This window comes from Pseudomonadota bacterium (assembly GCA_039028935.1).
In the GTDB taxonomy this organism is placed as follows: domain Bacteria; phylum Pseudomonadota; class Gammaproteobacteria; order Steroidobacterales; family SZUA-146; genus SZUA-146.
On sequence record JBCCHD010000001.1, the window covers coordinates 1 to 57,671 of the forward strand.

Sequence of the window (57,671 nt, forward strand, 5' to 3'; positions counted from 1 at the left end):
ACTAATTAATTAAATAGTAGTAGAATGGATACCGTATTTCAAGCGCTTTCTTCCACCGTTCGCCGGCAGATGCTGGCGTATTTGTCAAAAACAAACCTAACCGCCGGTGAAATTGCCGACCGGTTTGATATGAGTAGACCGGCTGTTTCTAAGCACTTAAGCGTGCTGGAGAATGCGGGCTTGGTCGAAAGTGAGAAGAAGGGACTGCACGTGCACTACAGTTTGAACAAGGACAACCTGTTCGCTGGCATGAATGACTTCCTCGTCAACTTCTGTCCGGAGGGGCGTCCGCTGAAGTTGGAGAGCGCGGAAATCGAGAAGGGTCGCGTTAGCCGCCCCGACCAAGAACCAGATGCTTCCTAAACGTAGCGAAGGCAGTGAGGTTATCGTTGCCGATAGATTATCTTGAATTTCAGCGATTCGTTGTCGCACGGCGTTATTGGCATTCACCCGCCCGTCCCGACGTTGACACGTGAGTGATGGCAAGGGTGGCGTTTAAAAACGCAGCCGCCGGCGATGGGGCGAATTTGATCGATCTATAGCGGCTGGATTACGGCTCAGTACGATGGGCACAAGCGACACGCGCGGCATCGGCTAGCGGTACGAAACAGGTTTAGCCGCTGCGAATAGCGCGTCGATATCGAGTGCGGCTTCAACATGATCGGCGAGTGCATCGAGCGCGGTTTCAACGGCGGCCGCGTATTCGTACGCGCGAAAGGATGTCGCCCCGACGTTCTTCAACCAATACTCACGATATTGGTCGTTGGTAAACATACCGTGCACATACGTGCCCGCGATTCGGCCGTCTTTACTGGTGGCACCATCGAAGTGAGAATGAATTTGAAAAAGTGGTCGATCGCAGTCGGGGCCGTGCGTATCACCTACATGAATTTCGTACCCATTGATCGGTGCGCGACTTTGCTGACACGCGCCTGTGACTTGTTGGACGTTTTTCTCAGGCGTCATGGTTGTTTCCACATTCAGCAAACCGAGACCGTCTGCACTACCGGGCGGACCATCGACACCAGCAGGATCGTGGATTCGGTTCCCTAACAGTTGATAGCCACCACAAATACCAAGAACGCGTCCGCCCGCACGCACATGTGCGTGAATATCATGATCCCAGCCTTGTTCACGTAGAAAGGCGAGATCACCAAGCGTGGATTTTGTGCCGAATAGAATCACTACGTCGCTGTCACGAGGCAGCGGCTGTCCTGGCGGTGTCCAGGTAAACTCAACGCCGTGCTGCTGGCGAAGCGGGTCCGCGTCGTCAAAATTGGCCATGCGTGAGAGCATCGGGGCCGAGATCCGCAGCGTATCAGTTTGCGATGGAGCGAGTGGCGCAACATTCACGGCGTCTTCGGCTGGCAAGCGCGCAATGGTTGGAAGCCAGGGCACCACGCCAAATGCTTGCCAGCCGGTGTGGTCGACGATGGCGTCGACACCGGCATCAAAGAGCCGCGGATCGCCGCGGAATTTATTCACAATGAAGCCGGTAATCATGGCGGCGTCCGCTTTGTCGAGCACGGTTTGAGTGCCGACTAAGCTTGCGATTACGCCTCCGCGTTCGATATCTGCAATGAGACAGACTGGCACGCCCGCCTCACGCGCAAACCCCATGTTGGCGATGTCGCCTACGCGAAGGTTGATCTCCGCTGGGCTGCCCGCGCCTTCAACGATAATCAAGTCGAATTCGTCGGCAAGTCGAGTAAAGCTGTGCAGCACCGGTTTGAGCAGCGCGCCGCGCTCGCGCATGTAGTCGGCAGCGGCGCTCGTGGACACCGCCTTACCGTGCACCACCACTTGAGCGGTGCGATCCGTTTGCGGCTTTAACAACACCGGATTGAAGTCAATGCGGGGGTCGAGTTTGGCTGCTTGGGCTTGCAACGCCTGAGCACGACCGATCTCGCCGCCGTCTTGGCAAGCCGCTGCGTTGTTGGACATGTTCTGCGGTTTAAAAGGCGCGACCGACACACCGCGACGATAGGCGATGCGGACCAGCGCCGCGGTCAGAATCGATTTTCCGACGTCCGAACCCGTGCCTTGAAGCATGATGGCTTTGGCGGTCACGTTGCCATCTCCCCGTTTACAAACGGCAGGTTCACGCGCAACCCGCAGCATTCATCGCGCACAGACCATGCTCGGCGTGTTTCATCAATACTGTATTTACTCATCAGCGCTTGTGTTTCGCGTAGCGGCGTCAGGCCAGGCAATCGTCTCGCCGTACCCGATGGATGTTTTAAAATCGTCTGCGGTATTCCCGGTGGCAAACACCGCGCGCACCACGCCAGCATGACAGACAATGAGTGTCGTGCCGTCATGTTTTTTATAGTCATTCATCGCGTTGAGGCACCGGTCGCGAAAGGCGCGCACACATTCACCGCCGTGGGGCTTGGCATCGAGAAAGTCGGCGGCCCAGGCATCGAGTTCGTCGCGTGGCAAAGCCGACCAAGGCTGGCCTTCCCACTGACCAAAATCCATTTCGCGGACACGTTCGTCGATGTGCACGGACAGCTGTCGGCGCGAGGCGATGTTCTCCGCCAGTCGTCTAGCCCGCTGCAGTGGACTGGCAACGATGCGTTGGACAGTCGGCAGCGTTGCGACGGCCGTTTCGGCATCGCTCGCGAACGTGTTGGCTAGTTCGATGTCCAGCGCGCCGTAGCAAACGTCTTGACCCAGCACGGGTCGCGTATGACGCATTAAGAGGATTGCCACAGCAGCAATCCAAGGTAGAGACTCAGTTCACTGAGCTGTTGAACAGCGCCCAGCGTATCGCCTGTGTAGCCACCGAGGCGGCGTTCGAACAGCGCGCGCATAAACACATGGCCGACAAGAACCGCAACGAGCGCATAAACTGCGGCCGTAATCTCGGTGGCGACTGTAAGCCAGGCGAGCAGCAGCAGACCGGTGCCGCCGGCGACAAGCAGTCCGGTTTTGTCGATGCCAGCCGCCGTGGGTTTGCCGATACCGTGATCACGTACGTAGTGACCGGTTGCGATGACAGCAACTGCGGAGAGTCGCGACAGGCCGTGCGCCACAACAAACGCAATGACAACGAGTTGCGATGATAGAGCAGACAGTGCAGCGGCCTTGGCAGCGAGCACCATGACCAGCGCCAACGTACCGTAGGTGCCTATCCGACTGTCGCGCATGATCTCGAGCGACTGCTCACGCTCAATGCCGCCCAGACCATCAAAGGTATCGGCAAGCCCGTCTTCATGAAAGCCGCCGGTGATCAACAAGCCCGCACCGAGCGCAAGAATCACGGCAACCGTTGGGGTCAACGACGACTCGGCAAGAAGATAGACAAGCGCACAGAGCGCGCCAACCAACGCGCCAACCAACGGGTAGTAGCGCGCCGCCGCGGTGAGTCGTTCGGGCGTGAAGGCGTTGCCCACGGGGATAGGCAGTCGGGTCAGAAACTGCACGGCCAGTGCAAAAATCGCTAGTTCATTCAGCGCGCGTTGTTTCATGCCGGGCCATCCACACCTGCGCTATCGAAGCTTGCCATGTCTCGTAAAAAGGCACCGGCGGCCTGTACGAGTGGCCAGGCGAGCAGAGCGCCTGTGCCTTCACCGAGTCGCAGCCCAAGACCCAACAGCGGCTTAGCATCGAGCGATTGGAGCAGCGGCGTGTGGCCGCTCTCAACGGAATGGTGTGCGAACACGAGCGCGGGACGAATAGCGGGATCAATCGCGATCGCCGCTTGCGCTGCCGCCGAACAAATAAAGCCATCGACCAACACCAAACGTCTGGCACGAGCGGCGCCGAGCATCGCGCCGGCAATCATGACTATTTCAAAACCCGCGTATTCGCGCAGCGCGTCGTGAGGGGGGAGCTCAGAGGCGGTGCGCGCGGCCGCTTTAGTGAGCAAGTTCCGCTTGCGCTTGAGGCCCGCATCGTCATGACCCGTGCCACGTCCAGTTAATTGGGCGACTTCAATGCCCGTCAATTTGGCGGCGACCAGGCTCGCGGCTGCGGTGTTGCCAATGCCCATATCCCCGAACGCCACAACAGGGTGTGGGGCGTCGCGGCCCAGACACTCGCCGATGGTCAGCGCGGTCTGACATTCCTGTGCGGTCATGGCCGGTGCGTCGATCGCGTTGTCGGTGCCGCTTCGAATTCGATGGGACAACAGCGCGGCGTCATCGACCGGATCACCGGCGACCCCCGCATCGACGACCTGCATCGATACTCCCAGGGTATTGCAAAACACGTTCGCGGCGGCGCCACCCTGAAGGAAGTTGATGAGCATTTGGCGGGTGACAGACTGTGGATAGGCTGACACACCCTCTAGTGCCATGCCGTGGTCGCCGGCAAATATCGTTAAACCGCACGAGGACGTGTTAGGCGATAGGGAGCGCTGAAGTCGCGCGAGCTGCGCGGCCAGCGCTTCGATGCGGCCGAGTGACCCCACTGGCTTGGTCTTTCCGTCGATCAGTGCCTGCAGTCTGGTTTCGAATGCGGCGGATGAAAGATCGTCTGTGACAGAGTCAGGCGGTGGAGGCATGATGAGCATTCCGAAATATCTGCGTCAAAAACACCGGTCGATTCGCGTGTTGTGCCAAGTCTCTAAACCGGTCGGCGCAGTGTAACTGAAGTGGGCACACGAGCAGTATGCCGATTGCGTCAGTCGGACAATGATTCAACAGGCGCCGCGATCGTCATCACGCTGTCGCCCTGGCGGATCGGTGGACCCGCCAGTCCATAAATGCCATGCCCGGAAGCGGGTGCGATCACGGTTTCAACGACCTTGCCTTGGTAATCCCGAAGCGTGCCGAGAATGTCGCCCTTTTTTACTGGTCCGCTGTGACGGGTGGGTGTCCACAAACCGCTGTGATTGACAGGGACCGATTGGGTGCCGTCGAACAATCGGGGTTTGACGTTGTCTTTGGCGGGTAAGGGTTCCAGCATGCCCAAAAAGGCCAGCGCCCGACTCAGTCCGTCGACGATCAAGTTTACGTCTTGCTCACGGCGACTGCCGTTTTGTCCCACCTCGACGAGCACGGTGGGCAAGCCCTGCGCCACCGCTTGCCGATTTAACGAACGGCGTCGATCAACCTGCGCCTGTGTGTTCATTTTGTACCGGACAACGTTTGGAAAGCCCATCGCCAACGCCACTCCGAGCGCCGTGTCGTAATCGCTCGCGAGCGGCCCACCATACACGCCGATGAACGCCTCCAGCCATTCGGCGCCATCACCGCTATGAACATCGAAAACAAAGTCCGCTCTGGGGATGACCTGGGAGGATAGGGCGTAAGCAATTCTCTCAGTTTGAGTGCCGTCCGGCGTCCCGGGAAACGACCGATTGAGATTTTTACGGTCGAATGGGTTCACATACGGAGAGCGGTTTTCAAAGGCCGGTATGTTGGCCACTCGCACGATGATCAACGTGCCGCGCAGTGTCGACGGTGCTAGGCGTTCGATCAGTCGATCTGCGGCGATAATGGGTGCAAATTCATAGCCATGCACCCCTGCAACCATCAACGCTGTGGGGCCGTTTTCGGTACCGCGAATAACCGACAGTGGAATGTGGGTTGCCGGTGCGCGTTCCGAGGCGTCGATAGGGAGTGAAAAATGATGAGTCTCGCCGATCCCAATGGCAAACGGGTCGGTATGAGGTGGCTCTTGGGCCAGCACGAACGGATTGTGGGTCAACCACGCGGCAATCGTCAGCATCAATATTAATCGATATTTCATGACACGGCCTTCACACTCATTTGCATCATCAAACACTATAGTTCAATCAACTCAAATTGTGTTAACGTCCGCTTGTGATCATCCATAGCAATAAAGTACGTTTTAGCTTGGTGCTGCTTCTGGTAGTCGGCCATGCGTACGCCATTGCACACGCGGCTGAACACAGCATTGGTCATCACGGTCACGAATGTCAGCAGTGCGTCTATGGCGCTCAAAATGACGATAATTCCGACGCCATGCTGGAGTCTGCACCCGACGCGGTTATTCGATCACACCGCGATCAGCCCGACTGTTCCACCGTTGATCACGATCCTCTTGTCGTCGATTTTGTTCTCCCCCCGCCAACCGGTCCCCCTACTGCCGACTGATCGACTCATTTAAGTGACGTGACACTGAGGCCTGCGCTGAAGCCAGCACAGTGCCGTGTTCGCCCATGTGGCGAATCAATGTTGGTTGTCCGTTTGTAGTTCGTGACGTTCACACAAGGTGTGTGCGCGTTTGCTTCGTGTAAATTTTGAACATTGTAGGGGATTCATCATGCTTAGTTATAAGCAAACTTGTCCGGGCGTGCGGCGTGCCGGACGCCGACCTGTGGCTTACGGCGTGTTGCCATTGGTCACCGCGGTTGCGTTTTCATTGGCAGGACCCGGCGCCTTGGCGCAGACTGAGGATTCGTCGAATCAGGTAGTCGAGAATGTGTTTGTCATCGGTGAGCGGCGCGCCTACCAGGGTGCCTTCGATACACAGGAAGTGCCATCAGTCACCCAAGTCGTGGGAGCCGAGCTGATTGAAGAAGTGGGCGCGCTCAACCTCAACGAGGCGCTGGATCTGTCCGCGACCGTTGCGCGGCAGAATAACTTTGGTGGCTTGTGGAACAGTTTTTCTATCCGTGGTTTTTCTGGTGACATTAACCTTCCAAGTGGGTTTCTCGTTAACGGATTCAATGCCGGTCGAGGCTTTGGCGGGCCCCGTGATCTGGTCGGTATTGAAGCGGTTGAAATCTTAAAAGGACCTCGGTCAGCCTTGTTTGGGCGTGGTGAGCCAGGCGGTACCGTAAATTTGGTGACGAAACGCCCCGAGTTTGAGACGGGTGGCAACGCTCGCTTGACGCTCGGCAGTTGGCAACAGGTTCGTGTCGAAGGCGACTACCAAACCACCTTCGGTGTTGATGATGGAGTGGGTTTGCGCCTGGTCGGCTTCTATGAAGATGCGGAGAGTTTTCGGGACACCGTTGAAACCAATCGCATCGGCTTTTATCCGTCGATCACATTTAATTTGACCGATGAAACGCGCTTGACGTACGAACTGGAATACACCGAGCAGGAAATTCCGTTCGATCGGGGTGTCGCGTTTACCGAGGACTTTGGCTTTACGCCGCGCGACACCTTTGTAGGCGAGCCGGGTGACGGTCCAATCGATACCGAAGTCGTCGGGCATCAGCTTGAACTTCAGCATAACTTCTCGGACAACTGGAGTTTGCTCGCCGGTTTTGGATTCCGCACCACATCCCTGGAAGGGAACGCGTCGGAGACCAACTTTGGTGGTCGTCAAACGCTGTTTCTCGACGGCCAAACGCTGTCGCGTTTTTTCCGTTTCCGCGACTTTGACTCCGACTACACCGTATTGCGTGCCGAAATAGCAGGTCAATTTGATACGGGCAGCGTGCAGCATCGACTGCTGTTCGGCATGGACTACGATCAGTTCGAAAACAGTTTGTTTATATTGCGCTTCCGTCCCGGCTTTTTCCCGGCTGGAACCGATATCAACACACTGGATCCGGCGGAGTATCTGTTTCTCGACGTGTTTAATCCGGTTTACGGCCAGTTTCCTCAGCCTGTTCCGGGTCCGAACACCGATCGTGAGGAAGATCTCGATGGGTTCGGTTTTTACCTTCAAGATCAAATCGACATCACCGAACAGTTTCAGGTTCGATTGGGGTTGCGATGGGATGACTTTGAGCAGGATTTGACCAATCTACGTGCGGACCCTGTGACGACGACCACATCGTCGGACACTCGAGTCTCGCCTCAGGTCGGTGCTGTGTATTTGGTTAACGATGGTTTCAGCGTCTACGGGTCTTATGGCGAAGGTTTCCGTCAGCAAACGGGTTCCGACTTTCAGGGTAACCAGTTTGATCCCAATGTCACGGAGTCAGCAGAGCTTGGCTTCAAGCTGGATTTGAGCTACTTCAATAGCAATGTCAACGGTTCGCTGACCGCAACGATCTTCCAAGTTGATCAAAGCAATATTTTGGTCAACGACGATCGTCCCGAAGCGGTGGCGGCGGGGTTCTTCTCGCGCTCGGCGGGTGAAGCTCGGAGTCGCGGTCTCGAACTGGACGCTAATTTGGAAACCCAGAGCGGATGGAGCGTATGGTTTTCGTATGCGTTTACCGATGCGGAATTTACCAACAGTAACCCCGACGCCGATTTCGGTGCTCAGATTGAAGCCGGTGATTCACTGATCAATTCGCCTGAACATCAGTTGAACGTCCAAGTGAGTAAACGGTTTGATGTTAATGGCCGGGCGGCTCAGGTGGGCGCCGGTTTGCAGTATACCGATGAGCGTTTAGGTTGGACGGCGTTCGATTTCTTTTTGCCAAGTTACACAACGGCAAGATTGTTTGGTGAGATCGAATTGACGGACGCCGTAACCGTGCGGCTTGATGTCGACAATCTCTTCGATGAGACGTTTTATACCAACTCGTTCGCCGATGTGTGGGTCGAGCCCGGTACGCCGCAGCGCTTCCGCCTGTCGGCACTGTTCGACTTTTAGGAGTGACTCCGATGTCGAATGCTCTTTTGGTCGCGGATAACCTGACAGTGTCTCGTGGCGGTCGACAGGTGCTCGACTCGGTGAGTTTTGCAGTTGAGAAGGGCGGCGTGTTCGCCCTTCTCGGCGGCAACGGTGCCGGGAAATCGACGACCCTGCTCACCCTACTTGGTTTAATTACGCCGACTTCGGGTGAGGCCCGTATCAATGGCAATCGCGTGCACGATAATCTTGCTGAGATCCGGCGAATGACGGCCTATCTGCCCGAATCGGCCAATCTCTATCCGCATCTCACGGCGCGAGAAAACCTGGATTACTTTCTGGCACTTGCCGGTTTGCGTCGCTCGGACGCCGAAATCGAGCAAGCGCTTCATAAAGTCTCGCTCGCGTCGGACGCGCGCCATCGCCGACTGGCCGAATATTCTAAAGGAATGCGGCAAAAGGTGGCGATCGCACTGGCGGTCTTGCGCGATACACCTTTACTACTATTGGATGAGCCCACCTCAGGGCTCGATCCGGTGGCGGTCGATGAGTTTAATGCGCTGATTGTGGAACTGTCGGCGGGTGGTACGACCGTCATGATGGTGACGCACGATGTGTACGGTGTGTGCCACGTCGCGCGAAGCGTTGGACTGCTTCGCCACGGCAAGCTGGTCTCGGTGTTTGATGCGCCGGAGGGCGGGAACTTTGATCCCGAGACATTGCACGAAGCGTTTACAAGTCGGGGTGTGGCATGAACAGCGCGTTGCGCATCGCGCTGGAAGAGTGGCGATTCTGGTTGCGTTCCCGATTGGCTATCAGCGCCGCCGCATTGATGTTTGTGCTCATTGTGGCGGCCGTTGTCAGTACCGTTTCGCGAATGCAGTCTGAAGCCGAGACTCGCCACGCTATGCAGGATGCCGCTGAAAAAACGTTTCTCGCCCAGCCTGACCGTCATCCCCATCGCATGGTGCACTACGGGCATTACGTGTTTCGCGCTCCGGCTCCGCTTGCTGTGATCGATCCAGGTGTCGATCCTCTGACGGGTACGGTGATGTTTCTGGAAGGGCATCGCCAAAATTCGGCCACCTTTCCGGCGACTTACGATACGCCTTATGCCGCCGGTTTTCGGTTGCTGACGCCCGCCTTTACCTATCAGGTGCTGGTGCCTCTTGTACTGATCGTCGTGGGGTTTTCAATCATGGCCCGTGAGCGAGAACTGCAAACCGACACGCAGCTTGTCGCACAGGGCGTGAGTCCACTGACGGTTTGGCTAGGAAAATCGCTCGCTCTGATCGGACTCAGTGTTCTTATTATGCTGCCTTTGGTATGCGCCGCCGTATTGACCTCGCGTGGTGAATCCGGATCCACCGTGGGCACTCTGTTAATGGCCTATTTTTTGTATCTGGCCGCCTGGTCATTTGCCATTGTCGGCTTTTCGGCTCGAGCGCAGACTGCGGCGATGTCTCTGCTTTGGTGTTGCGTGGCGTGGCTTGCAGTGACGATTTTGGTGCCGCGTTTGGCGAGCGATGTGAGCAGTGCGCTCGCACCAGTAGCCGGGAAAATACAAACGGATTTGGCGCTCATCGAAGAGCTGCGCAAATTGGGCGATGGCCATAATGCGTCGGATCCGGCATTTGATGCGTTAAGAGCTCGCGTGCTCGAGCAGTATGGGGTGGACGAAATCGAGAAGCTACCCGTTAACTATCGCGGCATTGTTGCCGAAGCCTCAGAAGCGCGTCTGACCGATGTGTTGAATCAATTTGCCGAAGAGCGGATGCAAAACGAATTGGCCCAAACCCACATCGCTGGTCGCGGCGCGTTTCTTTCACCGATGGTGGCGATCAAGCACGCGTCGTTGCGACTGGTTGGGAGCGATCTTCGCAATCACCATCGTTATCTGCGTGAGGCCGAAGCGGCGCGCTTCGAGTTTGTGCAGGGCCTTAATCGCGCTCATATCCATGACCTCTCCTACCAAGACGATATCAATCGCAATAATGGGGATGAGGCTTCGAGGCGCGCTCGGGTGAGTGCGGATAATTGGCGCGTACTGCAGTCGTTCAATTTTCAACCGACCGCAGCGAGTGATCGTATCCAGGCGGCCGGCGGTATGATGCTGATGCTCTTTCTTTGGTTTGCGGCGATGGCGGTATTTGCTTTTAAAGGTGTCAATAACAGCGAGGAGCGATTCCATGCGGGGTGAATTTCAGCGCGAATGGTGGTTTTTCATGCGTGATCGCCAGGCTGTCATGACGGTGATGGCGGCGTTTTTGTTGGCCGTCATAGCGGTTGGCATCGGCTTGCGTCATGTCGCCATTCAGCACAATGAAATCGCGATTCTAGAAAACAGCACGCTGGCTGATTTGAACGATAAGTTAGCGGATGAAACCGACCCTGGCAGTGCGGCGTACTACGGATTTCGGTTTGTTTACGACCCGCCGAGTGAGTTGGCGTTTGCGGCACGTGGCGTGCGCGATCAGTTGCCGTGGAAGCATCGGCTACGGCTGTTGGCACTCGAAGGTCAAATTTACGAGCACGATAGCGGTAACCCACAGCTTGCACAGGCCGGGAGCATTGACTATGCGTTTCTGATCGCTGTGCTGGTGCCGCTGCTCATCATTTTGATGCTGCATGATTTAGTCCACGTTGAGCGACGTAACAACCGTTTCGATTTGCTGGCGGTTACGGCCGGCAACGCAAGCACAACGATTCGATGGCGTGCCGGTGTTCGGTTGCTGGCGCTGACCGTCGCATTGGTGCTGCCATTTGTGCTCGCGTCCACTTGGTCGGGTGCCAGCGCGTTAAAGGTGACCTGGCTGGTGCTCACGACGGCCGCCTACATTGTGTTTTGGGGGGTGTTGGTGACCGTGTTAGCGCGGCGGGTGCCGACTGCCGCTGCGGCGGCCGCGTCGTTGCTTGGCGTATGGGTGGTGTTGGTGTTAGTTGTGCCGCTAACGGCTGCTTCCATTGCCGAGAGACGCATCGCCGTGCCCGAAGGCGGTGAAATTCTGCTGCAACAACGAGAAGTGGTTAATCGCGCGTGGGATTTACCGGAGGAGGAGACGATGGAGGCCTTCGTAGTAACGCACCCAGAGTGGGCGGACTACGTGGAAACCGGCGACGGCTTCGAATGGAAATGGTACTACGCATTTCAGCAGGTCGGCGATCAGGCGGTGGCCGACGCATCGAGCGCCTTGCGTCGCGGAGTGCGCGAACGCGACGACACTATGGCGGCCGCTGCCTGGCTGTCGCCACCTTTACTTATCGATCGGTTTTTTACACGGCTGGCGCGTACGGATATCTCGGCCTACCAGCGCTACGAGCAATGCGCGCGGCGTTATCACGCGTATTTAAGAAAAGCGCACTATCCGATGATTTTTGATGCAGAGCCATTTGACGTTGGGCCTCTGCTTGCTCTGGATAACACCAAGGCTTGTTCTTAACGGAGCCCTGTATCGGGAGAATGGTCGCTTGCATTTTTAGTGGATTGCGCAACACTTATGATTTGCGCTGAGAAAATCCATGACCATCTCACTCAAAGACGTGACGGCCTTTTTGGCCGTTTATGAGTCCGGGGGCGTAAACGCGGCGTCGAGACGTCTAAGCGTCTCAAAATCCGTTATTTCCAGTAGATTGTCATCGCTGGAAGAGGAGATCGGTACTCCGTTGTTTATTCGCTCGACGAAGTCCACTACACCTACCGGTGCGGGAACCTTGTTCTATCAACGCGCCTCGGCTGTTGCGCGCAGCCTCGAAGATGCGGTCGAAGATGTTCGGCCAGAGAACCGAGGATTGTGCGGTACGTTGCGCATTGCCGCGCCGGTGAGTTTTACGTTGGCGCGACTTCAAGCGCCTGTCATTGAATTTGCCGGTCGCCATCCAGAGCTGCGCGTGTCGGTAAGCCTCAATGATGAGCAGGTTGACCTTGCGACGGGCGTCTTCGACTTAGCGGTGCGGGTGGGTCGGCTGCGCGACTCGACGCTCAAAGCGCGCAAGCTAGCTAGCGCGCGTCGAGTGCTGTGCGCGTCCCCGGCGTATTTGAGCGAGCGCGGTACACCGAAGTCACTTGCGGATTTGATCGATCATGACACGATCGGCTATGCCAACGCTCCGATCAGCCGCGAGTGGGAATTCAAAGACGCCTCGAGCGATACATGGGACCCGGTTAAAGTGGTGCCAAGGTTTGTGAGCAATAATGGTGAGACCATGCGCGCCGCCTTGCTCGCGGGCTTGGGACTGTGTGCAATCCCTGAGTTTTTAGTCGCGGACGACTTGGAATCGGGGCAGTTGGTGCGCGTCTTAGCGGAATACGAACTCACACTCGACGGAATTTATTGCGTGTACATGCCAGGCAGAGAGCAGTCGAAGAAAGTCCGTGCGTTTATCGACCATTTGGTCAGTCACTTTGGTGGCGCGGCCTTGCCGGATTCAGGCTAAGCACAAAAACGACCTGTTTGGTGATCCCGAACACGCTGTTCGTCCTCGCTGACTTAACGCACCAATTCAGAATGTTTATCCTCCTTGCAAGACGAATCGGGAGGGTTAAATGTCTATCCAAAACCGCCTTTTACCATTAAGCGCGTTGGCGCTTTCGTTTCTCACTGTGGGCTGCGCCCACTCGACACCTCCGGCGATGAGCAGCCCTGTCCTAGCATCCGCTGGGGCGTTGGCGTTTGATGAGGGTAACGTGCTCTTTGTCGGTGATTCGAGGGCAGGACTTGTGCATGCCTTTGATCTGAGTAACCGTATCGAAGATCAGTCGGAGTATCAGGTGGGGCGCGCACAGACGTTTGAAGGTCGAACCATCATCGACGGCATCGATCGACAGATTGCGGCACTGCTTGGTGTCGACGCCGATCAGGTGCTGATTAATGACATGGTCGTGCACAAAGCCAGTAAGCAGATCTTTCTTTCGGTGCATCGTGGACTAGGGCCTGACGCGGAGGCACTAATCCTTCGCGTAAACAAAGGCCGTCTTGAGCTGGTTGATACGTCCGGGGCGATTCATACGGCCCAAAGTGTCGGTCCGGTGCCGGATGTCGAAACACTCGAATTCGGACAACCACTCAATAGCCTAGCGATTACCGACATTGATTTCTACCACGGTGAATTATTTGTTGCGGGCGTGTCGAACGATACGTTTAGTTCGACACTGAGGCGGATGAACTATCCTTTCGAGGGCGATGTAAAAACATCGTCCATCGAAATCTGGCACGCGGTTCATGCGCAATATGAGACTCGGGCGCCGATTATCACGCAGACCATCGCAGAGTTGGACGGTGATCCAACCCTCATTGCAATTTATGCCTGCACACCGATTGTGCGAATACCGCTTGAGCAACTCAAAGACGGTGCGAATGTTCGCGGCGACATGATCGGAGAGATGGGTTTTGGCAATACGCCGATAGACATCGTGCACTATGTGAATGGCTGGGATCAGACTCAGAATGTGATCGTAACAAACACCAATCGAAGCGCGGTGCAGATTCCTCTTACCGCGTTAGCCGGCGCCGAATCGATGCCGAGCGGTGAAGGGGTGCCACCAAACTTCACAGTGAGTGGCGTCACGCAATACCCGATGCCACTGAGTGGTACGCTGCATTTAGACACATTGGATGAACAATACGCAGTGGTCATTCGACGCAGTCCAGAGAACGTGCAGAATATCCAGTTGCACACGCTGCCGATGCCGTTTTTCTTTGATCGGGCCGACCACATCGTTGAAATGAACTGGGCGGATGGGCCTGATCCATTCGGATACAAATCGGCGCCCCCAATCCAATTTGACGAATGAGTTCGTCCGGTGGGGCAGTGCGGCGTCTGATCTTCGTCGCGCTTCTATCGATATGGGGTCAAGCGGCGCACGCGGAGCCGTTCGTAACCTTTGACGCACAGGATGCTTCGCTCAGTATTCATCACCTTACTGCGCAACAGCGTCGCGATATCGTTGCGCATCCGGATGCCGTCACATTGCGGCTTGCGGGTGCAACGGGCGGTATGCTGCTCACGGTGATAGAGGAGACACCCACGATCCGAATAACGCCTCGCTTTCGACTTCTGTCCGGTCGTGAGTATGAGCTGTCCATCAAGCGAGACCATGACATTTGGTTTACGGCGCCGGTTAAAACGCCAAGACAACGTGCACCGACGCCGACCGTGCACTCGCTACACCCAACGACCATTCGCGTGCCGGCCAATGCTCTTAAGTGGTACTTACGGTTTTCCGAGCCCATGTCTCGCGGCCAACTCAGGCAGCGAGTCGCGTTGTTCGATGAAGCCGGTCAACAGGTTGAGCACCCGTTTCTTAATCTTAAGCGTGAACTGTGGGACGCCGATCAAACGCAGCTCACCTTGCTGTTTGATCCGGGGCGCGTAAAACGGGAGGTGGGTCCGAACCGGCACGCGGGAGCGCCACTTGTCGCGGGCAAGCGCTATACATTGCTCATCTCTGGTGAGCTACAAAGCGCTGAAGGCCAACCGCTCGGCCAGGATCATCGATTGACGCTTGAAGTGGGTCCCGCCGAGCGCACGACATTCAATCCCGATCGTTGGGTGATCGGGCCACTGCAGTCCGGCTCTCAACGGCCGCTGACGATTGCGTTCGACCGAGTAATGGACGCCAGCGCTGCGCGTCATGCCATTCGTATCCAGGATAATTGTGGCCAAGCTGTGATCGGCACCACTCATTCAGATGGAACGCGCTGGCACTTTACCCCCGTCGATTCTTGGCGGGCCGGTCATTATTCCATCTTGATCGACCCAGCGTTAGAGGACATTGCCGGTAACACCATGGCGGCACCGTTCGATCGGCGCTTCGATCCTGCGCGTCGGCGCGCGCCTGCGCCGGCCTATGCACGACCGTTTTCGATTGGCGAAAATGCGTCAAACGGCGCTCGCCGTTCGATATCGTCAGAGGGTCATTGAGTTGGCTTTGGCAATGGAGGCCTTAATTCCGGATCCAGTAAGGGGCGCCGCGACCAGTCTTCCTCTTTGTACTGCGCTTCTAAGTAATCCAAGATTTGTTTTTCTTGTTCCGGCGGAATGGGCCACAGGTTTTGGGTGGCCTGCATCCAGCGGATAGTCTTGAGCCAAAACGCGCGATCGCCGCGCTGGGTGGTGACCAAAAGCAGCGAATGGCAGCCGCTGCAGTGTGCGCGCACGAGCGCGTCTCCGTCGCCCGGTTTGAGGTCGCTTGCCTGACTGTTCGAGGCCAGCGTAAGAAAAAGCAAAAGTAGTAGGCTCGCCCTCTGCATACGCTAGACCGCTTGAACCGCGATGCGATGACACGCATTGTTTAAATAGCCCTTGGGATTCCAGCCCGGTAAGAGCATCGGTTGTGCGCGGCCCATCTCGTCTGTCGCCCGCACAAAAATCTCATGGTATCCGGTTGAGGGCAGGCGCACATCGGCTTGCCAGGCCTGCCAGGCTAAGCGATTGTCGGGCGCCGCTAATTCGGCTTGTTGCCAGGTGGCGCCAAAATCGCAGCTCGTGTGCACCGCGTCCACTTTGAAATCCCCAGCCCACGCTTTACCGCGCACGCGGAAACGTTTGTTGTGTGGCGCGGTTGAGCCGGACCGTGGAAAAGTGATGAGTGACTTGACCGGCATCGATTCGATTATGCACATGTCCTGCTCGGCGACCTGTGTGCCGGGTGCAACGGGGTCACACGGCACGCGATACGAATAGCCTTGCATTTTCGGTCCGTCATGTACGCGATCACGCACTAATAGCGTGGTTAGCCATTTGCCCGAAACAGAGCCGGGCCAGCCGCCTAAGACCAAACGCAGTGGCGCGCCGTGCAATGGATCGATCGGTTTGCCGTTGAGCTCAAACGCGATTAACGATTCTGCTTCCAAGGCCTTGGCCACGGGCACGCCGCGCGAAATGACCTTCTTGTTCGGGTCGCCCGATAGATGGCGGTCGGCACCTTCGTAGGCGACGTACACCGCGTCATCGCTGACACCGCAATACTCGAGCACCTCTTTTAACCGCACGCCTGTCCATTTGGGACAACCGATTGCACCGGTTGACCATTGATTGCCCGACGCGCGCGGGCGGAACTCGGAGCGACCGTTACCACCACATTCAAGCTGCAAAGCGAGGGTGACCGTCGTGAACCTTTCTTTCAGCTCGCGAATGGAAAACGAAGTGGGGCGCAGACACGATTCGCCTTTGACCTGTAGCGACCAGTTGTCGGCATTCATCGACTTCGGCAGTAATCCATTGTTTCGTACAAACAGATGGCGTGTCGGTGTCACGATGTCATCGAGCAAATGCGCCGGACACTCGGCATTAAGTGGTCGATCGTTTAAAACGCGTAGAGCACTTTTGTCAACGCCGTTTTCCACTGCACGGACTAGCGTGGGCGGAGCGAGCACGAAACTGCCCGCGCTTAAAATAAATGACCGTCGATCGAATTTCATCGCCTCTCCTTACGGGTCTAGAGTGAGGGAGGGACCTCGACAGTCCCACTATCGGGTGTCATGCCCTGTCACTTAAAACGCTCAGTACAGCCGCTTCACGCAATACGGTCGTTTGCGCTACCGAGGTCGCGCCGAAGCAGCAATCGGTGCGCGGCATAGACGCCCTGGTCATGCTGGATCGTGATCCACGCGATCGCTTGGCACGGTAACCGTATTGCCCGAATGGTGATCATAACTTCCCGTTTGACGTTGCAACACATGAAGGGTTGTTTGCCCGACACTCTATTCGAAGCACCATTCTATACCATACAATCATAGACTGTGCTCAGGATGATTTTATATGCGATAACGCACTGTCTCCCAATCGACTCACTCATGTTCATCAAAGAAATTCATATCTATCGAAAAGAACTGCCGATAAAAGACGGTCCGTACATCATGTCGGATATCACACTTGAGCAGGTCGATTCGACCATTGTCGAGATCGTGACCAACACCGGTTTAGTCGGCTATGGTGAGACCTGTCCGCTGGGAGCGGTGTATCAACCGGCGCATGCGCTCGGCGCGAGAGCCGCGTTGAGGCAATTGTGTCCCGGTCTGATCGGTGAATCCCCGCTGGCCATTGATACGGCGCATCGCAATATGAATGAGTTGCTCAATGGGCATCGCTATGCCAAAGCCGCATTGGATATTGCGCTGTGGGATATTTGCGGCAAGCACTATAACGTGCCGCTGTGCACGTTGTTAGGTGGTGCGGTTGCGCCTTCGGTGCGCACTTACTATGCGCTGGGTATTGATTCGCCAGAAGACACGGCGCGACGGGCGAGTGACAAAGCACGGGAAGGATTTTCGCGATTGCAGGTGAAAGTCGGTGGCCGTACGATCGACGAAGACATTGCCACCCTTCATCAAGTCGCCGAGGCAGTGGGTCAGCGTGTTAAGTTAGTAGCGGATGCCAATCGCGCCTGGACCGCCGCGGATCTTCTGCAGGTTAGTACGGCATGCCGGTCAGTTCCGCTGGTGCTTGAGCAGCCGTGTGACTCGCTCCAGGAGATCGCTCGCGTTCGCGCCCAGCTTTGTCACCCTGTCTTTATCGATGAGCGCAGCGAATCCATTGCCGCTATGCTCACCTGCATTGAACGCGGTATCGCGGATGGATTCAGCCTGAAGGCGACGCGTCTTGGCGGTGTCAGCGCGATGCGCACCGCGCGCGATGTCTGTGCGGCGAGGTCTCTGCCTCACACCTGCGACGACGCGTGGGGTGGGGACATTATCGCTGCGGCGTGCGTGCATCTAGGCGCGACGGTGGATCCAAGATTGTTTGAGGGCACCTGGATTGCTGCGCCGTATATCGATGAACATTATGATGAAAAACAGGGTGTCCGGATAGAAGGAGGTCGTATTGGCGTGCCTTTGGGTCCGGGCTTAGGCGTTGTGCCGCCGGCTGGTTTTTTTGGGTCGGCATTGTGCTCGTTTGGCTGACCGAGACTGAACGTGAGATCTTTTCGAGGTGGTCAAAGCGATGTCGACGCAGTGAAGAGTTAATGGAGACGCGCACACACAGGGTGACGCGCGGTAAGTGAGGACTATGATGATCAAATGGCAGATCGTGTTCGGTTTGGTGGTGGCCTTTTTATTGGGCTGTGCTGCAGTAGACGTTGAGCCGGGGGAGGATACGGCGACGCGAAGTGAGGCGGTTACGCACCCGGTGGTGATTCAGGCATCCGTGCCTGCTGATGCGCCGGTGGTGTATGTGGCAGGCAACTTACCTGAACTGGGTCCATGGCACCCAGCGGCACTCAAAATGGCTGGTGACGGCACGAGTCGATCCGTGACCATCCAGGTTCCGCATGGGCACAACCTTCAGTACAAAATTACGGCGGGCTCGTGGGAACAAGAAGGGCTGGGGCCCTCGGCGACCGTGTTACCCAGTTTCACCGCGACGATTACCGAACCCGTCACGCTAACTGCCGCGATAGCCGGGTTTCGCACCGATCCGGTCGCGCTGATCTCCGATTGGCGTGGAAGCGGGGTGAAGGGTGATCTGACGTACTGGACCGATGTCACCTCAACGTTTTTGGAGGAGACACGTCATGTTGTCGTGTGGACGCCGCCCGATTATGCGGCACACCCGGATCGCGACTATGCCGTGATTTACATGCACGATGGTCAAAATCTGTTTGATCCACGCCTGTCGTACACGAACATCGACTGGGGGGTCGATGAGGCCATGATGAAAGGCGCTGAAGAGGGTTTATTTGAACCGGCTATTGTCGTCGGCATTTGGAACACGGCCGCACGACTCAAAGAGTATTCGCCCGACCACCTCGCTCCGCAGTATGCGCGGTTCTTGATTGAGGAGCTCATGCCGCGTGTTGAACAAGACTTTCGCGTGAAACGCGGTCCCGAGCACACCTTTACTATGGGGTCGTCAATGGGCGCGATCGTCTCGTTCTATTTGGTACGCGACTATCCGGAGGTGTTCAGCGGCTGCGGTTGCCTGTCGACGCATATCACATGGTCTGAGCAACAGATCGCTTGGTACAACGGCGAAGATCCGACCGATGCGAATCCAGTACCCTTTTTACTCCGCTCGCTGACGCCCGATGCTGCTATGCCGTCGGGTCAGCGCCTGTATTTTGATTACGGCACAGAAGGGCTCGATGCGCACTATGAGCAGCCGACGCAGGTGTTGGCCCAATGGCTTGAAACGCAAGGATACCGGCGTGGCGACACGCTCAATGTCGAGAAATACGATGGGGCGGATCATAATGAGGCCGCCTGGCGCGCGCGCGTTGGCAAACAGCTCACCTGGCTATTGGCACCTCGTCGCCCCTAGGGCGGCGCGGCCACCGGCAAGACGGGGGTGCTGCACGACGTCGATCGTAGACGCGGTTACGGCACGATTTGGGTCCAAGGGAAAGACAAATTTGGCCCCAAATCGGGGCGGAATCTAATCAATTCTAGAAGTTTGACTTAATCGAAACCCTTAAAATTTGTTGCGCTATTGCAACACGCACAATAATCGGCTAACTTGTTGATTTTATAGAATGAGTTTTTTGCAATGCGCCAATTTTATGGGTCATCCGTTGCAATATTCGTGTGAATTACCGGTGAAACTATTGGTCGGTGTCGAGATGATTTACACCCAGGCGACCCGTGTTATAACCACAACGACTGATTGTTGCGGCCTCACCCCATTCGCGTTGACTTGATGCATCGATGCATTAGAGTCAAGCAGGTTAAAAAGACACAAGCGAGTCATCACACGGATGCATGCAACTTACAATCGCGCTCCAGCCTTCGGACGGGTTGGCGACGTGCCTGGCACATCGGTCTTTACATCACTTAGTAACTGTCTTTAACGATTGAGGTAATCCTCGGGGATTGAACTATGTTTCAAAAGAAGAAGTTGTACACGGCAGTCGCGGGAGCGCTTGCCATAGGCGCGACGGGAACCGCTCACGCCCAGCTTGAAGAAGTATTAGTGACCGCGACCAAACGCGCTGAAAGCGCGCAGGACATCGCGGTGTCCGTGCAGGCTCTGGGCGGCGAGTCGCTCAAAGAATTGGGCGTATCCACGTTCGATGAATACGTTAAATACCTGCCGAACGTAGTTCAGCAAGGTCGCGGTCCGGGCCGTAGCGAGATCTACATTCGCGGTGTCGCGACTGAACAGTCCAACAACACGGTGTCGTCGGTGCAGGGTTCATCACCTGCTGTGGCGGTCTACCTCGACGAACAGCCCGTTTCATTCGGTGGTCGTAACCTGGATATCTATGCGGCCGATCTTGAGCGTGTGGAGGTTCTACCTGGACCTCAGGGCACACTGTTCGGCTCAAGTTCTCAGTCGGGTACGGTGCGTCTGATCACCAATAAACCGGTGCAAGGCGAATTCCAGGCTGGCGTCGACGCCGGTTACGGCTTCATCACCGACGGTGAGAACGTGTCAAACCTCGAAGCGTTCATCAACATTCCGTTGTCTGAGAAGCTCGCCGCACGTGCGGTGGTGTACAACGACACCCAGGGTGGCTGGATCGATAACGTAGCCGGTTCGTTCAACCCCGACGATCAGGCGCTGATCGACGTGATCAACCGCAACCAGATCTTCGGTGCCAACATTCTAGACGGCGCGGAAGTTCGACGTTCAAACAACAGCGACCTGATCGAAGACGACTGGAACAAGGCGGTCTACCAGGGTCTGCGTCTGAGCCTTGCTTACGACATCAACGACGACTGGAACCTGCTGGTGGCTCACGCTAGCCAGTCGCTGCGTACCGACGGCACGTTCGAATATTCGCCGGTGCTCGGCACTGACGACCAGTCTCAGCTCTATTCGCCTGACGAAAACCAAGACGACTTTGGTCTGACGACTTGGACCCTCAAGGGCCGAATTCGAGGCCTGGATGTGGTGTACACCGGTGGCTTCCTCGATCGTGAGGTGTACCAGCTCACCGATTACACGCTGTACAGCTTCGGTGGCGGCTATCAGGTCTACTACATCACGACCGGCGGCTACACCACTGCCGACACGGTTTACGATTTCCGAAAGCAGTACGTGGACAACACCGACAACGAACGCACCACCCACGAGCTTCGCTTCCAGACCGATGCCGACAAACGTTTCCGCGGCACGTTCGGTCTGTACTTTGACGAATCGCAAACCGAATCCGTTGGTGAGTTCCAGTACTTCGGTGCAGTGGACGCCGGGTTCGACGTGGCTAACCAAGCGGGTGACGGCACGGTTGAGGGCACGACCGATAACTTCGGTCACGGTCAGACCACAATCTTTGTCAACGATTTCACGCGTAAAGAAGATCAGTTTGCCGTGTTCCTCGACGTCAGTTTTGACCTCACTGATTCGCTGACCTTCAGCGCTGGTGCGCGAAACTACGACATCGATTTTGCGCTGCTTGGACACACCGGCTCATCGTTTAGCTGTAAGGGTGTGGATCCGGCGACGCTGCCTACTGAATTCGGACCAGGACCCGGTAACCCAGGGCCTCGAGCGATTCCTCGACCCGACGGCACACTTGGCTGTGACGCATTCAACGGCAACAACGTGACCGCGCGTCTTCGCGACCAAGCCACGCTCGCCGCATCCGGTGCAGCTGGGTTTGAAAACCTCGACGCCAACGGTGTGGCGAATGAGTCCGATACCATCACTCGTTTCACGCTCGACTGGAAACCGAATGATGATCTACTGCTGTTCGCGACGATTTCTGAGGGGTTCCGACCTCTGGTGAGTAACCGAAACGCGGGTGTGCCCTCCGGTAACCAGTCAGGTGTATTCGCCGGCTATGTGGTACCAGCGGTGGCCGTGACTGACGAATTGACCAACGTTGAGGTCGGCTTCAAAGGCGACTTCCTTGGCAATCGACTGCGTTGGAACGCGACCTACTACAATTCGGAAATCGAAAACCTGCAAACCACTCGCTTTGACCCCTCGAACATCGCGTTCTTGGTGTTCATCGAGAACGTGGGTGATGCGGATATCCAAGGTATCGATACCGATCTACAGTGGGCACCTACCGACAATCTCACCATCACCGGTGCGGCGAGCTGGGTCGATTCCGAAATCACCCGACTCAACCCTCAGCTTGAAGGTATCGCGGTGCCGGTTGGCAGTGAACTTCCGTTTACCGCCGACTTCTCGTTTAATGTGCGGGCTCGTTACGACTGGCGCCTGAACGGCTTTGGCGCAGATGCGTTTGTGCAGGCCGGTATTACCTATACCGGTGACAGCAAAGCCGGCATTATCGGTAACGCTTATCTTGCGGAAGACACAACACGTCGAATTTACGGCGTCGGATCTGGTCTTCAGATTGAGAACGAGGGTGGCACGTTCGGTTCAACCGAAGTGGCCTCAGACTCACCGGGATCGGTTGGTACAGTGGTTGTCAATGGCGAAGAGTTTTTCCAGAACGGTCGCTATGTTCAGGAAGCCTACACGCTGTTCAATTTCTCAGCCGGTGTACGCAAGGATAACTGGGGAGCAGAGTTCTACATCGATAACCTCGGCGACGAGCGTGGTGTCACTCACATCTCTACGTTTGACTACGTCCCGACTGTGACGAGTACCCGTCCTCGCACGATCGGACTGCGTTTCTCGTACGACGTCGAATAAGCGCTAACGCGTAAACCAAAAAAAGCGGGCGTTCAGCCCGCTTTTTTTTTGTCCTGTCGCCGGGTAACACTGCTTAGTCACATGCCGGGCGCAGTTGAGCGAGGTCGTCGACAACAGATTGCAGACCGGGCATGACCCGATTGATTTCCGTTTCATAACGTTTCCATTTATTCGGATCGGGCGGTGAAACCGTGTATTGAGAGAGCGGGCTTTTTTCGCTGGCCAGCGCTTGCATACGAGGGCCAAACGGTACGTCTGCAAACGAACATAGGCGTTCAACGGTGGTGGCCTTGTCCGAGACGAGTTGCGAATAGCTCACGGAGCACCACGCATCGGCAGGGAGGTCGGCAAGATCGCTCAAAATTTGGCGATTGGCACTGGCCCATTGGAACGCCGCAATATCGGCCATGGGGTGATCGGCAAGGGCGCGCCAGCCCTCTGGAAGCAGCAGCGACCAAGGCAGTCCGTGCCAGCCGGGCAGGTTGGGGTAGGTAACAAAGCGACCCGATTGCCACGCCTCCATAATACTGGCCACGCTTTGCTGTGGATTTCGATGTAGAAAGATAAAACGCGCATCGGGGAACACAGCACGCAAAAACGGAATACGCAGCGCGTTTTTCGGCGTCTTTTCCAAAAAGCGACATTGCGCTAAACGTGTTTCGGCCGGAATGTCGGCGAACAGCGTGCCACGCGCGTTTTTTAGGTTGCCCAAAAAGCGTCGAATGAGCGCATCGACTACGCCTGGCGTGGCGTTCTCGCGACCCAGTGCGTTTGAATCAAAGTGGCGCGCGGCGGGGTGAAGGGTCCGAATGGACTCAATTTCAACGTGACTTTCGTCACCCGTTGTCCAAAACTCAATATTCTGCCGCATGAGTTCAAACAGCAGCGTACTGCCGGAGCGCGGTGCCGCGACAATAAACACCGGGCGGTCGAACAAAGAGGACGACATCAGAGCGCCGGCTTCATTAGATCCGCGCGCCATTAAGAGTCTGTCGTCATTAAGCGTGCTGAGCCAGCTGTGCAAAACAGTACGGACACTTGAGCCGTTGGCGCTAAACGTCGCGCCGTCCAGCATCGATTCAACAGTCGCTTCGAAGTCTCGAATAAGCGTTTGGTAGGTGGATATTCCTTCCTGCAAGTCGCCGTAACGCGACCAGGCCGAGCGCCAATCGTGGCGAAACGCACTGGATGCCGCTATGAATTTAGGTGATTGCGTGATTCCGCATCGCGTGGGTTCTTGAGTAAAATCGTCAAGCAGTGCATCCACGTCGTTTGGTGTGCGCACGGCTACGCTGTTGAAGCGTTCGTATTCGAGAGTCGGTGAGGCGCTGGCGTCATAGGCAACGTGCTTCAGGGCGCCGTTCTGACCGTGAGCGAGCGACTCATCTACCTGTTGCCAAAACGCAGCGCTGCCGGTCGTGTCGACGACTAAATGCACTCGTCGGCTGGCGCCTCGGTTGTATACGGCGTGCTCTTTCCAGTTATCAAAGATCCACGCTTCACCTTCAGCCATGTTAACAGTGCTATGGCCAATCGATTCAAAACTGACCTCGCTGTCGGTCACGATCGGGATATGAATACGTACTCGATGACGCCAGCTGTAATCGATATCGCAGTGCGGGCGCACCTGACAACCGGGTTCGAGTCGCATCAGACGTGAGCGCCCGATGACTGAGCCAAAGGCTGCCAGCACTTGACGAATATAAGGGCAGCGTTCCAGGTGGGGGGTGGCTTCCATAGGTCCGGTGTAACGATTGTTGCGCCCACCTTCTGACGACACCAAAATCAGCGCTGTATTGCCTTCGAAGCCTTGTGGATGCGTGTCCCAATCGCTGTCGGAAAACTGCGCTATCTCATGTTGAAGTTGCGACGCATCAAATCGCAGTGGGAGGCGAATGAACTCATGGGGAAGCTTCATGGACTTATGGTACCGGCAATTGGCCGGAATTTCCCTGCCCAACGGTGTGCAATGGGCTGATACACGCAGTGGTTATCTGTTTCTAAGGCGCGACAGCCCGCGATGATGTCGGGTGTTGCATCGTCTTAATCACGCACGTTGCTGTCGGTGTTCGCTGGGGATGCATCAGCCTATTGGTTATCGTTCTAGGGTAAAATCTGGGGCTGGACGCAGGCGACTCTCTGCGGCCTCATCGCCGTCATCAGGAAGTGCTAATGAGTACCAAGCCCGAATCGCCAGTCGCTCCTCCCGGTGGCGGCAAACGCAGCGCATCCGCCGCTGACTACGCGCAGCAGCTGGCTATGCAGGGTAAATTTGCGGAGAGCCTGCACGTGCTGGACGACGCTGGGCAGTCGGCGCACACCATTGAGGGGCTGTATGTCAGAGCGGTGTGCTATCGCAAGCTGGGACAAACTCAAAGCGCGTTGGCGGCACTTAAAGCGCTTAACGATCTGCCTGGCGACTATGCGCGCGCCTATCAAGAGTTAGGGCACACGCATATGGATGTCGGTGCCACTGCCAAGGCGCTGGTGGGCTATGAGCATGCCGTGAGGCTGAATCCGGCACTGGTGGCATCGTGGCGAGCATTGACCAAACTGTACCTCGATGGGGGGCAGCCAGCGGCGTTAGCCCATGCTCAAGATCAGTTGCGCCAACTCGAGCAACTTCCACCTGAGCTGCAGTCGGTAAAGAGCCTGCTTCATGAGGGTAATTTGGAGCAGGCTGATCGACTCTGCCGACACTTTCTAACTCGCAATAAAACGCATGTCGAGGGAATGCGCTTGCTTGCCGAAATTGCGATCAGACACCGCATTATCGACGATGCCGAATTCCTGCTAGAAAGCGCCGTCGCGTTCGAGCCAAAGCACGTGGGCGCACGCGTGGATTACGTCAATATATTGCTTAAACGACAACGGTTCGAAAACGCGAGGGACATAGCAGAGGAGCTGGTCAACGAATTTCCAGACAACCATCAGTTCCTGGCATTGCTGGGCGCCTCCGAGCTTGGTGTCGGTAACACCAATCGGGCCATCGATGTGCTTTCAGGGTTGGTCGATGCGAAGTTCAATTTGCGCAGCTCGTTGCTGGCACTCGGGCATGCCCGCAAAACGGCTGGTGATTTCGACCAAGCGGTGAGCGATTACCAATCGCTTTATCACCATATTCCCGATTTTGGTGATGCGTTTTGGAGCCTGGCGAATACCAAAACTTATCGCTTTGCCGACGACGAAATTCAACACATGCAAACGTATGAGGCGAACGAATCGACATCGATTGTCGATCGCGTTCATTTTTGTTTCGCACTCGGCAAAGCGTTTGAGGACCGTGCTGATTATGACCGTGCGTTCGACTATTATGAACGCGGAAACCAGCTGCAAAAACAGTCGCTCGATTACGCTCTACCTGCTTTTGATAAGCGTGTACAGCGTCAAATCGAAGTGTGCGATCATACGCTCTTTGAGCGACGCAAGACGGTTGGCTGTCCAGATCCTGATCCCATTTTTATTCTGGGTTTGCCGCGTGCTGGGTCTACGCTACTAGAACAGATTTTGGCGTCGCATTCTCGGGTTGACGGTACGTTAGAGTTGCCGAATATTTTGAGTCTTTCTCGTCGGCTGCTCGGTCGGGCACCCGCCAAGCCAGGCGAAGAACCACAGTATCCGCGCATTTTGGGTGAGCTAGACGACAGTTATTTCGAACGCTTTGGTCGTCAATATCTCGACAATACGCAAGTCTTTCGGCAGGGTGCCGAATTTTTTATCGACAAGATGCCAAACAACTTTTTGCATATTGGCTTGATCAAACTGATCTTGCCGAACGCAAAGATTATCGATGCTCGTCGTCATCCTATGTCCTGCTGTTTCAGTGGATTTAAGCAGCTGTTTGCGGAGGGTCAGGAGTTCACTTACGGTCTCAGCGACATCGGTGCGTACTACCGAGAATATGTGCGCATGATGGATCATTGGGATAACGTGCTGCCCGACTTTGTGCTGCGAGTTCAGCATGAAGATGTGATCGATGACCTCGAGGGGCAGGTGCGGCGGTTGCTCGATTTTTGTGATTTGCCATTCGAGCAGTCGTGTGTGGACTTCCATAAAACGGAGCGGAATGTGCGTACCCCAAGTTCTGAGCAGGTGCGTCAGCCGATTTTTCGAACGTCCATGGAGCAGTGGCGACATTTCGAAGATCAGCTCCAGCCGCTCATCGATGCGCTGGGTCCGGAAATCATGGAACGATACCCGATCTAGGCGCACACGCTGCCGTGATTGTTTCGCACACACATCGATTTATCTTCTTTGCGGTGCCGCGCACGGCGACCCATTCGGTGCGTGCGGTACTTGCACCGCATTTAGGCGATGACGATTGGCAGCAGGAACGTTTGGACAGCGCGCACCGTTTGCCCATTCCTGAGTTGGCCGGGGCCGGTCACGGGCATCTCGGTGTGCGCGCCATCAAACCACACTTGCCCGAGGAAGTCTTTCAGCACTATTACAAATTTGCTTTGGTGCGGCATCCGTATGATCGGTTTGTGTCGGTGTGTTCTTTTCTTAATCGTGACAATCCTGACTTTGCGCATGACCCGGAGCAGTGGATGTGGGACGCGTTAGAGCGCGAGCGATTTCGAGCGCGTCTGCTCGTGAGGCCCCAGATCGCGATGCTGGTTGATGAATCCGGTGAATTGGCGCTCGACTTTATTGGTCGTTACGAGGCGCTGGCCGAGTCCCTGCGCAATGTGGCTGCCAGACTTGATCTGCAATTGGACGACTTACCGCACAGGAACCGGTCACCCGATGCCATTCGTTTGGCCGCACTGACGCCGCGGCTACGCCGTGCGCTCGATGCGTTCTACGCGGCTGATTTTGAGGCGTTCGACTATGATCGGGCGAACTAAGACCGAATCGGTTTTCTCAGCTATCGGCCTGAGTCCCCGTTATGCCGACAGGCGACGACGAGCACCCCCATTTAAAAGGCCCTCCCGGCAAACGCGCACGACACCGAGTGAGTCGCCGCATTGCGCTGGTCACCGTGGGATCCCGCGGGGGGTGATAATTGCGCTGTCAGGTGAAGTAGGGCAACAGGTCGGGCCGCAGAGCGGCGCGGACGATGCGCTGCATGACGATTGGTGTGGCGCCGAGGTCATTGCTTTTTGTGGTGAGTGCGCGGGGTGGCGGTAGTGCCGCGACCGCGCGCTCGAGTAGCGCCTGATACACCGGGAATCCAGTTCGAGCGTAGCCATGCAGTGCCCAGGTGCTACGCCAGTCTCGATACAGCGTCCGCAGTGTGGTTTGTAGCGCGGCCAGTGCTTGTGGGTCGTTTTGTGTATTGAGCTTAAGATCTTCAATGAGATCGTCGCCGAGCGCGCGCATTTCACCTGGCGCGAGTACCGGGGTTGAATTGAATCGCTCGGTTTGAATCGTGTGTCGGCCGGATTCGTCAAAGACCAACGGCGACTCGGGCGGACTGAGTTGTTCGTACAGAACCCGTTCAACGTTGGCCCAGAATGCGGCGGAACCGGCCGTGTCCAGCACCAAGTGAATGCGACGCGCTGAGCCACCATTCACCACGCGATGCGGGCGCCAGGAGTCGAAGATCCAGCATGTGCCAGCCGCCATGTGGATGTGATCGTCGCCGCAATAAAATTGTACGTCGGCGCTGGTGACAATAGGAATGTGAATTCGAACGCGTGAAAACCAATGATAGTTGAAATCGACATGACGACTGACCTCCGCGCCGGCATCGAGCGCCATCAGACGAGAGCGACCATAGACCTCGCCGATGTGGTGCATGCACTGTTGTAGATACGGGCTGTCTTGCAGGTGCGGCGTGGTCTTCATCGGCCCGTCAAACGCATCATTATTGCCGCCATCCCGCGACACAAGCGGCAACGCTTCGTTGCCGTTCATGCGAGATGGGTGAGGCAGCCATTTACGTGATGAAAGCTGCTCAACCTCGTACTGCAGGCGCGTCGTATCGAATCGATACGGTAGCTGAATGAAAGGTCGTTTGAGTTTCATGAGCGATTAGATGATTTCCAGCGTCAGGTTGAGCGGTGTTTAAAGAGCAAACATAGGATGTCGGATCAAAGGTCACAGAACGATAGTAATTGCGTGCCGTTGCGCGCACACTCCTATTGTTACCCGTTTGAGTATAGCTAATGTCGACTGACTCATCATCTACACAGATTGCCTCACGCGATTTGCGTGACGGCATCGTCGCCGGCCTATTCGCCTATTTTGCCTGGGGTGTGCTGCCGGCCTACTTCAAGTTTATGGGTCATGTGCCGGCGGCCGAGATGGTGGCTCACCGCATTATTTGGTCCGTGCCGTTTGGTGCGCTGATCATCTTATTGCGCCGCCAGTGGGGAGAGGTGTTAGGCGCTTTTTTCACGCCGCGTACGATCGGACTCCTGTTCGCAACGTCGTTGCTCATCTCGATCAATTGGGTGATTTACGTTTGGGCGGTGCAGAATAATCAGGTGTTTCAGGGCAGTCTTGGCTATTACATCACGCCCTTGTTTTACGTGTTGGTTGGCGTGGTGTTTTTCGGCGATCCGTTTCGTCGCTTTCAAAAGCTTGCCATTGCTAGCGCGACGCTTGCAGTACTGTCGCTGATTTTCTTGGGCGGGCAATTTCCAGCGATTGCTCTGGCGCTCGCGTTTTCCTTCACGTTATATGGCTTGATTCGCAAGACGGTCGAGATAGGCGGGATGCCGGGTTTGTTCATCGAGACGGTGATTCTGTTGTTGCCGGCGTTCGCCTATCTTTGGTGGCTCAATCAAAACGGATCGCTGGTGTTTCGTTTTGATCACCCGCGCGCTGGTGTCGATTTCATGTTGTCCGGTCCCTTCACTGTATTGCCGCTTTTGATGTTTGCGCTCGCTGCGCGACGCTTAACGTTGTCAACGATCGGCTTTATGCAGTTTATTGCACCGACGATGCAGTTTTTGATGGGAGTTTACTTTGGCGAGCCGCTTACGCCGGCTGTGTGGGGTTGTTTTACACTGATTTGGCTCGCAGCGGGACTCTATGGCTACGATGCCTGGCGACATGCTCGTCAGCAGCGGCCGAATGTAAAGTCGAGCTAGGTGGCGGTCATGGATACGTATCAGATCCCGGCTGAGCGGTTTGAGCATCGGATTGATATTAAGCGCAGCACGTTTATTACGTGTATTGGCCACACCCGAGGTGTAGCCGCCGCAAATGCCTTCGTTCAAGAACAGCGCGTGGCCTTTCCCGACGCCAATCACCATTGCTATGCCTATATTGCCGGCGCGCCCAATGACATCTATCAGGTGGGTAAGAATGACGATGGCGAGCCGCGCGATACCGCTGGTAAACCGATGCTCAATGTCTTGACGCACTCGGGAATCGGTGAGATTACCGTCGTTGTTGTGCGCTATTTCGGTGGCGTTAAACTTGGTGCGGGTGGTCTGGTTCGCGCTTATACGCAAAGCGTCAGTGTGGCGCTGACCGAGCTGCCAACACAATCTTATGTTCGTTGCGACCCATTGATCGTTGCGCTGCCTTACACACTGCTCGGACGTCTAGAGCATTGGCTCGATGCCTCTCCTGCGCAAATTTTGGATAAGCAATTTGGTGCGCACGTGACGCTCACGCTGTCTGTGCCAGTCCGCGACATCGACGCCCTAAAGGAGGCCATTACCGAGCTTGGCCAGGGCTCGATCGACATCTTACCCGAGAATGAGAGCGAGTCTGAATGAGCGCAGCGATAGGTCACTCAATAACACTCATGCTAGGCTCAGGATAATTCGCCGCAACAGGAGATCCGTATGGCAAACGACGCGATTGTCGAACTTGAACAGAAAATCTACGGCCTGACACTTGAGCTCAATCAGCTTAAGCAGCAAGCGGAGCGTGTAGAAGTGCCGAACTATACATTTGAAACCAATGAAGGCACCGTGCATCTGAGCGAGCTGTTTGGTCAGCACGACAGACTGATTATGATTCACAACATGGGGCAAGGTTGTCGCTACTGTACGCTTTGGGGTGATGGCATAAACACCTTTCTGCCGCATTTGGAAGCCGCGGCCAGTGTCGTCATGGTGTCCAAGGATTCGCCGTCTGTGCAACGCACTTTTGCCAACGGCCGAGGCTGGCGTTTTCGAACGGCCTCTCACGGCGGCGGAGACTATATTCGCGAGCAAAGTGCCGTGCCTGGCCAGGACAATTATCCCGGCGTGGTTGGGTACGAACGAGACGGTAATGCAATTTTTCGTACCAACGCGTCTCCGTTTGGACCTGGTGATTTGTATTGCTCTTTTTGGAACTTGCTGGGCGTTATTGGGCTGGACGAGAAGCAGTTTACACCGCAGTACGCCTATTGGCAGCGACCGCAAACGCTCGATGATGGCGGCGAAAATGTGTTGGACTAAACGCGTCGAGAGTCGTAGTGGATGCGGTCACTCTTTCGCAACTGATTCGGAAACACGCCAGACAAAGTAATGTATGCCAATTTTCTCGGCGAAACTTGGGTTGCCCGGCAAATACGGCCGCGGCTCCGTTGATTCGATTTGTTCAATGCCGTGTTCTGCTCGAAGTGCCGAGAACAGCGCGTGCTGATCGCGCTCGACATACAAATCTTGCCGTTGCGTAAAGACAATTATCCCGCCGGGTGACGTGACCCGAATCAGTTCTGACAGAACAGGCTCAAGGTCATCGATGTAAGTGAACACGCCGATGCTCACTGCACCAGCAAACTGTTGGTCTTGGAACGGCAGTGGTTCGGATAGGTTTAACGCCAGCACAGCTCGGTAAAATGGGGTGCCCTTGGCGATCGCGATTGAATCGGCAGAGAGGTCCGTGCCGGTGATGTGTGTAAATCCGGCCGCGTTGAGCGCCTGACCGGTGAGTCCCGTGCCGCAACCCGCATCGAGCACCGGCGCGGTGCGGGCGACATATTGGCCTAGGTACTGTGCCGCTTGTTCCGGCGCGTCGTAACCCCAGTCGACCACGGTCCGATTGTATTCGCTGGCGAACTCGTCATATAAGCGCCGTACCGTTTGTTCATCGGTTGGGCCATCATCTGAGATGGCGTTGTTCCAGTTGCTGGGTCGGTCCGGCATGCGTTACTTTTCAGTCAGTTCGGAAAACCGTCGAGTTCCTGGATGGAAGCACACTTGGGCAGTGTCGAAGGCGGTTTGCAGCGTTCGTTCGATACAACGCTGCTCGATGGACTCGGGTCGATCCAGGCCGAGGCGGAGCTGTGTGGCCAATGCATCTTGATCGGTAGACAGTGGCTCGAACTCGTCGGTCATAAAGCGCGGTGACGTGCCCGAAAATTCGATTTCGACCATGCGCGAACGCGCTTCATCATCATCAGTGGGAAGTGTGAGATTGAAGAAGGTTGGCGACAACAGATTGAGATCAGTCGGTGCCGACGCGCTCTGCGCCACAAACTCGTCAACCTTACTCGTATAAAACTGATCAAACGCATACGTGACAACGGCGGGGCGGCTGTTGTAGACAATGTACATGCCGGCACCAAGGGCCGCGATCTGGATTGTGGCGATGACGATTAAGTCGCGCGCGAGCTCGTTGAGTGGCTTGCTGCGGTTGTAAATCACCAGCGTCAGCAGAGGCCCCAGCACCATGTCTACGCCAGCGATGATCTTGATGCCGTCGATGCCGCCTGCCAGTTTGAACAGCGCGCCTGGGAACAGAACAAACGCGATGAGTGCGGATAGAACGATAAGAATGAGTAGGCTTAAGAGAAGGTGCCCGACAAATGCGCCCCAGCGTGTGGCGGGTAATCGCGTAGAAATCGGCATCGCAATCTCCTCTTCGTTGCGCGATATAGTGATGATGTTCGCTCGTTGCGAGTGGTCCAATCGATCGAGTCGCTGCGCCGATTAGGTCGCGTCCCGAAAGGCAAGCAGCACAGGCAGCCGAGCCGCGCGAAACGCCGGGAAGAACCCTCCCACCAATCCAACAATTAGTGCAAGCACAATGCCCTGCTTAATAAGATCGGTTGATAACTCGAAACTAAACACTACCTGAGAGAAACTGGCGCCGAGCGTCGAGGCGGTCACACCATCCAGGAGAAGATAGGCGGCGATCGAGCCGACAATCCCACCAATAACCGAGAGCACTAGCGATTCGGCCATGGTGCCCACAAAGGCCGAGAAATTGCTGAAGCCGAGTGTGCGCAAAGTGGCAATTTCCTTGGAACGCGCGGCGACGGACGTGTACATGGTGTTCAGTGCGCCCGCCAACGCGCCCAGCGCCATCACGATACTCAGCGCCCAGCCAAGATTAACGATGCCGTTCAACGCCTCACCCTGACTGGCGAAATAATCGGCTTCGGTTTCAATGTCCAGCTGCAACCTCGGTTCCGACTCGGCAAAATCCACGAGCGGTTGCACAGTGCCAGACTCGGCCAACTTGATGCGCACCGTTTGAAATGTGGAGCCGCGATTAAATTGGCTCTGCACCGTCGGTGCATCGGCCCATAATTCACTTTCAAAGGCAGTGCCGCCCGTCGAGAAGATGCCGACGACTTCCCATTGTGAGCGTCCAAATCGCGGTTTCTGGCCAAGCTCAAAGCCTTCGAATTCATTCAGAATGCCTTGCCCCACAATGATCTCATTACGTCCGGACTCGAACATACGGCCTTCGACAATCTCCACCGCGTCACGCAACGCAAAACCCGACTGCGAGATCCCGCGCATGGGTAGATTGACCTCGGTTTGGGTTGTTTTCTTGATGCCGTCAACAATTACGTACAGTTCAGCAGAGGCGACCGGGTCGCCATTACTGTCTTTTGCAATACCGGGTGCGGTAAGCAGCAAATTAACGTTATCCCGCGAGACCGTGCTATTGAGTTCGGATTGCGAACCCACGCGTGAAGCAATGGCCACGTCGGCGCGTCCTGTGCCTTTCAGCGTTTCTTCAAAGCCGTTGGCCATCGCCAAAAACGACAGCAGCACGGCGACGACCACCGATACGGCAAACACCGCGGCGAGCGACATCCAAAGACGCTGTGGCAGGCTACGAATATTCATCACCACGACGGTCCAGATTTGAGATAGAAGGCTGCTCATGATGGTTCTCAGCTGCGGCTTAAAGAAGAGATGATGTTCAAACGCAGTGCGTTGAAGGCTGGAATGATGCCAGTGATAAGGCCCATCAAAAGCATGATCCCGATCGCTTTGGCCGCGATTTCGCGGTCCAGTATCAGCGTGGGGACTTGCGCGCCCATGCCGCTGGTCAGCGATGTTAAGCCGGCGGCGGCAGCCAATCCAAGCAAGCCGCCAATCAGTGCAATGGCGAGTGATTCGGCTAGCACCATGCCGAAAATGCGCGTCGACTTGAAGCCCAGTGTTTTCATGACGCCGATTTCCCGCGTCCGCTCTCGAATCGATAGCACCATTGAATTGCCAACGATTACCAAGATGATGAAAAAGGCCGCGAGTACCACCGACGACACAATCAGGCCAATATTGCCAATCTGCTCAATGAAGGCCTGGTTGAATGCCTTCTCCGGCATCGATTCCGTTTCTGCTTGGGTGTTCTCGAAGAGACCGTCGATCGCGTTGATGACCGCCTCATTGTTGCTCGAATCATTGGTGCGAACCGCCATCCAGCCAATGCGATCACGTCCGAAGGACTGAGTCTCATTGAAGTAGTTGTAGTGAAAATACAGCGACGAGGTGTCGGCCTGCTCATCCGCGCCTGAATAAATGGCTTCGATATCGAAATCCCAATCAGTGCGACCGTTAGTTTGACTGAAAATATTGGAATTAAGCGGAATGCGATCGCCCACCTTCCAGCCGTACGTTTGGGCAACCTTCTCACCCACAATCAGGCCCTGTCGGTTATCGAGCCAGGCCTTTTTCTCGTCTTCGGTCATCACCAGCTCAGGGTAAACGCGAACAAAGCTCTCGGGTGATACCGCGATCGTGACCACAAGGTTTTTCGGGTCTTGATAATAGCCACCGAACCAGTTGAGATGCGCAACGTCAACCACGTTCTCGACCGCTCGTACTCGATTGACGTACGAAATGGGCAGACTTTGAGTGAAGTTGATTTTGTTGATGACAACCAAACGATCGTCGGCCGCCAGATCAATTCCCGAATTGAGGTAGGATTGGAACGAGGCGAGCACACCATAGACCATGAACGCGATAAACGTGGCGAACAGGGTCAGCGCCAAGCGCAGCTTCGAGCGCGTAAGGTTTTTTAGGACGAGATATAAATCGCTCATGCATCCTCCTTCTCTATGAACTCACCTTTATCCAGGTGCAGAGTGCGCTTGGCGTAAGTTGCAGCACGAGGATCGTGCGTGACCATCACGATGGTCTTGTTAAATTCGCTATTGAGCAGCTGTAGGATGCCGAGGATCTCATCAGCGGTTTCACGGTCTAGGTCACCAGTGGGTTCGTCGCACAGCAACAGTTTGGGGTCAGAGACCAAAGCGCGAGCGATGGCAACGCGCTGCTGTTGCCCGCCCGAAAGTTCGCTCGGTTTGTGTTTAGCGCGATCACCGAGTTTGACAAGTTCCAACGCGGCGGCAACGTTCTTTTTTCGTTCGCTGCCTTTGAGTTTGGTCAGGAGCAGAGGCAGCTCGACGTTGCGTGCTGCGTTGAGCATGGGCATAAGGTTATAAAACTGAAAAATAAAGCCAATGTTATTCGCGCGCCATTTCGCGAGCTGGCCTTCCGATAGCGTGTCGACACGACTGCCGTCAAACATCACCTCACCGCTTGTTGGCTGATCTACGCCGCCCAGCATATTGAGAAGTGTGGTTTTACCAGAGCCGGATGGCCCCATAATGGCCAGAAAGTCGCCATGTTCGATCTGCATGTTGAGGTTGTCGAAAACGGTGATCTTTTCTTTGCCTTTCACAAAGCTCTTGGTCACATTCTTCAGTTGGTACAGCACGTCGTCTGACATGACAGGTCTCCGTTATCAGGAAGTTGCGGCGCGCATAAACGCGACACGTACGCCCATGTCGGGCAAAATGCGTGCGTCTCGCTCAAGAATACCGATGCGCACTCGCACAGTGGCTTTGGAACGGTCCGCGGTGGGAATAATGGCGATCACCTCGGCGGGAATGTCCCAGTCGGGGTAGGCATCGAGGTTGGCTTGAACGGGTTGCCCGGCAAACACACGGCCAATGAAGGCCTCATTGACATCGACTTCAATTTCGAGCGAGCTCATATCCACGATGGTACAGATGCCGGTCCGCGTAAAGCCGCCACCGGCTGATCCCGGTGAGATGATTTCGCCTTCTTGTGCGTTCTTCACGGTCACCACGCCGCCGAACGGCGCGCGCACCGTGTGGTCGGCGAGTCGCTCCTGTTGCCGATCGACTTCAAAGCGCGACACCTGGGTGTTGGCTTTGGCGCTTTTGAGTTGCGCGGTGAGCGACTCGACGCTGGCATTAGCGGCAGTAAGTTCGGCTTCGGAAATCAAAGAGCGCGATTGCAGTTCTTGTGCGCGGTCGAGCACGCGGGTCGCTTCGGCCAGCGATGCCTCAATGTTGTTGATTTGAGCAAGCTGCGCGTTGAGTTGGGAGCGAGACAGATTCAAGTTGACCTTTGCCACCGCATCATCAAGTCGGGCCAGCACCTGGCCGGTTTCGACCACCATGCCTTCTTCAACATTGACCTCGGTAATAAGCCCGGTGATTTCAGCGGACACCGTCGCGATACGGCGAGCGGTAATGTAGCCTGAGGCATTAAGAATACGGTTATCGGGCGTTTCGGGCGCGGCGGCGGGCGCGGGTTCCGGTGTCGCGGCTGGCGCTGCCGTGGGGGCGGGTGTCATGGCCTGAACGGGCGCGTCGAGCGCGGGTTTGGGAGCAAAGAACGTCAGGGCAATGTACGCGCTCGCTACTGCGGACACGACGGCCAACGCCAGCATGGCAAGCGTGGACCAGCCTTCCGATGTGACCTCCGATCGATCAATCTTGAGTTGATCCAAAAGCTCGCTTTTGTCGTTCATGGTCTCTTTCCGTGTTCAGACTGGGTAAGTGTCCCAAAATGAGGGGGGTTTATCCAGCGAACGAGCTGTCGGGTGATGGCATAACTCGTACATGCCGGTGCCGTCCTTGCCGACCGCGACATCGCTGCGGCGATGGTCAACGGTCGGGGCGTTACGTCGGGTGTTGGGCTGCACGCTACTGATCGCAGAATCGGTCTTTTGATCAACGCCTATCAGCGCCGCCGTCGGCGGCGCCGCCCTCGCGTCGGTTTGACTTTTTTACTGGCGCTGGCTGTGTTGTTCACGAGTGCGCCGAGTACGGCCGTGACATGGTCGATATCCGGTCGCGCGTCGGGCGTATGGTTGTCGATGGCGCTGCGCATGGCGGCGACATGCGCGGGCGTTGTGCCACAGCACCCCCCCACGATGCTGGCTCCGGCATTGATCGCCAGACCCGCATAGCTCGCCATCAATTCGGGAGTGCCAGAATACACGATGTCGGTGCCCTTGAATTGCGGTATTCCGCAATTGCCTTTCACAATGAGTGGCGTCGCGGTTTGGGCAGCGCTCATGTCGAGCAGCGAGGCAAGAATATCGGGCGCGCCGACGCCGCAGTTGGCGCCCAATGCAACGGGCGGGGTATCCAATTCGGCACAAACACCGTGTATCTCGGCCGGCTCCAGGCCCATCATGGTCTTACCAGCCGTATCGAATGAGCCGGTAAAACAATAGGGCACCCCCACGTCGATGGCACTCTGTGCCGCGGCGCGAATTTCTTCGGGTGCCGACATGGTTTCGATCCAGACCATGTCCACGCCACCGGCCTTGAGACCCCTGATTTGGTCGGTAAACGCGGCAATCGCCTCGTTGGGCGTTAATGTACCCAGTGGCTCAAACAACTCGCCTGTCGGTCCGACGGATCCGGCAACCAGCGGTCGCCGCTCCGCACGGTCGGCAACCTCGTTGGCCAACACCGCCGCCCGTTCGTTGAGTTCGCCAACGCGGTTGGCGGCATCGTGCAGTTTTAGGCGAGGTGCCGTGCCACCGAAGGTATTCGTGAGCAATAGGTCGGTACCGGCGTCAACAAAGCTCTGATGAAGCGCGCGAATTCGGTCGGGATGATCCGCGTTCCACAATTCGGGGGCTTCACCCGAAACAAGTCCCGCTGCAAAGAGGTTGGTGCCGGTTGCACCGTCGGCAAGCAACACGCCGCGCTCGTCGATCAGCGTGGCCAGTAACGAAGGGGAGGGCATTGCATTCCTTTGACTAATTTGACGTCCGCGCTGTACAGGGCAAAGCACCTGATAAAGGACACCACCGCGATGATAACGACCCGATTTTTTTATTCAAGTGATTCGCGATCTGGTTTGGTTGTGAACGCGGTGATGATGGCGTTCGCATTCGAATGCACGATAAAAAAACGCCGACAAAAGTCGGCGTTTTAGCTGGTGTGGGTCTTGCTTGACGACTAGGGTTTACGGAATTTTAGCGTCATGCGGTCTGATTCACCGATCGCATTCATTTTCGCGCGCAGCATCTCGTCCTCACGACTTGTAAACAGCGTCGGAGGCAGTCGCCACACAATGTCTTCGGCGGCGGGTTGATCGTTGGGGTTTGCGTTCACCTCGCTTGAGCCAACGAATTCGAACCCCGCCTTTTTCATGAAGGCAATCACATCGCTTTGCTTAAGATACCCACGACCGCCCTTGACCGAAGCCGCCGGCGCGTCTTCTGGCGCGCGATGCTGAACGATGCCGACTATGCCACCGGGCTTCAGAACGCGCATCGTGTCATTAAGCGCGCTGGAAAGATATTGGCCTTGATCGTTAAAACGGCTCAGATTGTGCAAGGCGCGCACGAACAGCACGGCATCCACGGTTTCGGACAAGGTGGCGGGCATGTCGCCAAACTTAAACGCAGCGACGTAAGCATCATCGCCTGAATTGCGCCAGCCGTTGGCGTCTTTGGTCCAATCGGCCGTCCACGTTTTCTTGGCTTCAATTTGATCGGTCGAGAAGAACCCAAAAAGAGGCCACATTTCTTGTGCGTAGTCGACGCCGATAAGGCGGCCATCATTGCCCAGATAGGGAAGTAAAATTTTAGAATACCAGCCGCCGCCTGGTAGCGCTTCAACCACTGTCATGCCGGGCTCGATCCCGAAAAACTCGATGGTCTGCTGTGGGTTGCGGGCGTTGTAGCGCTCTTTGGCTTTCTCTTCCTGCGCGCTAAGCGCTTGGCTTAGTCGGGCGCTGTCTACGCCAGAACGGCTGTCATTCTGGTAGGTGCTGCAGCCGATCAGCGCGGCCGTGGCGATAAAGGGCAACAAATATCTCATTGGCATATCCTCAGGAATAACGCGGAAGCGATCACTATACCGAAAAATCATGGTGTCTATGGAAAAGCCGAGAAATTTTGCGACGATTGCCCAGATTGGCGCGACCGAAACCCGGCCGCCACGCGGTACCATTGCCCGACGCGGATTCTACTGAGGAGACAACCCTTGAAAAAATTTGCTGTGATTCAGCGTCGCGCTGCCAAACGCAAAGGGGGTGCGGACGCACTGGAAGACTTATTGCCGATTGCACCGAGCGTGCGCACCCTTCGCAAACTGGGTAATGACCGTGTTCTGGCTACTATGACACGCTGTATCAACAATGCGGGATTCAATTGGGGCGTGATCGATAAGAAGTGGCCACAGTTTGAAGAGGCGTTCCACGGATTTGATCCGGATACGCTCGTGATGTTGCCGCCGGAGGAATGGGAGGCCTACACACAAGACACCCGTGTCGTGCGCAACTGGCAAAAGATTGCTGCGGTACGCCACAACGCACAGTTTGTACTCGATGTGTCGGCGCAGCACGGTTCGTTTGCGCGTTTTGTGGCCGAATGGCCAGCTTCTGATCAAATTGGGTTGCTCAAATACCTAAAGGCCAACGGCCAACGCCTCGGCGGCAACACCGGCCAGTACTTTCTAAGATTTATCGGTCGAGATGGTTTTTTACTCTCTCGCGATGTGGTCGCCGCGCTTCAGGACGCGGGGCTCGATATTAAAGATACGCCGACGAGCCAGGCCGATTTTAAGCGTATTCAGGAGGCATTCAACGCGTGGCATGAGCAGACTGGGTTACCGTATTCTCACCTGAGCCGCATCGCCGCCTACTCGGTCGGTACCAACTACCCGATTGAGCAGATTGTCGAATACACTCGCTAACGTCGACGCCCTTTCCATCGACTCGTCGCGAATGGCCACTGACCGCCGCGCTGTGCCCGAGCGCCACTGAGTCGACCTGTCAACAGGGCTGCGGTAAAGTCTCCCGGCGACATCGCTCGATGTCGAGCCGAATCGAATCGCCTCCGTTTGCAGGGTGGGTCAATTACGCCATGTTTGCACTGCTAAAAAGAGAGTGGCGCCTGATCGTCTTTGGCGTGCTCCTGTCGTTTGCCTCTGCGCCGGGACAGACCTTTTTTATCTCGCTATTTAGTGGCGAGTTGCGCGACGCCCTGGGCATTAGTCACGGGCAGTTCGGTAGCTATTACTCGCTGGGTACGTTGCTCAGTGCTGCCGTGATGGTATGGAGTGGGGCGCTGATTGATCGAGTGGACCTCCGACGATTTGCGGCGGGCATTTTCATCGGGCTGATTGTGGGCTGTCTGATGATGTCAATCAGTTCCACCGGTGTCGCGCTTGTGCTGTCGATTTTTCTATTGCGGCATTTTGGTCAGGGCTTAATGTTTCTGACGGCGTCCACGACGGTGGTGCGTTATATCGATGCGGACAAAGGTAAAGCGAATGCCATCAGCGGCATGGGCTATTCGCTGTCTGAAGCATTAATGCCCAAGCTCGTTGTGCTAATGCTTCTGCTTGTCGGGTGGCAACAAAGCTGGCGATGGATCGCGCTCGGGATGGTCGTCGTTTTACCGATGGCGCTGTGGTTGCTCACAGGCCATACAGCCCGCCATACGGCGTACCTTGAGGCACTGGATACGGATCGACGACAGTTTGTTCGGCGGCAGTGGCGTCGTAGCGAGGTGTTACGCGACAGCCGTTTCTATTTGTTCGTGCCCAATCTTATGGCGCCAACCCTACTGTTTACCGGGTTTATCTTTCACCAGGTGCATTTGGTCGCGAGCAAAGGATGGTCAATGTCGCTATGGACGACGTATTTTGCCGTGTATGCGGGCGTGGCCATCGCTATGAAGGTGATCGCCGGTTTTCTAGTCGATCGTTTTAGCGCCACAGCGTTAGTGCCGCTTCACACGGCGCCGCTTCTTTTGTCGTTGGTGTTGCTTTCGTTGTCCGATGCGCAATGGGTGGCGCTGGCCTTTCTAGTGTTGCTGGCGATAAGTAGTGGGCTACAAAACACCATCGCGACGCCATTCATGTCCGAGCAGTATGGCAATCAATACCTGGGCAGTATCAAATCGGCCACATCGGCCATCATGGTGTTTGTGTCGGCATTGTCCCCATGGGCGATGGGGTGGATGATTGATCAAGGAATCACCCTGGAGCGCCAGGCGCAGATGGGCGCCGCCTACACGGCGGTAACGATTGCGTTGGCAGCCATTGGCTGGCGAATCACGAAACGACGGGCGGCCGTGCTCTAGTCCTACAGCATTGATGCAGATTGCGGTGAACACGCCGGGCCGCGGTGGGTCGATGCTAGCGTGATGGCAGTGACAGCTGTGCGGTACGACCGCCGTCTATTGTGATAGTTTGGCCATTGATGAAGCTTGCGTTGTCAGAACACAAAAAGACGACAAGGGCCGCCACTTCATCGGCTGTGCCGGTACGGCCGGAAGGATGGATCTCACCGAGGGACGCGCGAAAACGGGCCGGGTCGGGCATCGATGCGATAAACGCGTCGTTGAGTGTTGTATCGATCCAGCCGGGCGCGATGGCGTTGCAGCGCACCGTTTGTCCGTGATCGACGGCGAGTCCCCGAGTGAGGGCATGCAGCGCGGCTTTCGATGCGCCGTAAGCGCTGTGTCGCGGATTGCTAGCCTGCCCTTCAATTGAACCGATGTTCACAATGCAGCCTAAACTGGCGGATAAATGCGGCAATGCAAGCAGCGACAGCAAGTAGGGCGCGCGTAGGTTGATGGCCAACGTCCGATCAAATTGGGTCATGGCGTCGCGAATGGTCTGTGTCGCGACGGCGCTATCGTCATCCTGGGGTGGTGTCGTGTTCGGACTTTCCAGCATTATGCCTGCGTTGTTGATTAACGCATCAAGGCGGCCGTGTTTTTTTATGGCTACATCGATAAGCTGTGTGCAGGCGTGATCGTCCGTCAGGTCGGTGGCTAACCAAGTGGCGTGCGCGAGAGCGGCATCGGGTTCACCGCGCTGCGCGATGATCACTTGGTAACCCTTAGCGAGCAGCGCCTGACTGATTGAACTACCAATGCCCTGTCCACCGCCTGTGACGATCGCTACTTTGTCGCTGATCATATCGATACGCTCCAATTAGCCGACCGGTTTCGCGCCATTCACCTCAATCACACTACCGCAGACATAACGCGACTGATCGGAACACAGAAAGACAATGACATCGGCGATGTCGTCTGGTGTGGCGATACGCCCCAACGGCACCGACGCATCCAGCTCGGATACCGCGGTGTCGACGTTCAGTCCACGAATTTCAAAACCGCTGCGAAGCATAGGGGTATCGACTTCGTTTGGGGCCACGGCGTTGACTCGGATGCGATCTGGCGCATGATCGCGACCGAGGCACCGGGTCATCGCCGCCACAGCAGCCTTGGTGGTGCAGTAGGCGAGGTGATCAGGGCCCGGATAGAGACCCCAGCACGACGCGACATTGACGATAACGCCAGCTTGCCGTTGTGTTGTCAGCCACGCGATTGCGCTTCGACAAATGCGAAACACCGCGTCAACATTGATGGCAAAACTCGCTCGCCAGTCTGCATCCCGTGTTGCGAGCACGTTGCCACGAGTGATGATGCCGGCGTTGTTGATTACGCCGTCTAAACCGTTAAGCCGCGAGGCGGCCTGTTCGGCGAGCGAATCGCAAAATGCGGGTTCGAGCAGATCGCCCGCGAGCCACTGGGCGGCTTCGCCGAGCTCCACGCACACGCGCTCGAGAGGTTCCGCTTCTCGATCGGTGAGCAACACCTGAGCACCTTCGGCTACCGCGCGGCGAGCGGTGGCGCGCCCAATTCCGCCCGCTGCGCCGGTAATGACAAGGCGCTGCTGATCCAGCCTCATGGCGAGATGATCGCGTTGTTTGGTCGATCAGTGCACATCGCCGGGCAGCTCCTGTTCTCGCCGCTGAATAAACTCGCGTAATGCCTCATCCACCTCCGGATCGAGATGGGGTTGTTCATACTGATGGAGAAGTTCCTTCACTTTGTTGGCCGCGCGTTCGGTGATTTCAATGGAACCATCTTGTTCCCACTGTTCGATCGAATTGTTGTCAAACAGCTTAGGCATAAAAAACGCGCGCTGAAAGTTCTTTTGCGTGTGCTCATGGCCCATGTAGTGTCCGCCCGGTCCGATGTCCCGAATCGCAGCGAGCCCTTCGTCAAAGTCATCCCAGCGCGGACCCTCGGTCATGCGATAGGCCATTGCGCATTGCTCCGCGTCTACAACGAACTTCGACATGCAGCAGTGCATGCCGCCTTCATTCCAACCCGCCGAGTGCCAGATGTAGTTTGCGCCCGCCAGCATGACTGCCATGAGTGTCGTCGCACTTTCGTAACCGGCCTGAGCGTCAAACGTTTTCGCCCCGCCAAGTGTATTGGATGTACGCCATGGCACGTCGTAAAACCGTGCAAGCTGCCCAATCATAAAATTCATCAGCGAAATTTCTGGCGTGCCAGCCATCGGCGCGCCTGACGCCATCGATACGGTGCTTAAGTAGTGGCCGTAGATGACGGGCGTGCCTTTGCGCACTACCTGTGAGTAGGCCAGTCCCGACAGCGCTTCGGCGTTGAGCTGCGCGACCGATGGCACCAAACTCGCGGGCGTATTCGCGCCGCCTAGCACAAACGGTGAGCACAACACCGGCTGGTTGTAGGCGCCAAATGCACGCATGGCGCCGAGCATGGTTTCATCCCACACGAGCGGTGAGTTGCCATTAACATTGGCCGTTACTACCGGATGGGTGTGAAGATACTCTTCCCCAAACAAAATTTTGCACATATCGATGACGTCGGCTGCGTTGTCACCGGAGGTGGACATGCCCATAAACGTTTTGTCGGAGTGGGCCATCGATGAATAGGTAATCCAAAGATGTCGATGCCCGACCGGTACGTCCATCGGTTCACAGATCACATGTGCCGAGGAGTGTAGCGCTGGACTTAAGTGAGACAGTTTATGAAAGATGTTGAGGTCGGCTAATGATCCCCATCGGCGTTGGCCTTCGAGATCACGGATAAACGGTGCGCCGGTCATCGGAACGAAGATCGATTGGCCATGGCCGAGTGTTACTGACTTCTCTGGGTCGCGAGCGTGCAGCGTGATGGTATTGGGTATTGATGCGATCAGACTCATCACTAGCTCGCGCGGAAACCGCACTCGCTCTCCGTCCACTTCAGCACCGGCCTGTCTGAGTTGTTCAAGCGCTACCGGGTCGCGAAAGTCGACGCCTACTTCTTCGAGAATCGCCAGAGACGCCAGGTGAATTTGATGGACCTGGTCCTCACTTAAGGGCTCGGTGTAGGGCAGATTGCGAGTCAGGCTCGGCAACATGCCCTCAAGCTGATTGCTGCGCAGGCGTTTGCGCGCATCGTGTCCACCTCGTCTTGATCGTCGACTCACCCTGTTACTCCTTCGAATGTCAGCGTGTTGTTGTGTGTTGTTAACGGTCTTTGCCGGCTCGCCACTGTGTCCAAGCCAAATACGCTCTCGCAGCCGGTGTCATAAGCGCAGCGGGCGGCAGGCGCGACGGCGCCGGCCCGTTCAGCATGGCGTGCAGGTCGTCGCTGTGTCGACCGCACGCGTAGTCCGCGATTAGCATACCGCCGAGCGTCCCTTTACTCGTGCCCAAGCCGTTGTGGCAGCAGGCGGCGTACAGGTTTTTTTCAAGTTCACCGAAGACGGTGGCGGAGTTGCGCGACAAGCACAGATGTCCGCCCCAGCGTGACCGCACGGGCACCTCGCCGAGATGACCGAAGCGGCGGGCAAACGAACGATCATGGCGCTCACCCAACCGTTCGACCTGCTCGGTGGTCGTCGCCATGTCCGGATTGTAGGTAAAGGTGTTCCGGATGATGATGCGGTTGTCGATACGGCGCACCGTCGAGCCCATCGGATGCGCCGAAACCAGGCCCCATTCAGGTTGTCCACCGAGCGTCTTCTGAGCAGCGGCTGACAATTGACGCGTCATCGTGGCAAACGTAAAGACATGCATAAGATCCCGTTGGTGCCAGCCGAACGAGGCAAGGTGGCCATTCACCGTCAGTACCAAACGCTGGGCATGAATTTTGCCGGTGGGCGTCTGCACGATATGTTCGCCGTCTCGCGATTCGATGCGGAGGGCGGGTGAATGCGCAAATACGCGAAGCGATTGATAGCGACGATCCAGTTCGCGCACCAAGCCGCGAATGTAGCCCGCCGGCTGAAGGATGGCGCAGCCTGGCGTGTGAATACCGCTGGTGTAAAAGTCGCTGCCGGTGAGTGCTTTCATGTCCAGTGCACTGAGTTTCGTGTACGGCTCGTTGAGGCGATCGAGTCCGTCACAAAACGCATCGAGAGCCCGTGTGCCGGCCGCGTCGGCGGCGCCGTGGTACTTTCCGACGCGCTTCAAATGCGCGCCAAGATCAAATTCCTCGGCGCACTGGGTGGCAAAGTCGATCGCGGTTCGATTGATCCGAATCTCATCTTCGGAGTGACTCGTATCGGCGCTGTAGTCATCGCTTTGCAGTTCATGCGGTAGATCAATCATAAAGCCAGAGTTGCGACCACACGCACCAAACCCAATATCCTGCGCCTCCAGTAACACAACGTCGGCCGTATCGTTCAATTCCAGAAGGCGTCGCGTGGCGTGACAGCCGGCAAAACCGGCACCGATGACCAGAAAGTCGGTGTGAATCGTTTCGGCGAGCGCCGGTGTGGCGTCCGCCGCCGGGAGTATGTCGTACCAGCCGGATCCAGCGAGGTCCTCAGGGGTACGCCGCGCGCTGCGCACGCTCATCGGTGCCGGACTCGCGAACGGGCTCCTTTGCGCTTTGGATGCTGGCTGAAGCGTGATGCGCGCATATTAGTCGAGTGCATCCTGAGAGCTGTCGGCCAGATCGATCCAAATCGTTTTGAGCTCGGTAAATTGATCATGCGCATGTAGGGAATTGTCGCGTCCGCCAAAGCCGGATTGTTTGAAACCACCAAAGGGTGTGGAGATATCCCCTTCGCCATACGTATTGACGGTGACCGTACCGGCGCGAATTGCCTTGGCCATGCGATGTGCTCGGCGCACGCTTGCGGTGAACACCGACGCGGCCAAGCCGTAACACGTATCGTTGGCTACATTGATGGCCTCTTCTTCACTGGCGATCTCGATAACCGCGAGCACCGGGCCAAACACTTCTTCTTTGGCAAGGGTCATCGAGGGTGTGACGCCGGTGAAAATTGTTGGGGCGATAAAAAATCCATTTGCGACTTCAATCGATTCACCGCCCGTGACGAGCGTCGCGCCCTCGGATTTGGCTTGCTCGATATAGCCCATAATGCGCGCGTGTTGTTGTTTTGAAACGATGGCTCCGAGGCGATTGACAGGATCGAGTGGATTACCAAGTGGCCACTGTTTAAGGTGATTTTCGATATGTGTAACCAGCTTGGTCGCGATCTCTTTATGGGCGACGAGACGTGAATTGGCCGAACAGTTTTCACCCATGTTCCAAAATGCCGCGTTGGTCGCGTGTTGTGCGGCCATATCGAGATTCTCGACATCGTCCATTACCACGCAAGGATTCTTGCCGCCGCATTCGAGCACGATTTTTTTGAGATTGCTTTGCGCTGAATACTCAAGAAAGCGTCGACCGATTTCGGTCGAACCTGTGAACGACACCATGTCGACATCGTGATGCAGGCCCAATAATTGGCCCGTGATCTCTCCAGGTCCGGTTATGACATTGAATACGCCCCGCGGCAGGCCTGCTTCGATGGCCAGTTCGGCCACGCGTAGGGCGGTCATGCTGGTCTCTTCCGCCGGTTTGACGATCAAGCTATTGCCGGCGGCGAGTGCGGGCGCCATTTTCCACGCGAGCATGAGCAATGGAAAATTCCAGGGCAATACCGCACCGACGACGCCGAGTGGCTCGCGCACGATCATTGCCACTGCGTCGTTACCCGCCGGGGCGACTTGGTCGTATATTTTATCGGCGGCCTCGGCGTGCCACTCGAGGCAGTGCAATGTCTCGGGCAGATCGACCGTCTCAATATCGTAAATCGGCTTGCCGCTTTCTAAACTCTCCAACACGGCCAGCTCATGCTGATGCCGTTTGATGAGTTTGACCAACTTGATCAGCGTTGCTTTGCGATCAGCGGGATGTTGGTGCGCCCAACTGCCCGAGTTGAACGCGTCGCGCGCCTTTTCAACCGCAAGATCAACGTCCGCGGCTTCGCACAGCGCGAGCTGGGACAGTGTGTCGCCCGTGGCCGGATTCAGGCTCTCGAAGGTGCGACCGGATGCCGCACGGCGAGCGCTGCCATTAATGAAAGCGCCGGTAGGCAGCGTGAGACTCGCCGCGATGCCTTCATATTCAGATTGAGTCAGTACGTCAGTCATAGTGTATCCATGGGTCGTCGATTCGTCGCAGGCCGATTACTGTGCAGCGCCAGTGGGCTCAACACCCAGTTTCAAGAGCGTCGCCCGTAGGGTCGATAAAACCGTATTGAGTTCGCGTTTTTGTTCTTTCGTCAGTTCACGCAGCGGTTGACGCACCGGGCCACTGGGCAGTCCCTGAAGCCGGCACGCGTGTTTGATGCTCTGGATGAACTTGCCGCTTTGCTCAAGGATGCGCATGAACGGCAAGAGGGCGGCCATGATTTGTCGGCCTCGAACGAAGTCGTTGTTGATAACACACGCTTCATAGAGCGCAACATGCTCGCGCGGCAAGCAATTTCCGCCGCCGCATACCCAGCCTTTGGCGCCCCATGCGAAGAACTCGAGCGCTTGATCATCCATCCCGCAGAACAGATCGATGTGTGGGTATTCGCGTGCGAGCAAATGCAATTGATTAATATCTCCCGATGATTCTTTAATCGCCCGCACATTGTGACTGGCACCCACACGATCAAAGAATTCGTCTTGCATCAGCGTTCCGGTGCGATGCGGATAGTTGTAGAGCATGATCGGCAGATTCACCGCCCGATCGATCTGCAACGCATGGTTGGCCAGTTCGAGCTGGGTGGGGACGGCATAGTAGGGTGAACTCACGAGTATTGCGTCGCAACCGGCCGCTTTCGCAGCGAGCCCGTAGTCGATGCAATCCGCGGTGCGAATCGCCGCAATGCCGGCGATAAGCGGGCAGCGCTGGCGAACCAGTTCGTGGGTTAAACCAAAAAGTGCAATCCGCTCGTCGTGACTCTGCGCGTAATACTCGCCTGTTGTGCCCCCCACGATAAGGCCATGCACGCCATTGTCGATCAAAAAGTCGATCATGACCGCCAGGCCGTCCTTATCGATCGCACCATCGTCGTGATGAGGCGTGATCACTGGCGGGATAACGCCTTTAAATTCCACGAAGGCCTCCGGGTTGGCCTGCGGCCCTCAGCGCTACATAGAGCGCGTGATCCTCCGAGACATAGCGCCCCCAAGTTGACTCGATATGCGTCGCGTCACCGGCTGCGATCAGTGCGTCGCAATGGGCCTCGAAACCATGGGCCTCATAGTACTCTTCTCGAACCGTCGCAAGAACAAGCCCGCCCGGTCGCGTAATCGACAGCAAACTATCCAACACGTTAACCGGCACGTGGCCTAAGGTGAACACGCCAACGCAAACGGTTAGATCAAACTGATCGCTCTGTTCCGTTGGCAATCCGGTTGCGGTGCTCACCTGTGTGCTGATGTTCTGAGTCAAATCGATATCACCACACAACGTTTCATATACGTTGGTTCGGGCGGCCAAGTCGACCATGTTTTGGCTAAGGTCGACACCTGTGAGGCGGCGGAATCCCACCTGGTGGAGGGCAACACCTACCAAACCGGTTCCACATCCTGCGTCAAGGACGCGAGCGGTATCGACGGTTTCAGGATGCGTCTTGTCCGACGACGTGGCAGTGGGGTACAGCCGAGCCGCCATGTCGGCGATGGTGATTGGACCGGCATAACGTTCATCGGTGACATCCGCGTCATAGTCCTCAGACCATTCGTTGTAAAAGCGATTGATACGGTCATTTTCCAGATTCAACATCAACGCTTTTTTTATGCGTTCGTGGTCGGTCATCATGCTCTCGCCATCGGATGATGCCTCCGTTTTAACAACATTCGTTGTCGGGTCAAACCCTATTTCGACAGGAACGTCTAACGGGTCGGTCTCAGACACGTGTATGTCGAGTCCATATGTTAGATTTCTATCGTTGATGCGTCAGCTGATATGCTGCGATGCGTCAACGTAGCGCCTGAGGTGTCGGAAAGCCGCACACATTCAGGCGCGTGGTGATGCGTCAGCCCTTTCTCGACAGTGGTGACGCGTCAGTAACGAGCACCCCTGACGGACCGTCGATGGTTCAGGGTCAGCGTCTTGCCAGCCGGCGGCGCTGCAAATAAGAACGGGATAATACCTTGATAAAACAATCATCCACGTCTGAAGCGGTCAGCGACCGCTATGAGACCTCGCATGTCACGGGCGAGCACAACATTAAGGTGGCCGGTCTCGATATCCACAATCCGGTTTTCTTGATATCGGGTGTGGGTGTGGTGCTATTCGTTTTCTTCACATTGTTGTTCAACGAACAGGCGGCTGAATTTTTCAAAGGGCTTCGGCCGATGGTCACGTCGCGCTTCGACTGGGTGTTCATGGGCGCAGCGAACCTGTTTTTCCTAATTGCAATTGGTCTTGTGTTTTCCCCCTACGGCAACATTCGTCTGGGCGGTGCCGATACACAGCCTCGCTACGGCTATATTAGTTGGGTAGCCATGTTGTTCGCCGCGGGAATCGGTATCGGCATCATGTTTTATGCCGTACTCGAGCCAATGAACCATTTTATCGCGCTGTCGGGTTCGGCTGAGGAAGCGGCCCGCGCTGCACCGCTCGGCCTGGCCCTTGGCACCGGCGACGAAGCGCAGCGTCTTGCGATGGCCGCCACACTCTATCACTGGGCGTTTCACCCCTGGGCTATTTACGCCATGGTGGGATTAGCGCTTGCCTTTTTTTGTTACAACAAAAATTTGCCGATGGTCATTCGCTCTGCGTTCTACCCGCTGCTTGGAGAACGGGTGTGGGGCTGGCCCGGACACGTGATCGATATTTTTGCCGTCTTTGCCACTCTATTTGGTCTTGCTACGTCGTTGGGCTATGGCGCGGAGCAGGCCGGTGGCGGCTTAAACTATGTGTACGACGCGCCAACTGGGCAGTTTAGCAATCTGGTTGTCGTGATCGTGATCACGGTAATGGCATTAATCTCAGTACTGCGTGGTCTTGACGGTGGCATTAAACGGCTTAGCGAAATCAATATGGCCATGGCGGTTATTCTGGGCGTGTTCGTATTGTTAATCGGCCCCACGGGCGACATCCTGCTTGATATTGCTAAAAACGTGTGGGCTTATCTAACCTATTTGGTTCCGCTGAGTCGCTGGAGCGGTCGCGAAGACCTTGGCTACATGCACGACTGGACGACTTTTTACTGGTCGTGGTGGATCGCCTTCTCACCGTTTGTGGGGATGTTTATCGCGCGCATTTCGCTGGGCCGAACGGTGCGCCAGTTTGTGATTGGCTGCATTCTCGCGCCGTCCTTCATCTTTGTCGTGTGGATGACGGTGTTTGGTAGTTTTGCCTTTGATCAATATCTGGTGGATGGCTACCAGGGTGTGGTCAATGCGGTCAAAGACTGGCAGCCTGAGTTGTCGCTGTTTAAGTTCCTCGATGAATTGCCGTTTGCCAAAATCACATCGACCATCGGCATCGTGCTGGTGCTTGTGTTCTTTGTGACGTCGATGGATTCGGGCTCCTTGATTCTCGATACCATGACGGCGGGCGGCAAAACTAAGACCCCCGTGGTTCAGCGCATTTTTTGGTGTGTGTTTTTGGGCTTGCTCGGTATCGCGCTGCTTCTGGGTGGTGGCCTCGCCTCATTACAGAGTTTGAGCCTGACCATGGGCCTGCCGTTTTGCCTGATTATCGTCGCGATGTGCGTGAGCCTTCTCATGGGGCTGCACAACGAGTGGCGTGACACCCATCCAAAATAATTTCTCCCATTGCGGTGAACGCCGCACACGGTTGCCGTTCGACGGTAGTCGCTAGTCCCAGTTCATCTGGTCAAGCGCGTCGCGCAAGCCGCGGTCCCATTTTGGCGCATAGTGAGCGGCTTTGGTTTGGTTTGACGCATTACCGTCGGCGCCGCTGGTGTCTACCTCGCGCAGATCCAGCACCATCTTGCCCTGTCCGTTTATCAGAAACAGCGTGGGTAGGCCTTTTACGCCATGAACACGGGCAAACTCATCACCACCCAGAATGTGTATGAACGGCCAGTTGGCCCGGCTGGCGTAGTCTTGCGGCGCGAGATCGTCGAACACATTGAATGAGAGCACTTCAAGATCGGGGTAGTCTCGTTTAATGTCCACCAGGATGGGCATGAGCTGTTTGCAAAACGGACACCAGGTCGCCCAAAAGACCATGATGCGATTGCCCGGTTGTTGGATCCGTTCCCCAAGATTGATCGCCTCGCCGTCGAGCGTATTGAGCACCCAACGCGGTGTAGTCGGCGTGTCGCCCAGAGCGGTCGGGGCAGACGCGATCATCACCGCGAGTAGGAGCGAAAGTAACAACGATTTTGAAGTCATAGTAGTCTCGGCTTAGGTATTAGTTCGGTGTGGGTGGATTAGCAGGATAGTAGACCCAAACGTTCAGAGTAATGTTTCGTGTGTTTTCAACCTGTCACAATTCAGGCAGCGTTTTTGTTCGTGGATTGGCGCAGGATGAAGGCGGCAAATGGACTGACGGTATTGGCAAAAACAAAACTGTTGCGCGCCGATTCACGCGTTAGTTTCGAGCTGGCTGAGCAGTCCCGCCGGTGTCTGATCGACCAGTAGCCGATCGCGCTGCGACGTGGCCACAAAGTGCTCGGCGGTCACGTGATCGAGAAAACGAATCAGATCGTCGTAATAGCCGTTGAGGTTGAGAAGCCCCAGCGGCTTGTTATGGAACCCAAGCTGAGCCCATGTCCATACTTCAAACACTTCCTCAAGCGTGCCAATCCCGCCGGGCAATGCGATGAAGCAGTCCGCCAACTCGGCCATGCGCGCTTTGCGCGTGTGCATGGAGTCGACGATGTGCAGCTCGGTTAATCCCGGATGCGCGAGCTCGCGGTCGGCAAGCGATTGGGGCAAGACCCCAATCACCTTGCCATTTTCAGCGAGCGCCGCGTCGGCGACCGAGCCCATCAGCCCGACAGAGGCGCCGCCGTACACCAGCTGATTGTTACGTTGGGCGAGGGCATGACCCAGTTCGGCGGCGGCGTGTTTATAGCTGGGTGCGCGACCATCACTGGAGCCGCAAAATACACACACATTCATAGTGGTCACTGACGCTGTGTTTGGGCCGCCTAATTTACCGGTATTTTATGCGGACGAACAGCGCGTCAGCTCCGCATGCGCGAGCCAGTGGGGTCGTAGAGAGGGGTGTCCTGGACCTGAGTGGCATATCGCTCGCCGAGAATCTCAACTTCCAGTGCGGCGCCGGACGCTAACAGCTCACTTGGGATATACGCCATCGCCATGCTTTTCTGAACGTGGTGTGCGTAGCCGCCGGATGAAACAAAACCCACGCACTCATCGTTATGATATACCGCTTCATCTCGGTGGCAGTCAATGTCGTGACTGTCGACCGTGAGCGTTACAAGTCGACGCGCAGGCCCTGTCTCGCGTTCCTTGATTGCCGCATCTGAGCCGATGAATGACTTACCAAAGTCGATAAAGGCGTCGAGGCCCGACTCTGCCGCCGAAAAATCATGTCGAAAGTCGAGTCCCCAGGCACCCCAGTTCTTTTCCAGTCGCATCGACATGAGAGCGCGATTGCCGTACCAACCCAGACCGAGGTCTTTGCCGGCCGCCTCTATTTCTTCGTAAAGCTTAAGTTGATATTGCGGTGCGCAGTACATCTCGTAACCCAGCTCTCCGGAAAACGAAACGCGGGCGAGAATGACCGGCACGCCGCCGACCGTTGTTGAGCGCACATCGCAAAACCGCAGGGCGTCGGCGGAGACGTCATCTCGCGAAATTTGGCTCAGTAATGTCCGGGCATGCGGTCCGGCAATGGCAATTCCGTGAAGCGCGTCAGAGGCATTTTGGTAGTGCACGCCTTCTTCGGGGAGATGCGCTTCGAACCATCGACGATGCATTTCTTGCGCCGATCCGGAACCCAATACGTAGAAGTGATCGTCAGCAAGGCGGGCGATGGTGAGATCGCCATACAGCTTGCCCTTGGGTGTGAGCATTGGGCTCAGTGTAAGGCGGCCCACGTTAGGAAGTTTTGCCGCGAGTATATGATCGAGAAACGCTGCGGCACCTGGGCCGCTAAACGCATGTTTGCCAAAGTTGGCAATCTCGATGGCGCCGACATTGTTGCGTACATTGTCTACCTCACGGGCGACGTGTTCGAACGCGTTTGAACGCCGGAAGGTGGGTTCTTCGAAGGCGTCTTCGGGAGAGGGGGCAAACCAGAGCGCGTGTTCGAGACCGAAACTTGCGCCCATGACTGCGCCACGTGCGATCAGACGGTCGTACAGCGCGGTGGTTTTTTGACGCCGCATCGCGGGCAGTTCCTCGTTTGGAAAGGCGAGCAAGAAGCGACGTTCATAATTTTCAGAGGACTTGATTGTGCCGTATTCGCGCGTGGCAAATTCCCCGAATCGCGCGATATCCATCGCCCAAATATCGAGCGACGGTTCGCCGTCCATCATCCATTCTGCAAGGCTCAACCCGACGCCGCCGGCTTGGCAAAAACCGGCCATGACCCCAACCGCGCACCAGTAGTTTTTCAGTCCAGGCACCGGCCCGATCATGGGGTTGCCGTCTGGGCCGAATGTAAATGGCCCGTTAACCACGGTTTTGATGCCAGCGCGCCCAAGCGCTGGTATACGTTCGAAGGCAAGCTCGAGACGGTTGGCGACACGATCGAGATCGTCTTGCAGCAATTCATGACCAAAGTGTTGAGGCGTACCGTTGACCATCCAGGGTGTCGCGGGTTCTTCATAAGTACCGAGCAGCAAACCTTGATGTTCTTGCCGAAAATAGATGTTGGCCTCGTAATCGACGCCCGCGATCACCTCTTTGCCGTGTGCCACAATCTCGGGAATGTCCTCGGTAATGAGGTAATGGTGTTCCATGGGTTGCACCGGCAATTCGATACCGGCGAGGTGTCCGACTTCGCGCGCCCATAAACCGGCTGCGTTGACGATCATCTCGGCGTTGATCGTGCCATTGGGTGTCACCACATCCCAGCTTCCATCCGCACGTTGATTGGTCTCGATTACCGGCGTGTTGCGATAGTACTTTGCGCCGTAGTGACGCGCCGATTTGGCGTAAGCCCAGGTCACTCCGGATGGATCGATATGACCGTCGACCGGATCAAACAACGCGCCTATGTACTGGCTCTTGTCAATGAGTGGATTCATCTCGACGGTTTCGTCTAGCGAAATAAACTCGAGCTCCAAGCCGAGGTAGCGCGCTTTGGCCCGTTCCTGTTTGAGGTAGTCCATGCGTTCGGGTGTGGAGGCCAGATACACTTGACCGGGTGTGTGCAGTCCGACCGATTGGCCCGACGTTTCTTCCAGCTCGCGATAAAGTCCAATGGTATAGCCCTGCATACGCGATACATTTGGGTCGCTGCTGATCGTGTGGAATTGCCCCGCGGCGTGCCAGGAAGAACCCGAAGTGAGTTCGGACCGTTCGAGCAACACCACGTCTTTCCAGCCGTATTTGGCAAGGTGAAATAAAATTGAACAGCCGACTACGCCGCCGCCAATAACGACCACCTTTGCATGAGATTCCATCGACAGAGTCCTCTTGTGTCTTGGTTAGCGAATCCGGCGCACTGCCGGCCGGATACGCGCGGAGTTACTAATACCAGGCGTCATCGCGGCTGGCTTTGGTTCGGGCGATATAGTCGCGCAGTGCGTCATCGATCGCGTCATCAATCGGTGGCGCTTCGTATTCGTTGAGCTCACGTTTTACGCGTTCGTTGGCGCGTTGCACCGCCTCTTTGCTGCCCGTCTCTGACCATTGTTCAAAGCTCTCCGAGTCAGACAGTTCCGCGTCGTAAAAGGCGGTTTCGTAGTTGCGCATCGTGTGGCTGCAGCCGAGAAAGTGATTGCCCGGGTCCACTTCTTCATAGGCGTCGGCCGCCAGTGCATTGTCGTCGGTGGCCAGTCCAGCAGTGAGCATGCGTTGAAGTCCACCCAGTCGGTCCACATCGAGCATGAGTTTTTCGTAGCCAACGGTGAGTCCACCTTCCAGCCATCCGGCTGAATGCAGTACGTAGTTGGCCCCGCCTAGAGCGGTCGAGTGCATACTGTCTGCGCTTTCGTAAGCCGCCTGCGCATCGCAGAGTTTCGACGCGGTGAGCGAGCCGCCGCAGCGTAACGGCACGCCGAGGCGTCGAGCGAGCTGGCCGATGGCATAGTTAGACGTGACCGGTTCAGGCATGCCAAAGGTTGGCGCGCCGGACTTTAAACTCATCGACGATAAAAAATTGCCGAGGACAAACGGTGCGCCGGGTCGAACAAGCTGGCTGTATGCGCCGGCAGCCATGCCTTCGGCCAGTGCCTGGGCAACCGCTGCAGCGGTTGTTACCGGTCCCATAGCGCCACCGAGTATGAATGGCGCGACAATGATGCCTTGATTGTTCTCGCAGTAAACCTGAATGGCCTCGGTAGCGACTTTATCGAACATAAGTGGCGAGTTGGCGTTGACGTTTCCCATGATGCAACAGTTGTTGTCAACGACATCATCACCAAACAGGATGCGCGTCATGGCAATCGATTCTTCCGCCCGGTCTTTTTGTGTAATGGATCCGAGAAACGGTTTGGTTGAGTAGCGCATGTGCGCATACACCATATCGAGATGACGTTTGTTGACCGGCACATCGCAGGGTTCGACGACGGTGCCACCGGAGTGGTGCAACCATTTGGCCCGATAGACCAGTTTGACCAAATTTTGAAAATCGTTGAGGGTGCCGTAGCGTCGGCCCTCATCGAGATCGCGAACGAATGGCGAGCCGTAGTTCGGCGCAAACACCGTGTGACGTTCACCAATCTTCACGTTGTGTTTGGGATCGCGCGCTATTTGCGTGAACTGCTTGGGAATCGTCTGACACAGCGTTCGCGCCATGCCGTCGGGCATTCGGACACGTACGCCATCAATCTCCGCACCGGCTTCTTTCCACAGTGCCAACGCATGGGCATCATCGCGAAACTCGACCCCAACGTGTTCGAGTAACCAGTCCGCCTGCTGTTCGATGCGCTCGAGGGCTTCGTCGCCCAGAAAGTCGTAGTAGGGGATCTTGCGCGTAATGTATGCGGGCGCCGTGCTATTTTGCGATGCAGGACGTTCGCGTCGGGCGCGGCGTGATGATCCTCTTCTGGCCATAGTCTTGAGATCCGGTGGCATCGCGTTTGGAGCTCTTGAGATAGCATGGAAAATCGTTCTTACTCAATCATTTCAGTACCGGAAGATGGCGCTGGCCCGACATCGGTCGCTGTGATGCAACTTGATGGCGTGAAAATCCAACCCTCGACTAGGTGAGAAGATTAAAAAGAAGGGTAGATACCTTGCAATAGGAGAGGGAGATCGCGATGAACGCATCCGACCCCGAGCTTGCACGCCGCTATTTCGATCAGGGTTTTGTCCATCCCATCGACTTGATGACGGATATCGAAGTGGAGGGGCACTATGCCAGGCTGCTGGGATACGAGCGCCACAATGGCCCCTTGCACTATCGAGTCAAGCCCTATCTTGTGTTTTCATCTGCCTATGAGATTGCGACGCACCCGAATTTGCTTGATGCGGTCGAGCAGGTTCTGGGTCCTGATATTCTTCTTTGGGATGCATCGTTCATTGTGAAAGAGCCGGATAGCAAGGGATTTATTAGCTGGCATCAAGACATGACCTATTGGGGACTCGAAGCGGACAGCGACGATGATCTGGTCAGTGCATGGGTGGCGTTAACACCGGCCATGCAAATGAACGGTTGCATGCAGTTTGTGCGCGGGTCTCATCGGGGTCCGCGACTCGAGCATAAAGATACCTACGACGAAAATAACTTGTTGCATCGAGGTCAAGAAATTGAGAACCAGTTCGATGAGTCGCTGGTCACTCATCTTGAGATGCAGCCTGGACAAGCGTCGTTACACCACGGTTGGGCCGTGCACTCGTCGAATCCCAACGCATCGCACACTCGGCGTGTGGCTTTGGCGATCAACTATGTACGACCGAACGTACGGCAAACGGTGACAGACGGGGAGTCTGCGACGCTCGTGCGAGGCGAGGACCGGTATGGGCACTTTCGCCATGAGCCGACGTGCGGGGAAGACAACCTGCCGGAGAACGTGGCGTTTCAATTGGAAGTCGAGCGATTAAAACGCGAGGTTTACAGCA

49 protein-coding genes (1 of these 49 running past the window's edge) are annotated in these 57,671 nt (G+C 56.1%); 21 read left to right on the forward strand and 28 right to left on the reverse strand.

From position 1 onward, the window contains the following. The first annotated feature begins 24 nt into the window (after positions 1–24). Positions 25–363 carry a metalloregulator ArsR/SmtB family transcription factor gene (locus tag AAF465_00005; protein ID MEM7081108.1) on the forward strand — a complete coding sequence of 113 codons (339 nt, stop codon included), beginning with the start codon at positions 25–27 and terminating at the stop codon, positions 361–363. Positions 364–594: 231 nt separating this feature from the next. Here AAF465_00005 and AAF465_00010 read toward each other — a convergent pair whose 3' ends face one another. The 5 genes from AAF465_00010 to AAF465_00030 all read right to left on the reverse strand — a co-directional run bounded on the left by AAF465_00010 (position 595) and on the right by AAF465_00030 (position 5,700). Next, on the reverse strand, positions 595–2,052 hold the full coding sequence (locus AAF465_00010; protein MEM7081109.1) for a cobyric acid synthase: 1,458 nt from the start codon (positions 2,050–2,052) through the stop codon (positions 595–597). 114 nt (positions 2,053–2,166) lie between these two features. Beyond that, entirely contained in the window at positions 2,167–2,715 is a 549-nt protein-coding gene (locus AAF465_00015) for a histidine phosphatase family protein (protein MEM7081110.1), read from the reverse strand. Beyond that, positions 2,700–3,473, reverse strand: a complete 774-nt coding sequence (cobS, locus tag AAF465_00020) for an adenosylcobinamide-GDP ribazoletransferase (protein MEM7081111.1) — start codon at positions 3,471–3,473, stop codon at positions 2,700–2,702. The genes AAF465_00015 and cobS overlap by 16 nt, the downstream gene beginning before the upstream one ends. Next, positions 3,470–4,510, reverse strand: a complete 1,041-nt coding sequence (gene cobT, locus AAF465_00025) for a nicotinate-nucleotide--dimethylbenzimidazole phosphoribosyltransferase (GenBank protein ID MEM7081112.1) — start codon at positions 4,508–4,510, stop codon at positions 3,470–3,472. The genes cobS and cobT overlap by 4 nt, the downstream gene beginning before the upstream one ends. 119 nt (positions 4,511–4,629) lie before the next feature. Continuing rightward, a complete protein-coding gene (locus AAF465_00030; GenBank protein MEM7081113.1) occupies positions 4,630–5,700 on the reverse strand; it encodes a M14 family metallopeptidase in 1,071 nt (356 codons plus the stop codon). A 74-nt stretch (positions 5,701–5,774) separates the two neighbouring features. On the opposite strand from AAF465_00030, the gene AAF465_00035 reads away from it, so the two are divergent. The 8 genes from AAF465_00035 to AAF465_00070 all read left to right on the forward strand — a co-directional run bounded on the left by AAF465_00035 (position 5,775) and on the right by AAF465_00070 (position 15,375). Beyond that, complete coding sequence (locus AAF465_00035; GenBank protein ID MEM7081114.1) at positions 5,775–6,068, forward strand: hypothetical protein; 294 nt, start codon at positions 5,775–5,777, stop codon at positions 6,066–6,068. A gap of 169 nt (positions 6,069–6,237) precedes the next feature. After that, entirely contained in the window at positions 6,238–8,475 is a 2,238-nt protein-coding gene (locus AAF465_00040; protein ID MEM7081115.1) for a TonB-dependent receptor, read from the forward strand. A gap of 11 nt (positions 8,476–8,486) precedes the next feature. Beyond that, positions 8,487–9,209, forward strand: coding sequence for an ABC transporter ATP-binding protein (locus tag AAF465_00045; protein MEM7081116.1), 723 nt, complete (start codon positions 8,487–8,489; stop codon positions 9,207–9,209). After that, a complete protein-coding gene (locus AAF465_00050) occupies positions 9,206–10,654 on the forward strand; it encodes a DUF3526 domain-containing protein (GenBank protein MEM7081117.1) in 1,449 nt (482 codons plus the stop codon). The genes AAF465_00045 and AAF465_00050 overlap by 4 nt, the downstream gene beginning before the upstream one ends. Then, entirely contained in the window at positions 10,644–11,894 is a 1,251-nt protein-coding gene (locus AAF465_00055; protein ID MEM7081118.1) for a DUF3526 domain-containing protein, read from the forward strand. Before AAF465_00050 ends, AAF465_00055 begins: the two co-directional genes overlap by 11 nt. Positions 11,895–11,973: 79 nt before the next feature. Beyond that, the gene (locus AAF465_00060; protein MEM7081119.1) at positions 11,974–12,888 is read left to right on the forward strand and encodes a LysR family transcriptional regulator; all 915 of its coding nucleotides are present in this window, start codon (positions 11,974–11,976) and stop codon (positions 12,886–12,888) included. 109 nt (positions 12,889–12,997) lie between these two features. Next, positions 12,998–14,245 carry a hypothetical protein gene (locus AAF465_00065; GenBank protein ID MEM7081120.1) on the forward strand — a complete coding sequence of 416 codons (1,248 nt, stop codon included), beginning with the start codon at positions 12,998–13,000 and terminating at the stop codon, positions 14,243–14,245. Further along, positions 14,242–15,375 (forward strand): Ig-like domain-containing protein, encoded by a 1,134-nt coding sequence (locus AAF465_00070; protein MEM7081121.1) that lies wholly within the window; start codon positions 14,242–14,244, stop codon positions 15,373–15,375. The genes AAF465_00065 and AAF465_00070 overlap by 4 nt, the downstream gene beginning before the upstream one ends. Here AAF465_00070 and AAF465_00075 read toward each other — a convergent pair. Next, positions 15,369–15,704 (reverse strand): hypothetical protein, encoded by a 336-nt coding sequence (locus AAF465_00075; protein ID MEM7081122.1) that lies wholly within the window; start codon positions 15,702–15,704, stop codon positions 15,369–15,371. The two genes, AAF465_00070 and AAF465_00075, sit on opposite strands and share 7 nt — an antisense overlap. A gap of 3 nt (positions 15,705–15,707) precedes the next feature. Continuing rightward, positions 15,708–16,874, reverse strand: coding sequence for a sulfite oxidase (locus tag AAF465_00080; GenBank protein MEM7081123.1), 1,167 nt, complete (start codon positions 16,872–16,874; stop codon positions 15,708–15,710). Between the two features lie 375 nt (positions 16,875–17,249). Between AAF465_00080 and AAF465_00085 the strand changes: the two genes are divergently transcribed. The 3 genes from AAF465_00085 (at position 17,250) to AAF465_00095 (ending at position 23,001) form a co-directional block, all read left to right on the forward strand. After that, positions 17,250–18,356, forward strand: a complete 1,107-nt coding sequence (locus AAF465_00085; GenBank protein ID MEM7081124.1) for a mandelate racemase/muconate lactonizing enzyme family protein — start codon at positions 17,250–17,252, stop codon at positions 18,354–18,356. A gap of 106 nt (positions 18,357–18,462) precedes the next feature. Next, positions 18,463–19,713: an alpha/beta hydrolase-fold protein gene (locus AAF465_00090; protein MEM7081125.1), complete on the forward strand. Its 1,251-nt coding sequence runs from the start codon at positions 18,463–18,465 to the stop codon at positions 19,711–19,713. Positions 19,714–20,268: 555 nt separating this feature from the next. Then, on the forward strand, positions 20,269–23,001 hold the full coding sequence (locus AAF465_00095; GenBank protein MEM7081126.1) for a TonB-dependent receptor: 2,733 nt from the start codon (positions 20,269–20,271) through the stop codon (positions 22,999–23,001). A 73-nt stretch (positions 23,002–23,074) separates the two neighbouring features. On the opposite strand, the gene AAF465_00100 is transcribed toward AAF465_00095, so the two are convergent. Beyond that, positions 23,075–24,919 (reverse strand): sulfotransferase, encoded by a 1,845-nt coding sequence (locus tag AAF465_00100; GenBank protein ID MEM7081127.1) that lies wholly within the window; start codon positions 24,917–24,919, stop codon positions 23,075–23,077. A 254-nt stretch (positions 24,920–25,173) separates the two neighbouring features. Between AAF465_00100 and AAF465_00105 the strand changes: the two genes are divergently transcribed. Continuing rightward, the gene (locus AAF465_00105; protein MEM7081128.1) at positions 25,174–27,207 is read left to right on the forward strand and encodes a sulfotransferase; all 2,034 of its coding nucleotides are present in this window, start codon (positions 25,174–25,176) and stop codon (positions 27,205–27,207) included. A gap of 14 nt (positions 27,208–27,221) precedes the next feature. Beyond that, entirely contained in the window at positions 27,222–27,851 is a 630-nt protein-coding gene (locus AAF465_00110) for a sulfotransferase family 2 domain-containing protein (protein ID MEM7081129.1), read from the forward strand. Positions 27,852–28,017: 166 nt separating this feature from the next. Here AAF465_00110 and AAF465_00115 read toward each other — a convergent pair whose 3' ends face one another. After that, positions 28,018–28,974 carry an aspartyl/asparaginyl beta-hydroxylase domain-containing protein gene (locus AAF465_00115; protein ID MEM7081130.1) on the reverse strand — a complete coding sequence of 319 codons (957 nt, stop codon included), beginning with the start codon at positions 28,972–28,974 and terminating at the stop codon, positions 28,018–28,020. 140 nt (positions 28,975–29,114) lie between these two features. On the opposite strand from AAF465_00115, the gene rarD reads away from it, so the two are divergent. The 3 genes from rarD to AAF465_00130 all read left to right on the forward strand — a co-directional run bounded on the left by rarD (position 29,115) and on the right by AAF465_00130 (position 31,352). Next, positions 29,115–30,044 (forward strand): EamA family transporter RarD, encoded by a 930-nt coding sequence (gene rarD / locus AAF465_00120; GenBank protein MEM7081131.1) that lies wholly within the window; start codon positions 29,115–29,117, stop codon positions 30,042–30,044. A gap of 9 nt (positions 30,045–30,053) precedes the next feature. After that, entirely contained in the window at positions 30,054–30,680 is a 627-nt protein-coding gene (locus tag AAF465_00125; protein MEM7081132.1) for a YigZ family protein, read from the forward strand. 69 nt (positions 30,681–30,749) lie between these two features. Then, positions 30,750–31,352 carry a DUF899 family protein gene (locus AAF465_00130; GenBank protein MEM7081133.1) on the forward strand — a complete coding sequence of 201 codons (603 nt, stop codon included), beginning with the start codon at positions 30,750–30,752 and terminating at the stop codon, positions 31,350–31,352. 27 nt (positions 31,353–31,379) lie between these two features. Here the strand turns inward: AAF465_00130 and AAF465_00135 are convergent, their stop codons facing one another. The 8 genes from AAF465_00135 to AAF465_00170 all read right to left on the reverse strand — a co-directional run bounded on the left by AAF465_00135 (position 31,380) and on the right by AAF465_00170 (position 39,238). Beyond that, entirely contained in the window at positions 31,380–32,042 is a 663-nt protein-coding gene (locus tag AAF465_00135; GenBank protein MEM7081134.1) for a methyltransferase domain-containing protein, read from the reverse strand. Positions 32,043–32,045: 3 nt separating this feature from the next. Then, positions 32,046–32,747, reverse strand: a complete 702-nt coding sequence (locus AAF465_00140; protein MEM7081135.1) for a hypothetical protein — start codon at positions 32,745–32,747, stop codon at positions 32,046–32,048. An 81-nt stretch (positions 32,748–32,828) separates the two neighbouring features. Continuing rightward, the gene (locus tag AAF465_00145; GenBank protein MEM7081136.1) at positions 32,829–34,019 is read right to left on the reverse strand and encodes an FtsX-like permease family protein; all 1,191 of its coding nucleotides are present in this window, start codon (positions 34,017–34,019) and stop codon (positions 32,829–32,831) included. A gap of 8 nt (positions 34,020–34,027) precedes the next feature. Then, the gene (locus AAF465_00150) at positions 34,028–35,182 is read right to left on the reverse strand and encodes an FtsX-like permease family protein (GenBank protein MEM7081137.1); all 1,155 of its coding nucleotides are present in this window, start codon (positions 35,180–35,182) and stop codon (positions 34,028–34,030) included. Continuing rightward, a complete protein-coding gene (locus tag AAF465_00155) occupies positions 35,179–35,871 on the reverse strand; it encodes an ABC transporter ATP-binding protein (GenBank protein MEM7081138.1) in 693 nt (230 codons plus the stop codon). The genes AAF465_00150 and AAF465_00155 overlap by 4 nt, the downstream gene beginning before the upstream one ends. A gap of 15 nt (positions 35,872–35,886) precedes the next feature. Beyond that, the gene (locus tag AAF465_00160; protein ID MEM7081139.1) at positions 35,887–36,924 is read right to left on the reverse strand and encodes an efflux RND transporter periplasmic adaptor subunit; all 1,038 of its coding nucleotides are present in this window, start codon (positions 36,922–36,924) and stop codon (positions 35,887–35,889) included. 212 nt (positions 36,925–37,136) lie between these two features. Then, positions 37,137–38,156: a betaine--homocysteine S-methyltransferase gene (gene bmt / locus AAF465_00165; protein MEM7081140.1), complete on the reverse strand. Its 1,020-nt coding sequence runs from the start codon at positions 38,154–38,156 to the stop codon at positions 37,137–37,139. Positions 38,157–38,371: 215 nt separating this feature from the next. Continuing rightward, the gene (locus tag AAF465_00170) at positions 38,372–39,238 is read right to left on the reverse strand and encodes a methyltransferase (protein MEM7081141.1); all 867 of its coding nucleotides are present in this window, start codon (positions 39,236–39,238) and stop codon (positions 38,372–38,374) included. A 165-nt stretch (positions 39,239–39,403) separates the two neighbouring features. Between AAF465_00170 and AAF465_00175 the strand changes: the two genes are divergently transcribed. Both AAF465_00175 and AAF465_00180 read left to right on the forward strand, forming a co-directional pair. After that, positions 39,404–40,114: a DNA-3-methyladenine glycosylase I gene (locus AAF465_00175; GenBank protein ID MEM7081142.1), complete on the forward strand. Its 711-nt coding sequence runs from the start codon at positions 39,404–39,406 to the stop codon at positions 40,112–40,114. A 119-nt stretch (positions 40,115–40,233) separates the two neighbouring features. Further along, positions 40,234–41,508 (forward strand): MFS transporter, encoded by a 1,275-nt coding sequence (locus AAF465_00180; protein ID MEM7081143.1) that lies wholly within the window; start codon positions 40,234–40,236, stop codon positions 41,506–41,508. Between the two features lie 55 nt (positions 41,509–41,563). Here AAF465_00180 and AAF465_00185 read toward each other — a convergent pair whose 3' ends face one another. From AAF465_00185 to AAF465_00215, 7 genes are all read right to left on the reverse strand, one after another. Continuing rightward, positions 41,564–42,352: an SDR family oxidoreductase gene (locus AAF465_00185; protein ID MEM7081144.1), complete on the reverse strand. Its 789-nt coding sequence runs from the start codon at positions 42,350–42,352 to the stop codon at positions 41,564–41,566. 15 nt (positions 42,353–42,367) lie between these two features. Further along, complete coding sequence (locus AAF465_00190) at positions 42,368–43,126, reverse strand: SDR family oxidoreductase (protein ID MEM7081145.1); 759 nt, start codon at positions 43,124–43,126, stop codon at positions 42,368–42,370. Between the two features lie 27 nt (positions 43,127–43,153). After that, a complete protein-coding gene (locus AAF465_00195; protein ID MEM7081146.1) occupies positions 43,154–44,680 on the reverse strand; it encodes a trimethylamine methyltransferase family protein in 1,527 nt (508 codons plus the stop codon). A 40-nt stretch (positions 44,681–44,720) separates the two neighbouring features. Then, entirely contained in the window at positions 44,721–46,055 is a 1,335-nt protein-coding gene (locus AAF465_00200; GenBank protein ID MEM7081147.1) for an FAD-binding oxidoreductase, read from the reverse strand. Between the two features lie 66 nt (positions 46,056–46,121). Further along, positions 46,122–47,645 carry an aldehyde dehydrogenase gene (locus AAF465_00205; protein MEM7081148.1) on the reverse strand — a complete coding sequence of 508 codons (1,524 nt, stop codon included), beginning with the start codon at positions 47,643–47,645 and terminating at the stop codon, positions 46,122–46,124. Positions 47,646–47,681: 36 nt separating this feature from the next. Further along, complete coding sequence (locus tag AAF465_00210) at positions 47,682–48,602, reverse strand: dihydrodipicolinate synthase family protein (GenBank protein ID MEM7081149.1); 921 nt, start codon at positions 48,600–48,602, stop codon at positions 47,682–47,684. Beyond that, complete coding sequence (locus AAF465_00215; protein ID MEM7081150.1) at positions 48,592–49,404, reverse strand: methyltransferase domain-containing protein; 813 nt, start codon at positions 49,402–49,404, stop codon at positions 48,592–48,594. Before AAF465_00215 ends, AAF465_00210 begins: the two co-directional genes overlap by 11 nt. Before the next feature lie 239 nt (positions 49,405–49,643). Here AAF465_00215 and AAF465_00220 point away from each other — a divergent pair, with 239 nt between their 5' ends. Then, a complete protein-coding gene (locus tag AAF465_00220) occupies positions 49,644–51,266 on the forward strand; it encodes a BCCT family transporter (protein MEM7081151.1) in 1,623 nt (540 codons plus the stop codon). A gap of 51 nt (positions 51,267–51,317) precedes the next feature. On the opposite strand, the gene AAF465_00225 is transcribed toward AAF465_00220, so the two are convergent. The 4 genes from AAF465_00225 to AAF465_00240 form a co-directional block, all read right to left on the reverse strand. Beyond that, positions 51,318–51,860 carry a TlpA disulfide reductase family protein gene (locus AAF465_00225; GenBank protein ID MEM7081152.1) on the reverse strand — a complete coding sequence of 181 codons (543 nt, stop codon included), beginning with the start codon at positions 51,858–51,860 and terminating at the stop codon, positions 51,318–51,320. 192 nt (positions 51,861–52,052) lie between these two features. Continuing rightward, the gene (locus AAF465_00230; GenBank protein MEM7081153.1) at positions 52,053–52,601 is read right to left on the reverse strand and encodes a TIGR00730 family Rossman fold protein; all 549 of its coding nucleotides are present in this window, start codon (positions 52,599–52,601) and stop codon (positions 52,053–52,055) included. A 56-nt stretch (positions 52,602–52,657) separates the two neighbouring features. Further along, entirely contained in the window at positions 52,658–55,069 is a 2,412-nt protein-coding gene (locus tag AAF465_00235) for an FAD-dependent oxidoreductase (protein MEM7081154.1), read from the reverse strand. A gap of 67 nt (positions 55,070–55,136) precedes the next feature. Next, a complete protein-coding gene (locus tag AAF465_00240; protein MEM7081155.1) occupies positions 55,137–56,663 on the reverse strand; it encodes a trimethylamine methyltransferase family protein in 1,527 nt (508 codons plus the stop codon). Between the two features lie 206 nt (positions 56,664–56,869). Here AAF465_00240 and AAF465_00245 point away from each other — a divergent pair, with 206 nt between their 5' ends. Next, on the forward strand, positions 56,870–57,671 hold the 5' portion of the coding sequence (locus AAF465_00245) for a phytanoyl-CoA dioxygenase family protein (protein ID MEM7081156.1). 8 nt of this gene lie beyond the right edge of the window; only the first 802 of its 810 coding nucleotides appear in the window; its start codon is at positions 56,870–56,872; its stop codon lies beyond the right edge, outside the window.

What these genes read in the sequence shown, in the direction of transcription:
- AAF465_00225 (MEM7081152.1), bottom strand. Translation starts at nt 51,860, where the DNA reads ATGACTTCAAAATCGTTGTTACTTTCGCTCCTACTCGCGGTGATGATC.
- AAF465_00085 (MEM7081124.1), top strand. Translation starts at nt 17,250, where the DNA reads ATGTTCATCAAAGAAATTCATATCTATCGAAAAGAACTGCCGATAAAA.
- AAF465_00140 (MEM7081135.1), bottom strand. Translation starts at nt 32,747, where the DNA reads ATGCCGATTTCTACGCGATTACCCGCCACACGCTGGGGCGCATTTGTC.
- AAF465_00205 (MEM7081148.1), bottom strand. Translation starts at nt 47,645, where the DNA reads ATGACTGACGTACTGACTCAATCTGAATATGAAGGCATCGCGGCGAGT.
- AAF465_00200 (MEM7081147.1), bottom strand. Translation starts at nt 46,055, where the DNA reads ATGAGCGTGCGCAGCGCGCGGCGTACCCCTGAGGACCTCGCTGGATCC.
- AAF465_00135 (MEM7081134.1), bottom strand. Translation starts at nt 32,042, where the DNA reads ATGCCGGACCGACCCAGCAACTGGAACAACGCCATCTCAGATGATGGC.
- AAF465_00010 (MEM7081109.1), bottom strand. Translation starts at nt 2,052, where the DNA reads ATGCTTCAAGGCACGGGTTCGGACGTCGGAAAATCGATTCTGACCGCG.
- AAF465_00240 (MEM7081155.1), bottom strand. Translation starts at nt 56,663, where the DNA reads ATGGCCAGAAGAGGATCATCACGCCGCGCCCGACGCGAACGTCCTGCA.
- AAF465_00190 (MEM7081145.1), bottom strand. Translation starts at nt 43,126, where the DNA reads ATGAGGCTGGATCAGCAGCGCCTTGTCATTACCGGCGCAGCGGGCGGA.
- AAF465_00170 (MEM7081141.1), bottom strand. Translation starts at nt 39,238, where the DNA reads ATGAGATATTTGTTGCCCTTTATCGCCACGGCCGCGCTGATCGGCTGC.
- AAF465_00075 (MEM7081122.1), bottom strand. Translation starts at nt 15,704, where the DNA reads ATGCAGAGGGCGAGCCTACTACTTTTGCTTTTTCTTACGCTGGCCTCG.
- AAF465_00100 (MEM7081127.1), bottom strand. Translation starts at nt 24,919, where the DNA reads ATGAAGCTTCCCCATGAGTTCATTCGCCTCCCACTGCGATTTGATGCG.
- AAF465_00045 (MEM7081116.1), top strand. Translation starts at nt 8,487, where the DNA reads ATGTCGAATGCTCTTTTGGTCGCGGATAACCTGACAGTGTCTCGTGGC.
- AAF465_00065 (MEM7081120.1), top strand. Translation starts at nt 12,998, where the DNA reads ATGTCTATCCAAAACCGCCTTTTACCATTAAGCGCGTTGGCGCTTTCG.
- AAF465_00155 (MEM7081138.1), bottom strand. Translation starts at nt 35,871, where the DNA reads ATGTCAGACGACGTGCTGTACCAACTGAAGAATGTGACCAAGAGCTTT.
- cobT (MEM7081112.1), bottom strand. Translation starts at nt 4,510, where the DNA reads ATGCCTCCACCGCCTGACTCTGTCACAGACGATCTTTCATCCGCCGCA.
- bmt (MEM7081140.1), bottom strand. Translation starts at nt 38,156, where the DNA reads ATGCCCTCCCCTTCGTTACTGGCCACGCTGATCGACGAGCGCGGCGTG.
- AAF465_00040 (MEM7081115.1), top strand. Translation starts at nt 6,238, where the DNA reads ATGCTTAGTTATAAGCAAACTTGTCCGGGCGTGCGGCGTGCCGGACGC.
- AAF465_00005 (MEM7081108.1), top strand. Translation starts at nt 25, where the DNA reads ATGGATACCGTATTTCAAGCGCTTTCTTCCACCGTTCGCCGGCAGATG.
- AAF465_00090 (MEM7081125.1), top strand. Translation starts at nt 18,463, where the DNA reads ATGATGATCAAATGGCAGATCGTGTTCGGTTTGGTGGTGGCCTTTTTA.
- AAF465_00055 (MEM7081118.1), top strand. Translation starts at nt 10,644, where the DNA reads ATGCGGGGTGAATTTCAGCGCGAATGGTGGTTTTTCATGCGTGATCGC.
- AAF465_00160 (MEM7081139.1), bottom strand. Translation starts at nt 36,924, where the DNA reads ATGAACGACAAAAGCGAGCTTTTGGATCAACTCAAGATTGATCGATCG.
- AAF465_00235 (MEM7081154.1), bottom strand. Translation starts at nt 55,069, where the DNA reads ATGGAATCTCATGCAAAGGTGGTCGTTATTGGCGGCGGCGTAGTCGGC.
- AAF465_00105 (MEM7081128.1), top strand. Translation starts at nt 25,174, where the DNA reads ATGAGTACCAAGCCCGAATCGCCAGTCGCTCCTCCCGGTGGCGGCAAA.
- AAF465_00080 (MEM7081123.1), bottom strand. Translation starts at nt 16,874, where the DNA reads ATGAAATTCGATCGACGGTCATTTATTTTAAGCGCGGGCAGTTTCGTG.
- AAF465_00130 (MEM7081133.1), top strand. Translation starts at nt 30,750, where the DNA reads ATGGCAAACGACGCGATTGTCGAACTTGAACAGAAAATCTACGGCCTG.
- AAF465_00115 (MEM7081130.1), bottom strand. Translation starts at nt 28,974, where the DNA reads ATGAAACTCAAACGACCTTTCATTCAGCTACCGTATCGATTCGATACG.
- AAF465_00150 (MEM7081137.1), bottom strand. Translation starts at nt 35,182, where the DNA reads ATGAGCGATTTATATCTCGTCCTAAAAAACCTTACGCGCTCGAAGCTG.
- AAF465_00070 (MEM7081121.1), top strand. Translation starts at nt 14,242, where the DNA reads ATGAGTTCGTCCGGTGGGGCAGTGCGGCGTCTGATCTTCGTCGCGCTT.
- rarD (MEM7081131.1), top strand. Translation starts at nt 29,115, where the DNA reads ATGTCGACTGACTCATCATCTACACAGATTGCCTCACGCGATTTGCGT.
- AAF465_00180 (MEM7081143.1), top strand. Translation starts at nt 40,234, where the DNA reads ATGTCGAGCCGAATCGAATCGCCTCCGTTTGCAGGGTGGGTCAATTAC.
- AAF465_00030 (MEM7081113.1), bottom strand. Translation starts at nt 5,700, where the DNA reads ATGAAATATCGATTAATATTGATGCTGACGATTGCCGCGTGGTTGACC.
- AAF465_00050 (MEM7081117.1), top strand. Translation starts at nt 9,206, where the DNA reads ATGAACAGCGCGTTGCGCATCGCGCTGGAAGAGTGGCGATTCTGGTTG.
- AAF465_00125 (MEM7081132.1), top strand. Translation starts at nt 30,054, where the DNA reads ATGGATACGTATCAGATCCCGGCTGAGCGGTTTGAGCATCGGATTGAT.
- AAF465_00145 (MEM7081136.1), bottom strand. Translation starts at nt 34,019, where the DNA reads ATGAGCAGCCTTCTATCTCAAATCTGGACCGTCGTGGTGATGAATATT.
- AAF465_00060 (MEM7081119.1), top strand. Translation starts at nt 11,974, where the DNA reads ATGACCATCTCACTCAAAGACGTGACGGCCTTTTTGGCCGTTTATGAG.
- AAF465_00185 (MEM7081144.1), bottom strand. Translation starts at nt 42,352, where the DNA reads ATGATCAGCGACAAAGTAGCGATCGTCACAGGCGGTGGACAGGGCATT.
- AAF465_00095 (MEM7081126.1), top strand. Translation starts at nt 20,269, where the DNA reads ATGTTTCAAAAGAAGAAGTTGTACACGGCAGTCGCGGGAGCGCTTGCC.
- cobS (MEM7081111.1), bottom strand. Translation starts at nt 3,473, where the DNA reads ATGAAACAACGCGCGCTGAATGAACTAGCGATTTTTGCACTGGCCGTG.